This is a genomic window from Nocardia sichangensis (assembly GCF_047200615.1).
Lineage (GTDB): Bacteria > Actinomycetota > Actinomycetes > Mycobacteriales > Mycobacteriaceae > Nocardia > Nocardia sichangensis.
Genome location: NZ_JBJZOK010000027.1, coordinates 1 through 57,671 on the forward strand (window position 1 = coordinate 1; position 57,671 = coordinate 57,671).

General features: G+C 69.2%; 49 protein-coding genes and 1 riboswitch. Of the genes, 28 read left to right on the plus strand and 21 right to left on the minus strand.

Going from position 1 to position 57,671, the window contains the following annotated elements:
- Positions 1 to 358: 358 nt before the first annotated feature.
- Positions 359 to 1,492 carry a hypothetical protein gene (locus ACL03I_RS29740; protein WP_412807503.1) on the minus strand — a complete coding sequence of 378 codons (1,134 nt, stop codon included), beginning with the start codon at positions 1,490 to 1,492 and terminating at the stop codon, positions 359 to 361.
- 210 nt (positions 1,493 to 1,702) lie between these two features.
- On the opposite strand from ACL03I_RS29740, the gene ACL03I_RS29745 reads away from it, so the two are divergent.
- Positions 1,703 to 1,882: a hypothetical protein gene (locus tag ACL03I_RS29745; protein WP_355081194.1), complete on the plus strand. Its 180-nt coding sequence runs from the start codon at positions 1,703 to 1,705 to the stop codon at positions 1,880 to 1,882.
- Between the two features lie 72 nt (positions 1,883 to 1,954).
- Here the strand turns inward: ACL03I_RS29745 and ACL03I_RS29750 are convergent, their stop codons facing one another.
- The 3 genes from ACL03I_RS29750 to ACL03I_RS29760 all read right to left on the minus strand — a co-directional run bounded on the left by ACL03I_RS29750 (position 1,955) and on the right by ACL03I_RS29760 (position 4,880).
- Complete coding sequence (locus ACL03I_RS29750) at positions 1,955 to 2,701, minus strand: rhomboid-like protein (RefSeq protein ID WP_412807504.1); 747 nt, start codon at positions 2,699 to 2,701, stop codon at positions 1,955 to 1,957.
- Positions 2,702 to 2,866: 165 nt separating this feature from the next.
- Positions 2,867 to 4,033: a hypothetical protein gene (locus ACL03I_RS29755; protein ID WP_412807505.1), complete on the minus strand. Its 1,167-nt coding sequence runs from the start codon at positions 4,031 to 4,033 to the stop codon at positions 2,867 to 2,869.
- A gap of 253 nt (positions 4,034 to 4,286) precedes the next feature.
- Complete coding sequence (locus ACL03I_RS29760; protein WP_412807506.1) at positions 4,287 to 4,880, minus strand: TetR/AcrR family transcriptional regulator; 594 nt, start codon at positions 4,878 to 4,880, stop codon at positions 4,287 to 4,289.
- Positions 4,881 to 5,038: 158 nt separating this feature from the next.
- Between ACL03I_RS29760 and ACL03I_RS29765 the strand changes: the two genes are divergently transcribed.
- The 7 genes from ACL03I_RS29765 (at position 5,039) to ACL03I_RS29795 (ending at position 18,281) form a co-directional block, all read left to right on the plus strand.
- The gene (locus tag ACL03I_RS29765) at positions 5,039 to 5,965 is read left to right on the plus strand and encodes a ParB/RepB/Spo0J family partition protein (protein WP_355081186.1); all 927 of its coding nucleotides are present in this window, start codon (positions 5,039 to 5,041) and stop codon (positions 5,963 to 5,965) included.
- A 55-nt stretch (positions 5,966 to 6,020) separates the two neighbouring features.
- On the plus strand, positions 6,021 to 8,237 hold the full coding sequence (locus tag ACL03I_RS29770; RefSeq protein WP_412807507.1) for an MMPL family transporter: 2,217 nt from the start codon (positions 6,021 to 6,023) through the stop codon (positions 8,235 to 8,237).
- Positions 8,238 to 8,252: 15 nt separating this feature from the next.
- On the plus strand, positions 8,253 to 9,398 hold the full coding sequence (locus ACL03I_RS29775) for an LLM class flavin-dependent oxidoreductase (RefSeq protein ID WP_355081182.1): 1,146 nt from the start codon (positions 8,253 to 8,255) through the stop codon (positions 9,396 to 9,398).
- 128 nt (positions 9,399 to 9,526) lie between these two features.
- Positions 9,527 to 15,808: an SDR family NAD(P)-dependent oxidoreductase gene (locus ACL03I_RS29780; RefSeq protein ID WP_412807508.1), complete on the plus strand. Its 6,282-nt coding sequence runs from the start codon at positions 9,527 to 9,529 to the stop codon at positions 15,806 to 15,808.
- Between the two features lie 11 nt (positions 15,809 to 15,819).
- Positions 15,820 to 16,782, plus strand: a complete 963-nt coding sequence (locus ACL03I_RS29785) for an AvrD family protein (RefSeq protein ID WP_355081178.1) — start codon at positions 15,820 to 15,822, stop codon at positions 16,780 to 16,782.
- A 62-nt stretch (positions 16,783 to 16,844) separates the two neighbouring features.
- Positions 16,845 to 17,594, plus strand: a complete 750-nt coding sequence (locus ACL03I_RS29790) for an ATP/GTP-binding protein (protein WP_355081177.1) — start codon at positions 16,845 to 16,847, stop codon at positions 17,592 to 17,594.
- 9 nt (positions 17,595 to 17,603) lie between these two features.
- Complete coding sequence (locus ACL03I_RS29795) at positions 17,604 to 18,281, plus strand: class I SAM-dependent methyltransferase (RefSeq protein WP_355081175.1); 678 nt, start codon at positions 17,604 to 17,606, stop codon at positions 18,279 to 18,281.
- 84 nt (positions 18,282 to 18,365) lie between these two features.
- On the opposite strand, the gene ACL03I_RS29800 is transcribed toward ACL03I_RS29795, so the two are convergent.
- Positions 18,366 to 20,867 (minus strand): ATP-binding protein, encoded by a 2,502-nt coding sequence (locus ACL03I_RS29800; RefSeq protein ID WP_412807509.1) that lies wholly within the window; start codon positions 20,865 to 20,867, stop codon positions 18,366 to 18,368.
- 160 nt (positions 20,868 to 21,027) lie between these two features.
- Between ACL03I_RS29800 and ACL03I_RS29805 the strand changes: the two genes are divergently transcribed.
- Entirely contained in the window at positions 21,028 to 22,233 is a 1,206-nt protein-coding gene (locus tag ACL03I_RS29805; protein ID WP_412807510.1) for a styrene monooxygenase/indole monooxygenase family protein, read from the plus strand.
- A 13-nt stretch (positions 22,234 to 22,246) separates the two neighbouring features.
- Here the strand turns inward: ACL03I_RS29805 and ACL03I_RS29810 are convergent, their stop codons facing one another.
- The gene (locus ACL03I_RS29810; RefSeq protein WP_412807511.1) at positions 22,247 to 23,503 is read right to left on the minus strand and encodes a cytochrome P450; all 1,257 of its coding nucleotides are present in this window, start codon (positions 23,501 to 23,503) and stop codon (positions 22,247 to 22,249) included.
- A 470-nt stretch (positions 23,504 to 23,973) separates the two neighbouring features.
- Here ACL03I_RS29810 and ACL03I_RS29815 point away from each other — a divergent pair, with 470 nt between their 5' ends.
- From ACL03I_RS29815 to ACL03I_RS29835, 5 genes are all read left to right on the plus strand, one after another.
- Positions 23,974 to 24,369, plus strand: a complete 396-nt coding sequence (locus ACL03I_RS29815; RefSeq protein ID WP_355079285.1) for a hypothetical protein — start codon at positions 23,974 to 23,976, stop codon at positions 24,367 to 24,369.
- A gap of 232 nt (positions 24,370 to 24,601) precedes the next feature.
- Positions 24,602 to 24,716: riboswitch (TPP riboswitch) on the plus strand.
- On the plus strand, positions 24,713 to 26,077 hold the full coding sequence (locus ACL03I_RS29820) for a purine-cytosine permease family protein (protein ID WP_355079287.1): 1,365 nt from the start codon (positions 24,713 to 24,715) through the stop codon (positions 26,075 to 26,077). Its footprint overlaps the riboswitch before it by 4 nt.
- Before the next feature lie 21 nt (positions 26,078 to 26,098).
- A complete protein-coding gene (locus ACL03I_RS29825; protein ID WP_355079289.1) occupies positions 26,099 to 26,932 on the plus strand; it encodes a DUF72 domain-containing protein in 834 nt (277 codons plus the stop codon).
- The gene (locus ACL03I_RS29830; RefSeq protein WP_355079291.1) at positions 26,929 to 27,435 is read left to right on the plus strand and encodes an SLOG cluster 4 domain-containing protein; all 507 of its coding nucleotides are present in this window, start codon (positions 26,929 to 26,931) and stop codon (positions 27,433 to 27,435) included. Before ACL03I_RS29825 ends, ACL03I_RS29830 begins: the two co-directional genes overlap by 4 nt.
- Positions 27,436 to 27,769: 334 nt before the next feature.
- Positions 27,770 to 29,215, plus strand: a complete 1,446-nt coding sequence (locus tag ACL03I_RS29835) for an alpha/beta fold hydrolase (protein WP_412807512.1) — start codon at positions 27,770 to 27,772, stop codon at positions 29,213 to 29,215.
- Here ACL03I_RS29835 and ACL03I_RS29840 read toward each other — a convergent pair.
- The 6 genes from ACL03I_RS29840 to ACL03I_RS29865 form a co-directional block, all read right to left on the minus strand.
- Positions 29,212 to 29,535, minus strand: a complete 324-nt coding sequence (locus tag ACL03I_RS29840; RefSeq protein ID WP_356968399.1) for a ribbon-helix-helix domain-containing protein — start codon at positions 29,533 to 29,535, stop codon at positions 29,212 to 29,214. The two genes, ACL03I_RS29835 and ACL03I_RS29840, sit on opposite strands and share 4 nt — an antisense overlap.
- On the minus strand, positions 29,528 to 29,806 hold the full coding sequence (locus ACL03I_RS29845) for a hypothetical protein (RefSeq protein ID WP_355079297.1): 279 nt from the start codon (positions 29,804 to 29,806) through the stop codon (positions 29,528 to 29,530). Before ACL03I_RS29845 ends, ACL03I_RS29840 begins: the two co-directional genes overlap by 8 nt.
- A gap of 34 nt (positions 29,807 to 29,840) precedes the next feature.
- Complete coding sequence (locus ACL03I_RS29850) at positions 29,841 to 31,424, minus strand: DUF4153 domain-containing protein (protein ID WP_412807513.1); 1,584 nt, start codon at positions 31,422 to 31,424, stop codon at positions 29,841 to 29,843.
- Between the two features lie 172 nt (positions 31,425 to 31,596).
- Positions 31,597 to 32,697 carry a HAMP domain-containing sensor histidine kinase gene (locus tag ACL03I_RS29855; RefSeq protein ID WP_412807514.1) on the minus strand — a complete coding sequence of 367 codons (1,101 nt, stop codon included), beginning with the start codon at positions 32,695 to 32,697 and terminating at the stop codon, positions 31,597 to 31,599.
- Positions 32,694 to 33,389, minus strand: a complete 696-nt coding sequence (locus tag ACL03I_RS29860) for a response regulator (protein ID WP_412807515.1) — start codon at positions 33,387 to 33,389, stop codon at positions 32,694 to 32,696. The genes ACL03I_RS29855 and ACL03I_RS29860 overlap by 4 nt, the downstream gene beginning before the upstream one ends.
- 84 nt (positions 33,390 to 33,473) lie before the next feature.
- Positions 33,474 to 33,923: a MarR family winged helix-turn-helix transcriptional regulator gene (locus ACL03I_RS29865; RefSeq protein WP_356968407.1), complete on the minus strand. Its 450-nt coding sequence runs from the start codon at positions 33,921 to 33,923 to the stop codon at positions 33,474 to 33,476.
- Between the two features lie 155 nt (positions 33,924 to 34,078).
- Between ACL03I_RS29865 and ACL03I_RS29870 the strand changes: the two genes are divergently transcribed.
- Positions 34,079 to 35,515 (plus strand): MFS transporter, encoded by a 1,437-nt coding sequence (locus tag ACL03I_RS29870; protein ID WP_412807516.1) that lies wholly within the window; start codon positions 34,079 to 34,081, stop codon positions 35,513 to 35,515.
- Positions 35,516 to 35,536: 21 nt separating this feature from the next.
- Here the strand turns inward: ACL03I_RS29870 and ACL03I_RS29875 are convergent, their stop codons facing one another.
- Positions 35,537 to 36,673, minus strand: coding sequence for a lipase family protein (locus ACL03I_RS29875; protein ID WP_412807517.1), 1,137 nt, complete (start codon positions 36,671 to 36,673; stop codon positions 35,537 to 35,539).
- A gap of 118 nt (positions 36,674 to 36,791) precedes the next feature.
- Here ACL03I_RS29875 and ACL03I_RS29880 point away from each other — a divergent pair, with 118 nt between their 5' ends.
- The 5 genes from ACL03I_RS29880 to ACL03I_RS29900 all read left to right on the plus strand — a co-directional run bounded on the left by ACL03I_RS29880 (position 36,792) and on the right by ACL03I_RS29900 (position 41,372).
- Positions 36,792 to 37,421: a TetR/AcrR family transcriptional regulator gene (locus ACL03I_RS29880; protein ID WP_356968413.1), complete on the plus strand. Its 630-nt coding sequence runs from the start codon at positions 36,792 to 36,794 to the stop codon at positions 37,419 to 37,421.
- A gap of 65 nt (positions 37,422 to 37,486) precedes the next feature.
- Positions 37,487 to 38,200: an endonuclease/exonuclease/phosphatase family protein gene (locus ACL03I_RS29885; RefSeq protein ID WP_356968415.1), complete on the plus strand. Its 714-nt coding sequence runs from the start codon at positions 37,487 to 37,489 to the stop codon at positions 38,198 to 38,200.
- A gap of 483 nt (positions 38,201 to 38,683) precedes the next feature.
- On the plus strand, positions 38,684 to 39,211 hold the full coding sequence (locus ACL03I_RS29890; RefSeq protein WP_412807518.1) for a hypothetical protein: 528 nt from the start codon (positions 38,684 to 38,686) through the stop codon (positions 39,209 to 39,211).
- 384 nt (positions 39,212 to 39,595) lie between these two features.
- The gene (locus ACL03I_RS29895; protein WP_355079316.1) at positions 39,596 to 40,168 is read left to right on the plus strand and encodes a copper chaperone PCu(A)C; all 573 of its coding nucleotides are present in this window, start codon (positions 39,596 to 39,598) and stop codon (positions 40,166 to 40,168) included.
- Positions 40,161 to 41,372 carry a Dyp-type peroxidase gene (locus ACL03I_RS29900; protein ID WP_412807519.1) on the plus strand — a complete coding sequence of 404 codons (1,212 nt, stop codon included), beginning with the start codon at positions 40,161 to 40,163 and terminating at the stop codon, positions 41,370 to 41,372. Before ACL03I_RS29895 ends, ACL03I_RS29900 begins: the two co-directional genes overlap by 8 nt.
- A 33-nt stretch (positions 41,373 to 41,405) precedes the next feature.
- Here ACL03I_RS29900 and ACL03I_RS29905 read toward each other — a convergent pair whose 3' ends face one another.
- Positions 41,406 to 41,711, minus strand: coding sequence for a hypothetical protein (locus tag ACL03I_RS29905; RefSeq protein ID WP_355079438.1), 306 nt, complete (start codon positions 41,709 to 41,711; stop codon positions 41,406 to 41,408).
- A gap of 525 nt (positions 41,712 to 42,236) precedes the next feature.
- On the opposite strand from ACL03I_RS29905, the gene ACL03I_RS29910 reads away from it, so the two are divergent.
- The 5 genes from ACL03I_RS29910 to ACL03I_RS29930 all read left to right on the plus strand — a co-directional run bounded on the left by ACL03I_RS29910 (position 42,237) and on the right by ACL03I_RS29930 (position 46,986).
- On the plus strand, positions 42,237 to 43,139 hold the full coding sequence (locus tag ACL03I_RS29910; RefSeq protein ID WP_412807520.1) for an aromatic prenyltransferase: 903 nt from the start codon (positions 42,237 to 42,239) through the stop codon (positions 43,137 to 43,139).
- A 243-nt stretch (positions 43,140 to 43,382) separates the two neighbouring features.
- On the plus strand, positions 43,383 to 43,895 hold the full coding sequence (locus ACL03I_RS29915; protein ID WP_355079322.1) for a Dps family protein: 513 nt from the start codon (positions 43,383 to 43,385) through the stop codon (positions 43,893 to 43,895).
- Positions 43,896 to 43,967: 72 nt separating this feature from the next.
- Positions 43,968 to 45,116 (plus strand): ATP-binding protein, encoded by a 1,149-nt coding sequence (locus tag ACL03I_RS29920; RefSeq protein WP_355079324.1) that lies wholly within the window; start codon positions 43,968 to 43,970, stop codon positions 45,114 to 45,116.
- Positions 45,113 to 45,793: a response regulator gene (locus ACL03I_RS29925; RefSeq protein ID WP_412807521.1), complete on the plus strand. Its 681-nt coding sequence runs from the start codon at positions 45,113 to 45,115 to the stop codon at positions 45,791 to 45,793. The genes ACL03I_RS29920 and ACL03I_RS29925 overlap by 4 nt, the downstream gene beginning before the upstream one ends.
- Positions 45,794 to 45,948: 155 nt before the next feature.
- Positions 45,949 to 46,986 (plus strand): NAD(P)-dependent alcohol dehydrogenase, encoded by a 1,038-nt coding sequence (locus ACL03I_RS29930; RefSeq protein WP_412807522.1) that lies wholly within the window; start codon positions 45,949 to 45,951, stop codon positions 46,984 to 46,986.
- Positions 46,987 to 47,093: 107 nt separating this feature from the next.
- Here ACL03I_RS29930 and ACL03I_RS29935 read toward each other — a convergent pair whose 3' ends face one another.
- Genes ACL03I_RS29935 through ACL03I_RS29945 form a run of 3 tightly spaced genes read right to left on the minus strand, consistent with a single transcriptional unit; the run spans position 47,094 to position 50,812 of the window.
- Positions 47,094 to 47,894, minus strand: coding sequence for a crotonase/enoyl-CoA hydratase family protein (locus tag ACL03I_RS29935; protein WP_356968431.1), 801 nt, complete (start codon positions 47,892 to 47,894; stop codon positions 47,094 to 47,096).
- Positions 47,887 to 50,037 carry an acetate--CoA ligase family protein gene (locus ACL03I_RS29940; protein ID WP_412807523.1) on the minus strand — a complete coding sequence of 717 codons (2,151 nt, stop codon included), beginning with the start codon at positions 50,035 to 50,037 and terminating at the stop codon, positions 47,887 to 47,889. The genes ACL03I_RS29935 and ACL03I_RS29940 overlap by 8 nt, the downstream gene beginning before the upstream one ends.
- 1 nt (position 50,038) lies before the next feature.
- Positions 50,039 to 50,812: an enoyl-CoA hydratase/isomerase family protein gene (locus tag ACL03I_RS29945; RefSeq protein ID WP_412807524.1), complete on the minus strand. Its 774-nt coding sequence runs from the start codon at positions 50,810 to 50,812 to the stop codon at positions 50,039 to 50,041.
- A gap of 157 nt (positions 50,813 to 50,969) precedes the next feature.
- Between ACL03I_RS29945 and ACL03I_RS29950 the strand changes: the two genes are divergently transcribed.
- Positions 50,970 to 52,364 (plus strand): amino acid permease, encoded by a 1,395-nt coding sequence (locus ACL03I_RS29950; protein ID WP_412807525.1) that lies wholly within the window; start codon positions 50,970 to 50,972, stop codon positions 52,362 to 52,364.
- Between the two features lie 17 nt (positions 52,365 to 52,381).
- Here the strand turns inward: ACL03I_RS29950 and ACL03I_RS29955 are convergent, their stop codons facing one another.
- Entirely contained in the window at positions 52,382 to 53,281 is a 900-nt protein-coding gene (locus ACL03I_RS29955; RefSeq protein ID WP_364435466.1) for a MurR/RpiR family transcriptional regulator, read from the minus strand.
- Between the two features lie 277 nt (positions 53,282 to 53,558).
- Here ACL03I_RS29955 and ACL03I_RS29960 point away from each other — a divergent pair, with 277 nt between their 5' ends.
- Positions 53,559 to 53,972, plus strand: a complete 414-nt coding sequence (locus ACL03I_RS29960; protein ID WP_412807526.1) for a nuclear transport factor 2 family protein — start codon at positions 53,559 to 53,561, stop codon at positions 53,970 to 53,972.
- A gap of 59 nt (positions 53,973 to 54,031) precedes the next feature.
- Here the strand turns inward: ACL03I_RS29960 and ACL03I_RS29965 are convergent, their stop codons facing one another.
- Entirely contained in the window at positions 54,032 to 54,790 is a 759-nt protein-coding gene (locus ACL03I_RS29965; protein WP_412807527.1) for a dienelactone hydrolase family protein, read from the minus strand.
- 354 nt (positions 54,791 to 55,144) lie between these two features.
- Between ACL03I_RS29965 and ACL03I_RS29970 the strand changes: the two genes are divergently transcribed.
- Entirely contained in the window at positions 55,145 to 56,251 is a 1,107-nt protein-coding gene (locus tag ACL03I_RS29970; RefSeq protein ID WP_397079943.1) for a class II histone deacetylase, read from the plus strand.
- A 147-nt stretch (positions 56,252 to 56,398) separates the two neighbouring features.
- On the opposite strand, the gene ACL03I_RS29975 is transcribed toward ACL03I_RS29970, so the two are convergent.
- Positions 56,399 to 56,674, minus strand: a complete 276-nt coding sequence (locus ACL03I_RS29975) for a hypothetical protein (protein WP_412807528.1) — start codon at positions 56,672 to 56,674, stop codon at positions 56,399 to 56,401.
- 170 nt (positions 56,675 to 56,844) lie between these two features.
- Positions 56,845 to 57,660, minus strand: a complete 816-nt coding sequence (locus tag ACL03I_RS29980; protein WP_412807529.1) for a class I SAM-dependent methyltransferase — start codon at positions 57,658 to 57,660, stop codon at positions 56,845 to 56,847.
- Between the last annotated feature and the right edge of the window lie 11 nt (positions 57,661 to 57,671).

Here is a 57,671-nt window from a genome sequence, read left to right on the forward strand (position 1 = left end):
CCGCGTCTCGGGACGGATGCACCGCACGGGACAACGGAGTCCTTCTGCCGGGCCGTAACCACGACCCCGGCCCGCTCCCTCTGTGCGAAGCGAACCTTCGATAACATAAGGTACACAATGCCGAGGACATCATGGGTGGGATCACGGAAATTCGCAGTAACTTAGCGCTTCTGGTGACAACCCCTGAAACCAGGGTACCGGCCCGAGCCGCCCCATGCCCGTGCCCGTTTCGTCCGTTGCCATCACAGGCTCGATGAGGTGATCCCTTGGCGCACCGCACTTGTCGGCCGCGGCGGCGTCGCTCGAGCTACTTCTTCGCGAGCCTCCGGCGGCGTGATGCGCGTCGCCTGCACCGAAGTCAGTCTCGCGCCATTCCGGTTCGCGCGACCTCGCTCGGCGCCGCCGCGGTCGCCACGGTGGCCGCGGCGGCACGCTCGGCCTCCTCGACAGTGCAGCGGCCCAGGCCGCACGCCGTCGCCACACCGTAGGCGGATCGACCGGCGGCCGCTTCGAACAAGGCCAGGCTTCGGATACCGTCTTGCGCTTCCGCAGGCGACACGACCCCGGCGATGACGCGCCAGTCCGGGTCCAGCCGGCGCAGCGCCCGGTAGAACGCCGGCTCCAGCGGGGCAGGATGAGCACCGTAGGCACAGGGGATGTGCGCGGGTGGCAGCGGCACGGCGCGAGCGCGCAGGTCTCGTGCGACGGTGTTCAACAGCTGCACGGCCGGCGCGAGACTACGCGGGGCGAGAAGTTCTTTGTGCTGGTAGTCGCCGTAGCACAGATGCAGGACGGTTCGCGCGCCGAGATCGTGTGCCCGCGCGAGGAAATCGGCCAACTGTCGCGCGACCAGACGCCCGACCGGAGCCTGCGCACCGAATCGCGCCGCCTTCACCAGTGCGAGCTGGGCGATCGGCGACTCCACCTGCCAGGTGATCATGTCGCCGTGCTCGGCGGTGACTCGGGCCATTTCGGCCAGCACGGCCTCCACGAAAACCGGCAGGTTGCGCAGCGCGGGAGTCACCGTCCGGAGGTGGCGCAGCGCGCGCCCGAGCGGAAGACCGTCGGCCACCGCGGCGCCTCCGAACACGAACAACGCCAAGTCCAGCGGATTCGGTTGACTGATCTGCAATCTCGTGTCGGCGAGTTCCGGATGTCGATCCCGCAGCGCGCGAAAGGCGGTGACGGCCGCGCCGATACGGTCGGCGCGATCCATCGCCACGTGCCGGGGTTCGAGGGTGGCGCCAGGGCGAATGCCGTACACGCGCATGTCGGCGTAATCGGCGAAGTCCCCGCTGCGCACCACTTCGAAGACGTCGTCGTGTTTCTCCCGCTCCCGCAGGTACTCCACGACCCAGGTGGGATCCAGGTCCCGCGGTACGCCGGTGAGCCGGCGGCCCTGGCTGCGCTGGACGAACCACTCCAGCACGTCACCGTCATCGGTCGTCAATGGTGCGGGCAAGCTGCCCACGAAGTGCACGAGTCGGGTCATCGCCTGTCCAACACGTAGTCCACCCGAACGGATCAGGTGTTCACCTACCGCTCAGGGCCCCGATCCGGCGGCCGCCAAGCAGGATAGGCTGATCGATAGCCAGAAGTTCGCCACTGCTGGGAAGCCGGCGCTGGACTACTGCGGCGGCTTTTCGGAAACGCACCGCGTGGTGCAATAGCGTCTGCCGGAACTACCTGGTAGAACTCGGCCATGGTCGATCGAACGCGGTTCGCGCGGTTGGCGCTGGACCAGGTTGCCGCCGAGTTGGACGGCACGGCTCTTCGCGGCGGCTACCTCACCTCGGAACGGATGCGATTCCTCGCGACGAAGGTCCGCGACGCCGGACAGGCCTACGACAAAGCTCTCGAATCGAACGCGGCCCCGGAATAAGCTCCGAAGACGTGCCGACCGCCGATTACGGGAGGCCGGAAGAACGATCCGGCCGCCCACCCCTTCCCTGCGCTACCCGTGCCCGTTCGGCGGAATTCGAGACCCGGTGGCCTGCGCCCGACCGCTCGGCGCTCGGTCGACGTGGATCCGGCGTCGCCAGATATCGGAGGGATTCCAGTCCGGCGCGGTCCGCCCACGCGTGAGGGGGAACGCGGCCAGCCCGATCAGCAGCGCCGAAAAATGCCCGATGCCGGTGAAGGTGGGGTGGATGAGCAGCGGGATGGCGAACCACACCAGGATTCCGCCGAGGTACAGCCACCGCCACGGCCGGGCGACATGGTAGGTCAGGACTCCGATGATCGCGGCGAGGAAGTAACTGACGCCGATATCGCGGACATCGATCATCCCGGGATCGGCGTAGCCGTGGCGAATGGCCAGGGCCAGGATGCCCTCGCTGAGGTACGTGCTTCCGACGTGCGCGCCCAGACCGACGATCGCCCAGCGCAACGCGCCGAGCCACCGTTCGGCCGGCGCGTGGAAGACGCAGAACAGCACGAAGTAGGGCAGCCAGAAGTAGCCGTCGATCCACAGCAGACTGGTCACGAGGACGTGCACCGGATCGGACTCGAGGTGACGCAGGTTGGTGGAACGCTCACCCAGCAGTCGCTCCAGATCGCCGCGCGGCACCAGGTGCTGGATGATCGTGGTCCCCAGCAGCACAGCCAGCCAGGCGAAGGTCCACGGGGCGGTGCGGACGTACTGCCAGATGGACGCCGTGCGGCTGGGTCGCGTGCCGCCGACGTCGGCTGCTCGAGTCATGGCGCGGCCTTCCCTGTGGAGTCCTCCGCCCGGAGGACGCGACCGCCCGGCAGGATTGCCGACTCGAGACGCGCGCTCCTGGCTCTGCCAGGTGAAACACTACTCTCGGACCGGCTGGAGATCCCGCCGATGACCTGTCCGCGCCCGGGAACCCGCCGAGCGAAGTCAGCCCGCCGCCCGCACGGCGGCGGTGCTGAAATCCTCGACGTCGGCGCAGGCATCGAACGGGAGCGGCGGATAGCTGCCGTCCGTCGGGTGATCGGGATCGCCGTATTGGGCGCCGGGGAGCGCGGTCCAATCGATCGCGAGCCTGATGAGATGACCGTTCAGGCGGCCGTCGCTACTGGGCCGGTAGGTCAGGCTGACGGCACACCGCGACGGCACGGGACCGTACACGGTCGAACGGAGAATTATCCCGCTCAGGCCCGCGGCCCGGTAGGGGCCGCCGTCCAGTCCGGCCGATACCTTCTGCTCCGCGTCCAAGCGGTACTCCAGGTCGACCTGCAAGCTGTATTTCGCGCCCGACTCGCCGAAACTCAACTGGCAGTGATACGGAGCGATCCACCCGACCGAGTTCAGCGTCCAATCGTTGTACCGAGCCTGCACGGCGTCTCTGGCCGCACACGGATCCTTGCCGTACAGCGCCTTCCCATCGGCGGGCTTGCCGCGGGGCGCGAGGGTGTTCAGCCGATCGATGATCTTGCCGACGTAACTCTTCTCCACATCGCATTTCTCGGGCCATGGCGTATTGGCCGACGCGCCGTCGGGCGGGATCTTGCGCAACCGCAACCGGTGCGCGTAGCCGCTGTTCCCTGCGGGCACGTAGTAGTAGCACGTGTCGGCGGCAGTACGCTCGTCGGCCAAGCGGGACCGGTAGATCGTATGACCGTTGACCGTTTCGGCTTTGTCCCGCGCACGGTCATCGTCGTCGTATACCTCGCCGAGTGACAGTTCGAACAGGTAGAGCGCTTCCTTCGAGCCGGGTTCGCCGACGTGATCGCCCACTCTGAGTTGGCACCCGGTGAGTCCTGGTCCCTCGCGTAACACCGATTTCGTGCCCAGGTTCATCGATGGCAACGGCTCGATGTCCAGCATCGAGCACGGATCGGCGGCCCGGATTCCGGCCATCAATGGCTCGGCGCCAGGGCTGGTGACGATACGGTCGTGTTCGCCCACCGAACTCGCCGTGATCGAGGGCGTGGATGTCGTCGTCGTTCCGGTCGGCGCGATACTGGTGCTGCTCGGCGCCACCCGATCCTCGGTGACATTCTTTCCGCAACCGGTCACCGCGCTCACCGCGCAGACCATCGTCAACACGGTGGCTGCGGCCAAGCTACGGAGTGTCATCACGTCCCGTCGTAATCTCGCCCAGCTCGGAGCTTTTCATTCTGTCGGTGCTGGGTTACGGCCATCCAATCCTACAAGCTGTTTCCGAACAACCGACGAGCCGACTGTCGCCGTCCCGTCCGCGGCGCTGCGGACGATCCCGCGATCATGAGCGTCCCGTCGGCAACGAAGGCCTCCACCACGATGTGCGACACTGGAGATATTCAGCCGCAGAGCTTTCCGCGCACTGCCCGACCGTCTAGGTCGACGAGCAGCCGTCCTCGGGCGACTCCGGGGCAAGCGGCCCGGTGCGCTTGGCGGTGAGCATTCGGACGGCCGTGATGCGCAGGTCCGGACGGGGTCGCCGGGCGGTGAGCTCGGCCAGGCAGATCTCGCCGACCATGGCCACCTTCATCCGGGAGGCCGCGTCGGGGTCCGGCCATCCGGCGGCCACCATGTCCGGTCGTCCCACCGCGATGAACAACTCGTGGCGACGGCGGATCTCCTCGCGCAGATCCGGGTCGGTGCGCGCCTGCACCATGAACGCCTCGGTGCCGCGGGCATCGAGACAGGCATCCAGGAATGCGTCCAGGCTGGGGCCGATCCGTTCGATCCCCGGCGGAATCCCGGCCAGCGCCGCGGCCACCGACTGCGACAGCGCGTCGAAGAAGCGGCGGTGCAGCGCGATGACGTAGCTGCGGCGGTTGACGAAGTGGTGATAGAAGGTGCCCTTGGCCATCCCGGCTTCCTCGACCACCGCGTTGATCGAGAGACGGTGCAGCCCTTCGCGTTCCGCCACCACGGTGCCCGCGATGAGCAGCGCCGTGCGACCGGGGTCGGCAATGACTGTCATGTTTCCGAATTCTCCCCACTCTTTCTGAAAAGCCTAGTGTCGTGCACCGGCCGCACCTACGCTGTGACCGATCGGTCGGTCGAAGCCTAGCTGGGTTCCGGATGGGCCATCGGGTCATCGAGGACCGATCTGATTCCGGGCGACCCTGGGGGTTCGAAATGTCCGCTGAGTTTAAATTGGTGAGCGGCGATGTGGTGCCGCTGGCGTCGAACGCGTGCTATCTCGTATCGATCGACGACCTGTTGCCCGCGGATTCGCCGCGGTCCAACGGAGAGGATCGCAGGCATATCGCGCGACTGGCCGAGAGCGATACCGAATTACCGCCGATTCTGGTGCATCGCAGCACCATGCGCGTCATCGACGGAATGCATCGGTTGCGCGCCGCGCAATGGCTCGGACGCGAGCACATCGACGTCGTGTTCTTCGACGGGACACCGGCCGAGGCCTTTCTGCGCGGAGTCGAGCTCAATACGACACACGGTCTGCCGCTGACACTTTCGGACCGCAAAGCGGCGGCCGAACGGATCATCGAGACGATGCCGGAATTGTCCGATCGAGCCATCGCGTCCACCGCGGGACTGTCCGCGCGCACGGTGGCCACGATTCGCCAACGTTCGAGTGCGGAGATTCCGCAGTCGAACATCCGCGTCGGCGCCGACGGCAGGCGCAGGCCGATGGACCGCGCGCAGCGCAGGCGCCGGGTCGCCGAGCTGCTGGCGGCCTCGCCGGACATGCCGCTGCGCGCGCTGGCCGCCGCGGCCGAGGTATCCATCAGCACGGCACACGCGATCCGCAAACGCCTGCGCGAGACCGGGTCCTGCGATCGCGACAACACCGCGGAACAGCCCGAGGGCAGCGCGCTGCTGCTGCAACAGCTCACCCGCGACCCGGCCATGCGGCACAGCCAGCAGGGCCGTGACCTGCTGCGCTGGCTGCACACCCATTCGATGCAGCGCGAAGTGTGGACCACGCTGGTGGCCACGGTCCCACCGCATTGCATCCCGGCCGTCGCCGAACTCGCCAGCCGCAATGCCAAGGAATGGCGAGCGCTGGCCAGCTACATCGATCCCGGCGCCGCCGAATAGTGCCCGGCCGCATCGGCATTCGCCACCGCCGGAGTTCGAGAAAAGGTCATTCATCATGCTTGTTGGTCTCGCACGCCTGGCAACCCGGCGCCCGCGATCCATCCTGTACGGCGCGCTGCTCATCGGGATCGTCTGCGTCGGGCTCGGCTGGTCGGCGCCCGCCCACCTGAAGTCCGGTGGTTACATCCCGTCCGACACCGAATCCACCGAGGTCGCGGCGTTCCTCAATCGCGAATTCCCGGTTGCGGCACCGAATCTCGTGCTGCTGGTCACCGCGCCCGACGGGCTGGACAGCCCCGCGGCCCGCACGGTCGGCGAGCGCCTGGCCGCGGATCTGCGCGTCCGCGACGAGGTCGACGCGGTCCAGTCCTACTGGGAGCTCCCGCCGGATCTGCGGCAAGGGCTGCGCGGCAACGACGGCCGCGCCGGCCTTGTCCTGGCTCATGTCACCGGCGACGACACCGACGCGCCGAAACGGGCGGGCGCCATCGCCGAACACGTGAGCGGCGACTTCGACGGCGTCTCCGTGCGGGCGGGCGGCCAGGCGGTGGCGTTCGACGAGATGAGTCATCAGATCGTCACCGATCTCCTGGTCACCGAGGCGATCGCGATACCGCTGACCGGCCTGGCCCTGATCCTGGTCTTCGGCAGCCTGACCGCCGCGCTGATCCCGCTGTCGGTCGGGGTGTTCAACGTCTTCGCGACGCTGCCGATCCTGCGGCTGCTCACCGAGGTCGGCGACGTGTCGATCTTCGCGCTGAACATGATGAGCGCGCTGGGTTTCGCGGTCGCGATCGATTCGAGCCTGTTCATGGTCAGCAGGTTTCGTGAGGAACTCGCCGCAGGGCACGACACCGGCTCCGCGGTCTCGCGCACGGCGCGCACCGCGGGCCGCACCGTGCTGTTCTCCGGTGTGGTGATCGCGCTGTCGCTGTCGACGCTGCTGGTCTTCCCGCTGTATTTCCTGCGGTCGCTGGCCTATGCGGGGCTGGCGGTGCTCGGCGCGGCCGTATTCACCACGCTGCTGCTGGTGCCCGCCGCGCTCGCGCTGCTCGGCCCCCGCGTCGACGCGTTCGACCTGCGGGGGCTCCTGCGCCGCCGACTCCGGCGGCCGCAACCCGAGCCCGTCGAGGTCACCGCAGGCAGGTGGTATCGCCTGGTGCAGTTGGTCATGCGCCGCCCGGTGGTGGCCGCGCTCTCGGTGATCGCCTTGTTGCTCGTGCTGGGTTCGCCGTTCCTGTCCATCCGGTTCGGCGCCGCCGACGACCGGGTCATCGCGGGGGCGTCCAGCCACGTGGTCGGCGACGCCTTGCGCACCGGTTTCCGGGAGAACGCCATGGCCGGTGTGGTCGTGGCCATGCCCGGGTACCGGGGCGGCGACGCCGACATCGCGGACTACGCGGAGCGTTTGTCACGAGTGGAGCACGTGACGTCCGTGCTCTCCGCGGCCGGCGTCTACGCAGGCGGGCTGAAAGTGGCCTCCGCGCCGCCCGGGATGCGCGACGACGCGGGCACGTACCTGCGGGTGGGCACCCGGCTCGACCCGTACTCCCCTGCCGCGATCGACCAGCTCGACCAGGTGCGCGCGGTCCCCGCACCGGGCCGGGCGCTGCTCGGTGGCGCGGCGGCCGAAAGTGTCGACTCGCTCGACGCGCTCGCGGCGAAAGTGCCGGTGGCCGTCTTCGTGATCGTGCTGTCGACGCTGGTGGTGCTGTTCTTCTTCACCGGCAGCGTGCTGCTGCCGATCAAAGCGCTGCTGCTCAACACGCTTTCGCTCGCGGCGACCTTCGGCGCCATGGTCTGGATCTTCCAGGAAGGGCACCTTGCGGGCCCGCTCGGCTTCACCCCGACGGGCTACCTCGTGCCGACCATGCCGATCCTCATGTTCTGCATCGCCTTCGGCGTCTCGATGGACTATGAGGTGTTCCTGTTGTCCCGGATTCGCGAGGAGTGGCTGTCCTCCGGCGACAACACCCGCGCGGTGGCGACCGGCGTCGCGCGCACCGCGCGGATCTTCACGGCGGCCGCCTGCCTGATGGCGATCGCCTTCGCGGGCATGGTGACCTCGCACGTGTCGTTCATCCAGCTGTTCGGCCTCGGCCTGACCCTGGCCGTGCTCAGCGACGCGACATTGATCCGCGGCGTGCTCGCGCCCGCCCTGATGCGCCTGCTCGGCGCGGCCAACTGGTGGGCCCCGCGTCGGCTCGCCCGGTGGCACGAACGTATCGAAATCACCGAGACCAGCGCAGCTCTCGAGCCAGTACCCAAGTAGTGCGATAGGAACAACATGGCGAAATTCCGCACAGGCGTGATGGATTCCGGCGTCTACACCCGGTTCGCGCCCGATCTGCAATTTCGCGGCAGCCGCTCGGTGGCGATGGCGGGCGGGGCGGACTCGCTCTGGGTGACCGACCATTTGCCCTCGATCCTGCCCGCCTCGATCTGGAAACCGCGGCACGTCGGCATCACCCGGCTCGCACCGCACGCCGACGGCATCTACGAACCGTGGACGGCGCTGGGCTATCTCGCCGCGCAGAACCGCTTCGCCCGCCTACGGCTCGGCGTCGGCGTCACCGACGCGGGCCGCCGCAATCCCGCCGTGACCGCGCAGGCCGCGGCCACGCTGCACCAATTGAGCGGGGGCCGCGCCATTCTCGGCATCGGCACCGGCATACGGGACAACAACGAGCCCTACGGCGTGGACTGGTCGGCTCCGGTCGGACGGTTCGAGGAGGCGCTGGCGACCATCCGGGCCCTGTGGGATTCCCACGGCAGCCTGGTCACCAGGGATTCCCCGTATTTCCCCTTGCGCGACGCGGTCTTCGACGTGCCGCCGTACCGGGGCACCCGTCCGGAGATCTGGGTCGCCGCCGGGGGCCCGCGCATGCTGCGGGCCGCCGGGCGCTACGCCGACGTGTGGTTCCCCGGCTTCGCGCAGCGCCCACACGAATACCGGCATCGCCTCGACCTGGTTCGCACCGCGGCCTCCGACGCGGGCCGCGACCCGTCGTCGGTCGCGCCGGCCGCCGTGTTCAGCGTGCTCACCGCCGCCCGTCCCGGGCAGGTGGACGCGCTCGTCGAGAGCGTGGGCGCGCGGGCGCTGACCCTGTGCGCCCCCGGGGAGATGTGGACCAGGCACGGCGCGACCCACCCGCTGGGCGAGGACTTCACCGGCCTGCAGGACTACCTGCCGCAGACGTTGGACGAGCGCACCGTCCTGGACTACATCGAGAAGGTCCCGGCCGCACTGGTACGGGAATTCTGTCTGGCCGGAACGCCGGACGAGATCGTCGAGCAACTCGCGCACTGGCGCGACCACGGTCTGCGCTATGCCGTGCTCATGAATCTCAGCGCAATTCATCCGAGCATCACACGAGGGATGTTTTCGAACGCGCCCCTGGTGGCGACGTTACGTAAATTGAAACGTCTGTAACACAAGACAATTGACGGCCGAGCCGCCCGAGCAATAGCATGCATTCGAGCGAAGGAGCTCGTCACAATATTTGTGCTGCTGCGGTCGGGGGGCTCAGCATGGTCCCGCATTCAAGGCCAGGAGAAATAATGGTCGACATTGCAATAGTGGGTATCGGCTGCCGGTTTCCAGGCGGTGTATTCGATGCGGAAAGCTACTGGAATTTTCTGTTGAACAAAGGCGACGGGATCGTCGATATCCCGCCGGACCGTTGGAGTATCGAAAAGTACTACGACCCGGATCCGGACGCGCCGGGTCGTATGTACACGCGGCGCGGCGGATTTCTCACCCAGCCGCTGTGGGATTTCGACGCCGACTTCTTCGGCATCGCCCAGAAGGAGGCCGCGATCCTCGACCCCCAGCAGCGGCTGCTGCTCGAGGTGACCTGGGAGGCGCTCGACGACGCGGGTATGGCCGGCCGGGTCTCCGGCCACCGGGTCGGCGTCTACGTCGGCGGCTTCATCCTCGACAACGTGCTCGGGCGCAGCGGTCCGCTGGTCCGCTCGGCGATCACCAGCCACACCGCGATGAGCGCCTCGCACACGTTGTTGTCCAACCGCATCTCCTATCTGCTCGACCTGCACGGCCCGAGCCTGACGGTCGACACCGCCTGCTCGTCCTCGCTGGTGGCCACGCATCTGGCGGTGCAGGCGATCGCCAACGGCGAGTGCGAGATCGCGCTGGTCGGCGGGGCGAACGCGATGCTGCAGCCGGAGACGTTCATCTCGATGTGCAAAGGCCGGTTCCTGGCGGTCGACGGTCGCTGCAAGACCTTCGACGCAGCCGCCGACGGCTACGGCCGGGCCGAGGGCGCGGGCGCGGTGCTGCTCAAACCGCTGGACGTCGCACAGCGCGACAACGACCGCGTCTACGCCGTCATCCGCGCGACGGGGGTCAACCAGGACGGCCGCACCATGGCCATACCGGTGCCGAATCCCGTCGCGCAGGAACAACTCGCTCGCCAGGTGCGCGACGACGCGGGTGTCGCGGCGCACGAAGTGAGCTACCTCGAAGCGCACGGCACCGGCACCGCGGTCGGCGATCCGATCGAGCTGTCCGCGCTGGGCGCGGTGTACGGCGCGGTGGACGGCCGCGGCGAACCGGTGCCGGTCGGCTCGGTGAAGAATAATTTCGGGCACACCGAGGCCGCGGCCGGGGTCGCGAGTCTGATCAAGGCCGCGCTCACCCTGCACCACCGCACGGTCGCGCCCCAATTCGAGCTGATCACGCCGAATCCGGCGATCGAGTTCGACGAGCTACGACTACGGGTGCCGCTGAGCGCCGAACCGCTGTCCGCGGCGCCTGGGAAGGGTGTGGTCGCGGTCAACGGCTTCGGCTACGGCGGCACCAACGCCCACGCCGTACTCGTCGAAGCGCCGCAGGCGGCCGCACGAACCGAGGACGAGCGCCCGGTACCGCGGGTGCTGCCGATCTCCGGCCGCCACGACACCGCCGTGCGCACGCTCGCCGGTGAACTCGCCGACGCGCTCGACCGGCATCCCGCCGAGTCGGTGACCGCGGCCGCCTGGACCCGCCGCGCCCACCACCCGCTGCGGGTCGGCTTCGCCTACGACGACGCCGACGATCTGCGCACCCAGTTGCGCGCCTTCGCCGCCGGAGAGGGTCGCGCCCCGTCCCGGATCATCGGCGACGGAGAGGTCGAACCCGTCTTCGTCTTCAGCGGAATGGGCCCGCAGTGGTGGGGCATGGGCCGCGAGCTGCTCACCACCGACAGCACGTTCGCCAAGGTCGCCAGGGAGATCGACCGTGAGTTCGTCTCGATCGCGGGCTGGTCGATCCTGGACGAGATGCTCGCCGACGAGGACGGCTCGCGGATCATGCAGACCGCGTACGCCCAGCCCGCCAACTTCGTGCTGCAGGCCGCGCTGACCGCCGAACTGGCCGAGTACGGCGTGTATCCGGCGGTGGTCGTCGGGCACAGCGTCGGCGAGGTCACCGCCGCGTACGTGTCCGGCGCGCTCTCGCTTCGCGACGCGCTCACCGTCAGCTATCACCGCGCGCGACTGCAGGCGACCACCGCGGGCACCGGCGGCATGCTCGCGTTGGGCATGTCCGAGAGCGAAGCGCGCGAGTTGCTCGCCCGCACCGACAGCATCTCGATCGCCGCGGTGAACAGCCCCGGCGCGGTCACCCTCGCCGGCGACAGCCAGGACCTCGAACTGCTGCGCGACACGCTTTCTGCCACCGGCACATTCGCGCGCAGCCTGCGTGTCGAGGTGCCGTACCACAGCCATCTGATGGACCCGATTCTCGACGATCTGCGGGACGCGCTGGCCCAACTGGCGCCGCGAGACGCGAAACTCACCACGTACTCCACCGTGACCGCCGCCGAGATCGCGGGCACGGACTGGGACGCGGACTACTGGTGCCGCAACGTCCGCGAGCCGGTCCGGTTCGCCGACGCCATCGGAGCGCTGGTCGACGCGGGTCACCGGGTCTTCCTCGAGGTGGGCCCGCATCCGGTGCTCAGCGGCAACATCCGCGAGATGCTGATCCATCGTGGCGTGATCGGCGCCGCGGTGACCACGCTCTCGCGCGATCTGCGCGATCGCAACAACGTGCTGCGCGCCGTCGCGGACCTGTATGTCGCGGGCTCGCTGGACGGTTCGGCCGTGCCGGGCCGTCCGGACTCGATCGTCGAGCACCTCGACCTGCCCGCCTACCCGTGGCAGCGCAAGCGGGTCTGGCACGACGAGGCGGTGACCCTGCTCGATCGCCTGGGCAGGCCGGACGGCTACGCGCTGCTGGGCGATCCCACGACGGCGGGGAGCCCGGAATGGGAGGTGCAGCTGTCGGTGTCACGGCTGCCTTGGCTACGCGACCACGTCGTGGCGGGACATGTCGTGCTGCCCGGCGCGGCCTATCTCGATGCCGCGCTCAGCGCCGCCGTCGAGCGCACCGGACGCACGAGCCTCGGCCTCGAGTCGGTGGAATTCGTCGCGCCGCTGGTGATCGACGAGCACGACATCCCGGTACTGCGGGTGAGCGTGGAGGAGTCGACCAAGCGCTTCCAGATCCGCTCACGCTCGGCCACCGCCGCCACCTGGACGCTCAACGCCCACGGCAGGCTCATCGAAGCCGATTTCACCGCCGCGGTCGTGGATGTCGACGCCCCTGAGCACGCCGTCACCGTCGCGGGCCCGGATCTGTATCGCGGTCTGGCGGCGCGTGGGCTGGACTACGGTCCCGCCTTCCAGCGCATCGTGTCGGCCGTCGTCGGCGCGGACGCGGTGGTCGCCTCGCTCGCGCCGATCGAGGAGGAGACGCCGATCCGGCACCTGGCCCACCCGGCCCTCGTCGACGCCGCGTTGCAGTGCGTCGCCGCGCTGGCAGCGGACTCGGACACCGACGTGGCGATCGTGCCTGCCGCCATCGCCGGGGTGCGCAGGCTGGGCCCGCTGCCGGAGCGACCTCGTGTCGTGGTGACCCGGCGCGGAGTCGACCCGCTGCGCGCCGACATCGCGATCGTCGGCGAACAGGGCGAGGTGGCCATGCGGCTGCTCGGCGTCGAGTTCCGTCCGGTCAGCGCGGCGATCGATGTCACCCATCAGCTGGATCGCGTTTTCTACCAACCGCTCTGGGAGATCGTCGAGACACCGTCCGGTGCGCGGCCCGCCGACGAGGAGGCCGTGGTCGCCGTCTGCGTCGGCGCGGACGCCGCCGACCGTGCGGCGTCGCTGCTGGGCGAGCGGACCGCCGTCACCGTCGTGCTCGCCGACCCCGAAGCCGATGACAACGACGAGCGCCTGCGGCTGGCGCTGCGCTCATCCGAGGGCGTACCGATCGCCGAACGGATCCGGGTGGTCAGCGTGTTCGGCGACGCGTTCGACGGGTCGCGCAACGTCTACTGGCTCGCGCGGGTGGCCAATGCGGTCGAGCATCTGCTCGCCGACGCGCCGCAGGTCCGGGTCCGCAGCGTCGTCGTCACCGAGGACGCGCTGTGCACGCCCGCCGACAGCGCCGCCAAGGTGGCGCACGGCGCACTGGTGGGGGCGCGGCGCGCGCTGCTCAACGAACAACCCGCGGCGGGCTGGCGGCTGGTCGACGCGTCCTCGCGCTCGGGAACGCCGCTGGCGGATCTCGTCTTCGCCGACGACGTGCTCGACGAGATCGGTGTGCGGGGAACCGATCACTGGGCGGTGCGGCTGGACCGGAATTTCGGCACGTATCTCGACGAGCGCAACCGGGCCACCCCGCTGTCGGATCCGGAAGCCTCGTTCGTCGTGGAGATTCCCAAGTCGCGGCTGATGTCGGATCTGGCGTTGCGCGAAACCGAGCGGGTCGCGCCGGGACCCGGCGAGATCGAGATCCGGATGGAAGCGGCCGGGCTGAATTACAAGGACGCGATGAAGGTCATCGGCGTGCTCACCGAAAAGGAGCTCGCGGGCACGTATTTCGGCACGACGGTCGGTATGGAGGGCTCCGGTGTGGTCGAGCGTGTCGGCCCCGGCGTCACCGATGTCGCGGTCGGCGACCGGATGATGGTGTGTGCCCGCGATATCCTCCGCAAGTACGTCACCATGCCCGCCGACGCGGGCGCGACCATGCCGCACCGGCTGCTACCCGGCGAGGACTACGATCCGTTGACCTGCGGATCCGGGTTGCCTTATCTCACCGCCGAATTCGGATTGCGGACGCTGGCGCGCCTGCGGCCGGAGGAGACCGTGCTCGTGCACGGCGCGGCGGGCGGCATGGGCATGGCCGCGGTGCAGGTCGCGCTGGACATCGGCGCCACCGTGATCGCGACGGCGGGCACGCCCGAGCGGCGCGCGCAGGTGCGCGCGCTCGGCGCGCACCACGTGTTCGAGTCGCGGTCGGCCGACTTCGTCGACCAGATCGCCGATCTCACCGGCGGCCGCGGCGTCGACGTCGTCTACAGTTCGGCGCCCGGCGAGATCCTGCGCCAGAACTTTCGGGTGGCCGCGGAATTCGGCCGCGTCGTCGACATCGGCAAGGCCGACATCTACACCGGCGGCGTCATCGATCTGGGGCCGTTCGACCGCAACCTCACGTTCTTCTCCGTCGACATGGACCGCGCGCTGGCCCACGATCCCGAACTGCTGCGCACGCCGATGCGCGCCAGCCACGCGGCATTGCGCGCGGGCGCCTACCGATACCTGCCGCACACGGCCTATCCGGTGTCGGAGCTGGCCTCGGCGTTCGAGTCCGTCGCGCGATCCGATCAGATCGGCCGGGTTGTGCTGGACCTGCGCGAGGAACAGCCGATGGTGCGCCCGAGACTCGCCCACCCCCGGATCGACCCGGACGGCTGCTATCTGGTGACCGGCGGCTTCGGCGGCTTCGGCCTGGCCACCGCCCGGTGGCTGGTCGCCGAGGGCGCACGGAAGCTGGTGCTGGTCGGCCGCAGCGGCGCGTCCACCCCGCAGGCCCGGCAGCAGGTCGCGGCGTTCACCGCGGCGGGCGTGACGGTGCTCGAGGAGCGGGTGGACGTCGCCGACTACGCCGCGACGGCCGCGTTGGTGGATCGCATCCGGTCGGTCGCGCCGCTGCGCGGGATCTTCCACGCGGCTGGAGTGGTGAACAACCTGCCGATCCCGCAGATCACCCGGGAATCGCTCGACGAGCTGTTCGCCAAGGTGCGCGGAGCGCAGCATCTGGACCGGGCGGTCGAGGAGACGGGCATCGAGCTGGACATGTTCGTGCTGTACTCCTCGATCAGCGCGCTGGGCTGCATCACCCCGCAGATCGGCTACGCCGCCGCCAACGCCGCCCTGGACGCGCTCGCCGCCGACCGCCGTGCCCGTGGCGCCGCGGCACTGGCGGTGAACTGGGGCTTCATGAGCGGCGGCGGCATGGCCGACAAGACCGAGGCGCTGGTGGACTACGTGAAGTCGATCGGTTTCCTGCCCATCGACATGGACCGGGCGACCGCTCTGCTGCGCGAATGCCTGGCGCTGGACACCACCCAGGTCGCGGTGGCGGACATCGACTGGACGGTGTGGTCGCGGGTGGCCCGGCCGTCCACCGACACCCGCCGCTTCCGGCAGCTGCTCGCCGACATCGGCGTCGGCGGCGAGGCCGGCGGCGCGCTGCGTACCGAAATCCTCACGCTGCCCGCCGAGCAGCGCGCCGACTTCGTCGCCCAGCGCCTCGCCGATCAGCTCGCGGTGGTGCTCGGCGTGAACACCGACGCCATCAACATCGACGAGCCGGTCACCGACCTCGGCATGGACTCGCTCATGGCGATGGAATTCGGGGCCCGCACCGAGAAGGAACTCGACGTCAAGATCTCCGCGCTCGAACTCAGCCGGGGCCTGTCGCTGCGCGGCATCGGCGCCAAGGTGGTCAGCCAGTTCGCCGAGCCCGCCCAGGCGCAGGCCGCGGCATGAAAGGCACCGACATGTCCACCGAACTCATCGCTTACGCCGATATCGACACCGTGCTGGGGCACCGCGACGGACGCTTCTTCGGCGAGGGCTACAAGCGGATCACCCACCGCATCTTCGACATCACCCTCGACCGCGACGCGCAGGACCGTCCCCGGCTGACGGCGACCGCGGGGGTGCACTATCCGCTGGACTGGTCGCGCAAGAGCACCCGCGTGCTGGTCCCGCACGTGAGCAGCATCGATTGCTCGATCTTCGGCTACCGGCTGCTCGAGGTGATCCTGCGCGAGTGCTACGGACTCACCGACAGCGAGATCCGTTCGTGCTGGGTTCCTTTCGTCCAGTTCAGCAGTGGGACCATCGCGACGGAGTCGCTGGAGGAGTTCCCGATCAGCGCGACGGTGGTCGCGGTGGAGGGCGACACGATCAGCATCACCGGGGCGCTGGGCGGCGGTATGAGCCTGGAGGCCACCGTGGCGTTGCCCGCGCCACCGCGCCCGGCCCAGGCCGCACGGCACACCGTGCACGAGACGGGCCGGGGGTACTTCCACGGCGGGGTGTACGCCCGCGGACAGTACCTGCGCAATGTCGTCGTCTCCGACGGCGGCAGCCGGGCGCAGGCCGATTTCGCGCTCGCGGAACCGGATCCGGCCGGGCCGTGGCACGGTGTGGCCGACGCCTACCAGCCCTCGGTCACGCTGGTCGACGCGACGGTGATCCTGGCGCAGCTGTCCCAGGTCGTGCTCTACGAACTGGACAACATCGCCCGCAAGGACAGCGAGACGCTATGGATGCGCCGGATGACCGCCCGCGCGTCCGCTCCCCCGGCACCGTTCACCTCGGGCACCGCGACCACGCACATGGCGCGATCGATGGTCCTCGCCTTCGGCGGCGGCGACTGGCGCATCTCCAGCTGGGCGTCGGACTTCGCCGGGTGCGAGATCCGATACGACCTCGCGCACCGACTGCCCGCCTAACCCGCGCAATTCCGAACGTTCAGAAAGGCACCCCCATGTCGGGAAACAATTATCGACGCATCGTGATATCCGGGACCTACTCGACCGGAAAGACCACGACCTCCACGGCGCTGTCCCTGCTTACCGGGATTCCCCGGGTGGACGCCTCGTCCGCGCGCGAAGTGGTCACCGAGCTCTATCCGGGCATGCGGTTCCAGGACCTGAGCACCACCGAACTGATGGCGCTCGGCTTCCGCAGGCTGGAGTTGCGCATCCAGGCCGAGGCGATCCTCGATGCCCAGGGCGGATTCATCGCCGACGGTTCGGTGCTCAACGAGTGGGTCTACGGCACCACGCGGCTGATCACCGGCCCGAACCCCGGGTCGACCCGGTGGCACAAGGCCGTCAAGAACACCCTCACCCTGCCCGGCCGGCCGTTCTACCGCCGCTACCTCAACGCCTACGGCGATATGGCCCGGCAGCGGGCCCGGCAGAACTACGACATCTTCTTCCACCTTCCGGTGGAGGTGCCGATGGATCCCGACGGCCACCGGCCGGTCGACGAGCGCTACCGCGCCATCTCCGATCGGCAACTGCTGCACGCGATCAGCGAGCTCGGGCAGCCGGTGGTGACGGTGCGCGGCACCCCCGAACAGCGCCTGGAATCCATCGTCTCGATGCTCGACATCCCCACCGTGATGGACATCGACGTCGCGGTGAAGGAGGCGATGGAGATCGTGCGCAGCAGCCGCGAGCGGGTTCAGGAAACGATCATCTCCCAGGCACAACCGAACACTCTCGGCCGCAAGATCAAGTTCGCCACCCGCGTTTAGGAGCACGCCATGACCGTCCTGCTGGACAAGACCAAACGCTACAACCCGATCGACTCGTGGTTCTACGACAACTTCATCTCCGATGCCGTACGGGAGATGACCCCGACCCTGTTCGACGACATCGTCGCCCAGCTCGACGACGGCGCCCAGGTGCTCGACGTCGGTTGCGGCGGTGGGCAACTCGCGGTCGGGCTGGCCACCGCCGGGACCACGTTGCGGCTGACCGGCATCGATCTGTCCCCGCAGCAGGTGCGCAGGGCACGCAAGCGCGGTGCGGCGCTGGGCAGCCGGATCCAGTTCCGGGAAGGCTCGGCGATGGACCTGCCGTTCCCCGACGCCGCCTACGACGCGGTGATCAGCTCCGGCTCGATCAAGCACTGGCCGAATCAGCGCAAGGGTCTCGCGGAGATGATCCGGGTGCTGCGGCCGGGCGGTCTGCTGCTGGTGATCGAGGCGGATCGAGGCTGCACCTTCGAGGACGCGCGGTCGTTCGTCGACCGCTGGAAGCTGCCGCAGCCGATGGCGCGCGCCTGCCTGCCGTTCTTCCGCACCTACATCGCCGGCTACGGCATCGACCTGGAGGACGGCCGCGAGCTGGTGGCCGATCTCCCGGTCACCGAGGCGACGGTGCGGCGCATCTCGGGCGAGCCCGGTATTCAGATCACCGCGCGCAAACTGGACGAGTGAACACGGCTCCCGTCGGCGAATCCTGCCGGTGATCGAGCCGGGCGGCGGCACGGCCGAGACGCCGCCCGGCTCGACCCGGTGTTCTCACGAGCGCCGGCCGCGCTGGGGCTTGCGTGCGGCTTCGTCGGCTACCTGAGCCTGCCGTTCGGCGGGCACCAAGGCGCGGATGTCCTCTCGGGAGCCGATCATCAGTTTCGCCAGGATCGAGCTCATCTGGGCGTCGACGGTCTTGAACGAGCTGCCGCGCCGGGCGGCGATGGCGGTGTTCGTCCAACCGGCCGCCGCCAGCACGGCCACTTCCTGTTCGGCCGCCGACAATTCCTCCCAGTGCGAGGGACGGCGCTGCCGGACCGGATGTTCGACAGGTAGCCGGTCCAGCGACAGCTTCCCCAAAGCCAGTTGCACCACCTCGCCCAGCTCCGGACGCAGCAGCGCACCTTCGCGCTCGGCCTCCGCGAAGGCGGACTCGCCCAGGACCGCCCGGGCGGTGCCTGCGGCGATCTCGGTCTCGATGGCGAACGGGCCGAGATTGGACATGTTCACGCCGATTCTGTCGCGCAACGTGGCGCCACCACCGACCAGGCGCGCGATATCGCGCGCCCGCGCCGTCATCGTGCCGGAGCCGCCGCCGGTGTCGCGGATCGAGCGCGCCAGTGCCCAGGCGGTGATGTGGACGGCCCACACCACGCCCCACTGATCGCGCATCGCCAGCTGAGTGGTCAGCGCGGCCCGTATCACGGTGAGCGCTTGTTCCGTATCGCCGTGTCCGGTCAGCGCGATCCCCCGCGCCAAACCGGCCCACGACGCGGCCCATCGCGCGCCGGAGCGCTCGGCGTGGTCCAGGTGCCGCCGGGAGGTCTCCAAAGCCTGCGCCGGTGTGCCGAGCAACGCCGCGGCCAGCGCTTCGAACAGTTCGCTCATCGCGGCCCCGCCGCGGTCGCCGTCGGCCAGGAACCGCTCCCGAGCGCGGGCCAGTACGGCGATCGCGCGCACATCCCGGCGCACCAGCATCAGCTCGGCGCCTCTGGCGAATTCCACCGGGGCGGGCAGCTCGATGTCGTCGAGCCGCTCGCGCCACCCCGCACGAGCCGCTGGGTCGGGCAGGCAGAGTGCGACGCATTCGTCCAGCATCCGATCGGCGTCGTGGTGCATGCCCTGGCACAGGCTGATCCACGTGATCAGCGACATCGCCGTCACCTGCAGCGGCACCGGCTGCGGGTCCAGCGTCCGGCTGGCGGCCAGCGTGCGCTCGGCCCAGCGGCGCGGTTCGCGCAGCGAACCGCTGAGGAACGGGATGCGCAGCGCGATCAGCCCGGCGGCGATCTCCAGCCCCACCACGGCCTCCTCCGGCACCGTGAGGCTGCCCGCTATGGCGCACAGCAGGTTGTCCCAGGCCGCGCGCGCCCAATCCAGCAGATCCTGCTCGTCCGGACCGAACCATCCCGCTCCGGCCGCAACGACCTTGTCGCGGTAGTAGCGGCGGTGCCTGCCTGCCAGCCGGGCCGGTTCGCCGTCGCGTTCGGCCAGTCGCTGCTGGGCGAACAAGCGGACGCTCTCCAGCAGTGAGTACCGCACCGTTGTCGCGGTCAAATGCACCGTGACCAGTGATTGGTCCGCGAGCCGTTCGAGCAGGCCGTCGATCTCCGCGCGAGCCAACCCGCCCGGCTCGTCGTCGGCGCAGACCGCCTCGATCGCCTCCAGCTCCGCGCCGACGTCCGACTCCGCCGGGTCCGCGTTCTCCGGGTCGACGTCGTACCCGGCCGCGAACACCGACAGCCGGTCGAACAGCAACCGCTCTTTGTCCCGGCACAGGTCGTACGACCAGGCGATGACGTCGCGGATACCTTGATGCCGTGCCTCCGCGCCGATCCGGGGACCGGGCGACCAGCGCAGCCGCCGGTCGCTCGCCTCGCCGGTGAGGTCACGCAGGATCATCCGCAGCGGCTGCCGCAACAGCCGTGCGGCGGCCAGACGGATGTAGAGCGGATGGTTGTGCACATGGCGGCAGATCTCCACCGCCAGGTCGGTCTCCTCCTCGGCGACGGTGTGCCCGGTCAGACCGGCGCGCGCACGGAACAGAGTGAGCGCCTGTTCCCGCGACAGGGCGGGCACCGGCACCAACTGCTCGTCGACCCAGCCGATCGCCTCGCGGCTGGTGGCCAGCACGGTCAGCCCCGGCGCCGCCTCCAGCAGGTCGGCGATCACCCGCCCCGCGCCGTCCAGCACGTGTTCGCAGTTGTCCATCACCAGGATCGTCTGCAGGGTGCGCCCGACCGCGTCGCGGCGGCGCAGCGTGTCCAGCACCGCCTCCCACGCCGACCGCCCGGAGAAATCGGCGTCGATGAGCGAGCGCGCGAGCAGTTCCTCGACCGCCGCAGCGCCGGAGTCCCGGGACAGCAGCGCCAGGCGCACCCAGTGCACCGGCACGCGTCGCGCCTTGTGGAACCGCTGCGCCGCCTCGGTCGCCAGCCTGGTCTTGCCGATGCCACCCGCGCCGATCAGCGTGACCAGGCGGGTTCCGCCCAGCAGCGCCATGCCGATCTTCTCCAATTCGCGCTCACGCCCGACGAAGTCACTGGTGGCCACGGGTGCAGACCCCAGACCCGGCGTACGTCCTTCCGACACAACAGGGCAGCGTAGTCGGGTCGCGGCGGCGGATTCGCGGGTCTCTACCGATGCGCGGTGTCCACCTATACGCGGACGATTGCGCTGTCACGGCAGTCGATCGCACGACCGGAAGGACACGATGGTGGGACGGATACTGGTACTCGGGGCGGGCGAATGCGGGTTACCCCTCGCCCACCGTCTGCTGCGCGGCGGCCGGACGGTGACGCTGGTGACCGATCGGGACGCCGACGCGGTCCTCGCGGGCACCGTGACCAGCACCCAGGTCAAGTTCCCGCCCACCCTGGACCTCGAATCGGATATCGGCCTGGGCTTCTGGCGCTCGACCGCGCCGAATATCGAGGGCATCCGGTTCACCATGGCCATCGATCGCGCGGCGGTGGTCGGCTGGACCGGACGATTCACCCGCCCGGCCCAGAGCGTTGATCAGCGGACGGTGTTCGCCCGCTGGCTCGGCGAGTTCCTGGCCGAGGGCGGCGACTTGCGCATCGCCGAGCCGTCGGTGCCGGAGCTCGACCAGCACGCCGCCGACCACGACCTGACCGTGGTGACCCGTGCGGGTCGTGAGCTGGCCGGCTGCTTCGAAGCCGATGCGGCGTGGCCGGTAGCCGCCGCACCGATGCGACGACTGGCGGTGCTCTATCTCGACGGCGTCCAGCCGGATCCGGAGAACCTCGGCTGCTACACCACGCTGCCCGAGCACGGTGAGGTGATCTCCTATCCCGGGCTGACCGGACGACCGGGGCAGGAACGCCGCTGCGAAATCCTGCTTTTCGAGGCGCGGCCTGGCGGCGTGCTGGACGTTTTCGACCAGCACGGCACGCCCGCGCGACGTTGGGCGCAAGCCCGGGAACTGCTGGACGCGCACCTGCCCGCCGAACTCGCCGAGCGCTACCGGCACGCTCAGCCGACCGATGCCGGTGCGACGCTGGTGGGCGCGGTGACTCCGGTCATGCGTCGTCCGGTGGGCACCCTGCCGTCGGGCAGGCCGGTGCTGGGCGGAGGCGACGTCGTCTGTCGGATGGACCCTGGCGGCGCACAGGGCGCCAACAACGCCGTGCACTGCGCGGTCCGCTACGGCGAGGCGATCCTGCACGATCCCGACGGCCCCTACGACCGCGCGTGGATGGAGTGGGCGGCCGCGCCGTGGCTGACGGCCGTCGCGCACCCCGCCGCGCGGTGGACGACCACCGTGCTCGATCCCCCACCCGCCCTGCGCGAGATGATGCTGGCCGCCCAGCACGACACGACGCTGGCGGACGCCTTCGCCGACACCTTCGCCCGGCCGGCGAACCTCACCCGGCTCGCGGCGGCAGCGCCGTCCTGACCGACTGCCGGGTTCAGGATTGCCAGGGCGGCGTTTCGGGAAAGACGACCGGCAGCGCGGTCAGAGCGCGGTGAAAAGGCCCCGGCCGCCAGGTCAATTCGTGCACCGGCACGGCGGGTCGCAGTTCCGGCAGCGCGTCCAGCAACTGGTCCACCGCGTCCTGGCCGATCAGGTAGGCCGCGCTGCGGGCCGGACAGGCGTGTGGCCCGGCGCCCCAGGCCAGATGTGATCGGTTGCCGCTGTGGTCGTGCCCGCTGATCGCCGGATCGTTGTTGCAGGCGGCGAAGCTGATGACGACCGGCTGATGCGCGGGCAGCCAGACGTCGTCGATCAGGATCGGCTGGCGCGGATAGGTGACCGAGAAATTCGCCATCGGCGGGTCGGTGAACAACACCTCGTCGAGGGCGTCTCGGGTGGACATGCTCCCGCCGAGGACGTCGCCGCCGAACCGGTCGTCGGTGAGGATCAGCACCAGGGTGTTGATGATCAGGTTCTGCAGCGGTTCGATGCCCGCCCCGTAGAGCACGACGAGCTGATGGATCACCTCCGCGTCGTCCAAACCGGCCGGATGCCGCAGCAGCCGCGTCGTGATGTCCTGGCCGGGCTCGGCGCGCTTGAGTTCGAGCAGCCGCAGCAACGCGGTGACGAGCAGGCGATTGCCCTCCTCGGCGTCCACCCCGTCGAACACGGCGCGGGTCGCGGCGGCGACTTCCTGCCCGATCTCCGGCGGGCAACCCAGCATGGCGTTGATCGCCTCGAAGGCAAGCGGAAAAGCGTACTGCGACACCAGATCGGCGGTGCCCGCCGCGCAGAAGGCGTTGATCAGCGGGACCGCGATCCGCTCCACGGTCTCGTGTAAGGCGTGCAGATCGACGGCATCGATGCTCGCGGTGTTCGCCTGGCGGTAGCGCGCGTGCTCCTCGCCCGTGCTGCGCATGGCGTTGGGGCGCCACTCCAGCACCGGCAGCACCGGGCAGTCGCTGGGGACGTTCGCCTGCCAGGCGCGCGGGTCGGCGGGAAAGTGGGCCGGATCGTGCATGATTCGCACCGCCGTGTGATAGCCCAGTACCAAGGTCGCCGACACGCCCGGCGCGAGCTCGACCGGCGCCATCGAACCGTAACGGGCGCGCATGTCGCGGTAGGCGGCATGCGGATCGGACGCGAACTCCGGGGAATACAGCGATACGCGCTCGATGTCGTGGCCGATCGGCGAACCATGGTGTACGCCGGAGTTATTCGCGGTGCGATCGAGGTCTCGGGACGTGGTCAACGCGTCACTCCCACGGTAGAAGCGTGCACGGCGAGCGCGGGCGCACTCGGCGCGGATCGTCGCGGCGTCGTCCGGTCCATACGGCGCACCACTGCGACGCATCGTCCCGACCGCGCAGCGGATCGACACACAGGATGGTCGCGTAGGTAGAACGCGGGCATCGGTAGCCGCGCGTGACCTGCGGCAATGCGAGCGCTTCCGCTGCACCGCAACCGGATTCGAGACCGCTCGTCGCCCGGTCGTCCTCCACCGATCGACACGGTCACCGGCAGCGCCGTGGGGCACGCGAATCCCTCTGGGACGCTGGGTATTCGCTACAGAAGGCAGGACCGACGGACGCGTCCGATCCGAGACGGCGGCCCGGCCGCGCGCCCGCTTCCCCTGGAGCACAAGCACTTCGACGTGCAAGTGGCTGGTGTATAACTTCCATCGGCCCGGTCGACTCCACCGACAAGCGATAGCGAGAAACGATGCACGGTTACCTGAACCAGGTGTCCCAGAGCACGACCCCCTCCGGCTATCCCACGCGCGAGCCCGAGACCCGTGCCGTCACGCCGCCGCGCACCGCGGATCTCGTCGTCAGCGCGCTGTTGTGGTTCCTGCCCGCGACGCTGGCGGCGATGTCGACGATTCTCGCGCCGTGGTTCCTGATGGCGGGCGGCATCTGCGAGTCCAAGCCGGAGTGCCGGGTCGACACCAGCGCGGGCGTCTGGATCATGGTCGGCGGCGGAATCGTGGGCTTCGCCCTGGGCGCGTTGCTGTCGGTGCTGGCGGCCCGGCAGGGACGGGCGATGTTCCCTGGCGCGTTGGTCGGTGCGGTGCTGGTCCTGCTCGCGTGGTTCGCCGCCTCGTTCCTCATGGGCTGAACCGCGCGTCGGCAGCCGCCGCGACGGACCCGTGACCGCGCGGCGCTCGGGGGGTCAGTTTGCGTCGTAGATGCCTTGACAATGGGCCGACGCGGTGGTGCGCACCCGCTCGTCGGTTTAGTGCGCGAAGCGATCCGGCGCCATAGGAACTCGCCACTGCGCCGCGGACCTCGGGCCGCTTTGTTCTCGTTCCCAACTCACGAAACTGGCGCGGGTGTACTATTCGCCGGAATCACCCCACCGCGGGAGCTCGGGCACGACCGGGCTGAGAGGGCGGACCGCACGCGTCGCCGACCGCATGAACCTGTCCGGGTAATGCCGGCGTAGGGAGAGCGTTTCCGTCATGTCGTCGACCCGCGCGAGCGCGGCGCAAGAAGCCCCGCTCACCCTCGACCAGCCCGCGCCGAAAGTGCTCTCGTTCTGGGACCAGAGCGCGTTCTGGGCCAATCTCGGCGTCAGCCTCATCGCGTTCTCCGGCGCGTACACGGTGCTCGCGCCGAATGCCGAGGGCGCGGCGCAGATCTCGATCGCGGCGGGCATCCTGGCGACCGTCCTCGGCACCCTGGTGGGCGGGCTGATGCTCGGCGCCGCCGCGCTGACCGGCGCGCGTACCGGACAACCCGCCATGGTGCTGCTGCGCGGACTGTTCGGCGCGAAACTCAGTTATCTGCCGACCGTCCTCAATATCGCGCAATTGATCGGTTGGGGCACATTCGAGCTGATCGTCATCGGCGACGCGGCCGGGGAGTTGTTCGGCGGCGGCCCGCACTGGCTCTACGTGGTGGTCGCGGGCCTGCTCACGACCGTCCTCACGATATGGCCGCTGGGCTCGGTCCGTCTGTTGCGCAGGTTCGTGACCGCCGGTGTCGTGATCGCCCTGATCTGGTTCTACGCGCAGTTCTTCCGCGCCGGTCTGCCCGATCTGCGGGCGAACCCTGGACCGAGCGGGAGCGGGCCGTTCGGCGTCGACTGGAACCTCTTCTGGGTCGCCACCGATGCCGCCTTGGCCGTCTCGATCTCGTGGGTTCCGGTCGCCGCCGACTACACCCGGCACTCCCGCACCGGCCGCTCGGCGTTCGGCGCGGCCAGCGGCGCGTACGCGCTCACCCAGATCATCGCCTACGTCCTCGGCCTGTTCGCGCTGGCGCTGGCAACCGGCGCAGGCGGGCCGTACGCACCGTTCCTGCAGGTGAGCCTCGGTGCGCTGTTCTTCTTCGTCTTCGTGCTGCGGGAGGCGGACCAATCGTTCGCCAATGTGTACTCCACCGCCGTGTCGATCCAGAACCTCGCGCCGCGCGTCGACCGCAGGGTGCTCTCGATCGGCCTCGGCGCCCTGATCACGGTGCTGGCCCTGCGGTTGGACATGAGCAACTATTTCGGCTTCCTCGGACTCATCGGTTCGGTGTTCGTGCCGCTGCTCGGCGTGCTGGTCGCCGACTTCTTCCTGCGGGCCCACCGCGAGTGGAACACCGCTCCCGACGCGCCGGCGCGGTGGGGCATGGTGGTCGCGTGGCTGGCTGGCTTCGCGGTGTATCAACTGATCAACCCGGGTGACGCCGGAGTGTGGACCGAGTTCTGGGATCGGGTTCGGCAGGCTCTGCATTTCACCGCGCAGGCGTGGATGAGCGCATCGCTGCTGTCGTTCCTGGCGGCGCTGGCGGTGGCCTGGCTGGTCGGCAAGGTGGCGGCGAGGACCGCATCGGCGTAGCGAATGCGCCACCATGGAGACATGGGCCAGATCAGGATCGGCACGTCGGGCTGGGTCTACCCGCCCTGGCGCGGGACGTTCTATCCGCAGGGCCTGGCGCACAAGCGCGAGTTGGCCTATCTCTCGGAGCAGCTCGACAGCGTGGAGATCAACGGCTCGTTCTACGCACTGCAACGCCCGTCCAGCTACCAGAAGTGGGCGGAGCAGACTCCGGACGATTTCCTCTTCGCGGTGAAGGGCAGCCGGTTCATCACGCACATGAAGCGACTGCGCGACGGAGACGATCTGCTGGCCAACTTCCTGGCTTCCGGCCCGCTGGCGCTCGGGCCCAAGTTGGGGCCGATTCTGTGGCAGCTGCCGCCGACCTTCCGCTTCGACGCCGATGTGCTGGACGCCTTCTTGTCCGGGCTACCGCGCAGCACCGAGCAGGCCGCCGAGATCGCACGCCGGCACGATCACCGCGTCGATCCCGCGCATACGAGCACCGACGCCGACCGGCCGTTGCGGCACGCCCTGGAGGTCCGGCACGACAGCTTCGTGACCCCGGCCTGCACCGATCTGCTCGGCCGCCACCAGGTCGCCCTCGTGGTCGCCGACGCGGCGGGCAAGTATCCGCTGCTGGAAGAAGTCACCGCCGACTTCGTCTACATCCGGTTGCACGGGCACGACGAGCTCTACGTCAGCGGATACACCGACGAGGGTTTGGACATGTGGGCGGAGAAGATCCGCTCGTGGGCCGGATCGCTGGACGTCTACACCTATTTCGACAACGACGCGAAAGTGCGGGCACCGCGCGACGCGATGGCGTTGCGGGAGCGCCTGGCGTCGCTCGTGTCGCCATGGCCCGCGGGATGACGAAGGTGACGCGGCAGGTCGCGGTGTGCGGACCCAGGGAGTGCACGCGACAGGAAGCGGAGTGGGCGCGTGCGGTCGGCGAACTCTTGGCGCGGGCCGGGATCACCGTCTTGTGTGGCGGCGGGGCCGGGGTGATGGCCGCGGTCGCCACCGGTGCCGCCGAGGTCGGTGGACTGGTGATCGGCGTGCGTCCGGACACCGACCGCGACGCGGTGTGTCCCGGGCTGTCGGCGGTGCTGTTCACGAACATGGGTGAGGCGCGCAACGCGATCCTCGTCGAGTCGGCGGACGCGGTGATCGTCATCGGCGGTTCGTGGGGCACGCTGTCGGAGGTCGCGCTGGCCCGCAGGCGTGGTGGCATTCCGGTTGTCTCCCTGGGCGGTTGGCAGATTCGCGACGCGAATGGACGTCCGGTGGCGGCGACGGTGGGCGCGGCCGATCCGGCCGACGCGGTGCGCCGGGCGCTGGACGGGATCGGTTCCGCACCGGCCGAGCCGACCTGAGGCCACCGATCGATCCGGGGCGGACGGCGCGGTGCACAAGAGGAGCCGACCATGCCTCGGGCGGCATGCACCGCGGATGGTCGTTGCGCCAGGCGTGAATTCGGCTCAACCGCCCTGCGCCGAAAATCGGCGCTGCGATTGCCCTCTGTGGCCGGCGCGACACTGCGACTAGTTTTCCGGATTGCCGAATCGCCTGATGGGTGCGGTCGGACGTAGTCCGTCCTCAGCCCGCGCATGGCCGGAGCGAAGGCGGAGGTACGCCTGATCTGCGCTCTCCCAGATCTTTCCGATCACGCAATCTTGCGCATCACGCAAGTTTCGCTACGGTGGAGCCGTGGCATTCGTACTCGGCTTGCGCGAACGCAAGAAACTCGCCACCCGTGAGGCGCTCGGTTTCGCGGCGCTGCGACTGGCCGTGGAGCGGGGGCTGGACAACGTTCTCGTCGAGGACATCGCCGCGGCGGCCGGGGTGTCGCCGCGGACGTTCAACAACTACTTCGCGAGCAAGTACGAGGCCGTCTGCTCGGTGGCGGTGGACCGGGCCCGCCGGATCGCGGACGACCTGCGCGCCCGCCCGGTCGCCGAGCCGCTGTGGCCCGCGGTGATCCACGCCGTGCTGGCGGAATTCCGCGACGCCGAGCCACCCGATCCCGCGTGGACCGCGGGCGTTCGCCTGATCACCCGAGCGCCGCCGCTGCAAGGTGAGTACCGCAGATCCCAGGCGGTGATCGAGGACGCGCTGGCCGAAGCCATCGCCGAGCGCACCGGCCGCCCGATCGACGCCGACATGTTCCCGCGGATCATGGCCGGCGCTCTCACCGCAGCGCTGTGCGTGGCCATCGACCGATGGGTCGATGCCGATCCACCCGTTCCCGCGCTACCGGTCATCCGGGAGGCGTTGCGGCAGTTGTCCCTTCTCCCAGGAGCATTTCCGATGGATGTCCCCACCCAGCACACTCTCGCCGTCCCCGGCGCGACCCTCTACTACGAGATCCGCGGCACCGGACCGCTGTTGCTGCTGATTCCCGGCGGCAACGGTGACGCCGCATCCTTCGACGCCGTCGCCGAGCGGCTCGCCGACCGCTACACCGTGGTCGCCTATGACCGGCGCGGCTTCACTCGCAGCCCCCTCGACGGACCGCCGCACGATCGCGTGATCACCGACGGCGCGGACGCCGCCACGCTGCTCACGCACCTCACCGACCAGCCCGCCCACGTCCTCGGTAGCAGTTCCGGGGCGATCGTGGCGCTCGAATTGCTGCGCGCCCGGCCGGAACTGGTGCGCACACTCGTGGCGCACGAACCACCGCTGGCCACGCTGCTGCCCGACGGCGAGAAGTGGCTGGCCTTCCTGGACAGCATTCACGAGCAGAGCAAGACCGAAGGCACCTCCGCCGCCATGGCCGCGTTCTCGGCGGGCATCGGCATGCGGCCCACGCCGCTTCCCCCGCTCGAACAGCTGCCGCCGGAAGCCGTCGCGACAGTCACCAGGATCCAGCAGAACTTGGTCTTCTGGATGGAACACGAGCTGAGACAGTATCCCCGGTACGCCCCGGATCTCGCGGCGTTGCGCGCGTCGTCGGACCGGCTGGTACTCGGCGTCGGACGCGAATCGAGAGACACCTTTCCCGGACTTCCGAACGCCGTACTCGCGAAGGAACTCGGCCTGGACCTTGTCGAGTTCGCGGGCGACCACGTCGGCTATCGCATCGCCGCCGACGAGTTCGCCGCGCAACTCGATCGCGTCCTGACCCGCGACACACCAGCCGCCGCGGACTAAGCCGACTGGCGCAGGGGATGCAGGGCGGCCAGCGCCCGCAGGGCGTCGGCGCGTGAGATGGGCTGGTCGTTCTCCAGGGCGGCCAGTTCCAGTTCGATCCAGTCGCGGATGAGCGCGGACATGGTCACGTTGCGCTGCTCGGCGGCCTTTTTGACCCGCTGGTGCAATTCCAGTGGGATGCGCAGCGACGTGGTGACGGTGACCGTGTCCTCGGCGCGCAACGGCGGGGGCAGCTCGGCCGCGTCGACCGGTGCGTCACTGTATTCCAGACCGGAGAGGAAGTCCCGGACGGCCTCCGGGTTCGTCGGATAGTCAGTCATCGGTGTGCTCCCAACGCTCGAGTTCGGCCACCTGGGCCTCGGTCATCTCGACCGCGCCCAGGATGTCCCACTGCCAGCCTTCGGTGCGGCGGACAGCGACGATGAGCGGCCGGCCCGCCTCGGTCCGGCCCCACACCGTCAGGACCGCGAGCTCGTTCCGGCCGTGCGCCTGCCGAGGCCATCGGCGGGCGCCCATGAGCACCTGCAGCACTTCACGCGGGTCGATTCCCACCAGCGACAACAGTGCCCACTCAGGCCAGTTATAACCCACGATCAGCGATAATACAAGTGTATTGCAACGAAGCTCACCGCGCTATCGCCCGGGACAGATTCCAGCTCTGCCAGCTGTCCTCGCCCAGGTCGGCGCGCAACCTGGCACGTACGTCCGCACGCAGCGGCTCGGGCAGCCGTTCGGTCGCGGGCATGATGTCCGGCGACAGCGTCACCAGGTATTCGGTGTCCAGCGCTTTGCCCCGCTGCCAGCGATCGATGTTCTCCTCGGCGATGAGTCGCTCCGGGTCCACCACGGCCAGCGCCAGCAAGGTCGCCATAGCGGTGCCGAGCACGGCGCGCGGCAACCATGCCCGGCGCAGTCGCAGCACCGCGACCAGGACCAGAACGTAGACCAGGCCGAGCCACAGTTCACAGACTTCCACCAGCAGGCGCAACACCGTGAAGCCGTAGGCCCGCTGATAGGTCCACATCCGGCCGAGCGCCGAGGCGACGATCACCAGCGCCAGCAGGCTCACCGCCGTGAGCAGACCGCGCAGCCACCACCGGTCGGCGGGCGTGTCCTGGGCCGCCCAGCGCAACACGACAACGAGCACCGCGAGTGTCAGGACGGTGACGGCCGACAGCTGCCAGAAGCCGGTGCGGGCGTACTCGGCGTAGGTCAAGCCCGACGTCTTCCGGACATGCTCGTCGCCGCCGAACAGCACGACGAACTGGGTCACGACGAAGGCCGCGAACAGGATCGCGAGCGCACCGACCGGCAGTGCCCATTCCGAACGGCGCAGTGTTCGCCCACCCGCGCGCGCGGTGGCAGGCGGCGGCGGGCCCGCGAGCACGAACAAGGCACTGACCGCACCGAGCGCGACCACCGCGAACAGGACGATCCACCGCACCACCGAGGGGATGTCCAGGTCCGGCGTCACGGTCTCGAGCAGCGCGGCGAACATCGCGTCGGCGCTGCCGAGCAGCGGAACGAAGACCGCGAGCAGCGCGACGGTCACCGCAACCGACAGCCCGAGCCGCCGGGCCCGCGGCGTGTGCGAACCGCGCACCCTGGCGGTACCGGCGTACACCCACGGCACGGCGGAGACCGCCTCCAGGCCGAGCGCCAGGGTGTCGTAGAGGATGCCGTTCGCCGAGCGGCGTCCCACGACCGCCAGTGAACCGGCGACACACGCCGCGAGCACGCACAAGGCGAACAGCCAGCCCGCGGCGCGGACGGCGCCTACCGCGAGCAGGGCGAGCGCGAGCGTCGCCCACCACGCGCGTCCCGCGAACCGCGCTCTTCGCGCGTAATGCGATGTCGCCGCCGATCGTTCGGCCGCTTGTTCCGCGTCCCCTGTGCTGTCTTTCGTCGTGCTCGCCACGGCCCTGCGGGCGTTCCGGTCGACGAGGACGACCGCCGTCGCCGCGACCGCGGCGGCGAGAACCCAGCCGATGCCGGGCCGGTCCCAGTGGACGAGGACCGCCGCCGCCAGACCGGAGACGAGCGCGGCAGGCGCCACCCCGGGAGGACAGACCACACGCCGCCACTTGGGTGGCCGCTGCCACGCGGTCGGGCCGCCCGGGCAGGGCTGGGCGGATCCGCCGGTCGGTGTACCCGCAGCGGCGATGCCTGCCGCCCGCATGTCCGATCCGGCGACCGGTGGATCGACCATCGCAGTGCCGGAACTGATTGCGGCAGAGATGGATTCGGTGCTCGACGCAGCAGAGGCCTCGGGTTCGGCCGTCGAGGCGGATTCGGGTTCGGGAGGCATGGTTCGTCCCTTCGATAGGCGTGCGGAATCACCCCGGAACCGTTCTGGTGGTCCGGGTCGGATGAGTGGCAGGTCAGCGCCCGGGCAGAACGACCCGGATACGGGAGCCAGGCTCGGCGACCGCGATGGTGCCGCCGTGCAGGTCGACCACCCAGCGGGCGATGGCGAGGCCGAGCCCGGTGCCGCCGCCCGTGGTCCGGCCGCCCCTGGTGAACCGGTCGAACACCCGGGCGCGTTCGGCGTGCGGGATGCCGGGGCCGTCGTCGTCGACGTCGATGACGGCCTCGCCTTGCGAGACACGCACGGCCACGCGGACTTCCCCGCCCGCAGGTCCGTGGCGGGCGGCGTTGTCGAGCAGGTTGAGCAGCACTTGGTGCAGACGCGCACGGTCGGCGTACACGCGGGCGGCGCCGGGCAGCACGTCGGTGCGGAATCGCACGCCGCGCCCGAGCGCGGCGGTCATGACCTCCGCTTCGGCGACGACGTCGGCCAGCAGCGGCGCGATCGGCAACTCCTCGCGGTCGAGCGGGAAGGCGCCCGCTTCGATGCTGGAGAGATCGAGCAATTCGGACACCAGCAGGGTGAGCCGTTCGGTTTGGGCCAGTGCGGTGCGCAGGGTCGCCGGGTCGGGTTGGGAGACGCCGTCGACGAGGTTCTCCAGTACCGCCTGCAAAGCGGTGATGGGCGTGCGCAATTCGTGCGAGACGTTGGCGATCAGGTCGCGGCGTTGCCGGTCGGCCGCCGCGAGGTCGGCCGCCATCTGGTTGAACGCCTCGGCCAGTTGCCCGACTTCGTCCCGGGAACTCGCCCGCACCCGCAGGGTGTAGTCGCCGTGGGCCATCCGTTTCGCCGCCGCGGTCATCTCGCGCAGCGGCCTGGTGATGCCGTGGGCGAGGAACTGCGAAGTGAGCAGCGCGATCACCACCGCGGTGAGCGTGGTGCGCGGGGGCAGCCATCCGATCTTGAACCGGAAGAATCCGAACGCGACCCCGCCGGAGCACAGCATGAGGATGGCGAGCTTCAGCTTGATCGACTTCACCGGGTCCAGCGGCCGGGGCAGCAACTCGGCGATCCGATCGCTCGCTCGGCGCGCCCACCGCCGTTCGCCGTATTCCGCTCCCCCGACGGGTATTTCGCGTTCCACCTCCGGTGCGCTCTCGGGTTCGGTACTCATCGGGCATCCAGGGCGTACCCGACGCCGCGCACGGTGCGGATCAGGTCGGCGCCGAGTTTGCGACGCAACGCCTTGATGTGGCTGTCGACCGCGCGGGTGCCCGCCGCGTCGGACCAGTCCCAGACGTCTTCGAGCAGCCGCTCGCGCGCGAGCACCATGCGCGGGCGGCGGGCCAGCCGGGCCAGCAGATCGAATTCCAATGGCGTGAGCAGGGCCTCGACCTCCGCGCGCCAGACCCGGCGCTGGTCGACGTCGATTCGCAGGTCACCGACCAGGATCGTCGCGCCGTCGCGGTCGGCGGCCCGGTCGAGCCGGCGCAGCAGCGCGTGCACCCGGGCCGCGAGCACGCGCAGTGAGAAAGGTTTCGTGAGGTAGTCGTCCGCGCCGACACCCAACCCGACGAGCTGGTCGGTTTCCTCGGCGCGCGCGGTGAGCATGAGTACGGGCACCGGGCGGCGCGCCTGAATACGGCGGCACACCTCCAATCCGTCGAACCCCGGCAGCATGACGTCGAGCACCACGAGGTCCGGTCCGACGGCCTCGGCGGCGGCGACGGCCGAGGGACCGTCGTGCGCCAAGTCGACGGTGTACCCCTCCGCCCGCAGGCGAGCCGCGACGGATTCGGCGATGGTCATCTCGTCGTCCACCACCAGGATCCGCCGTGCGGCCTGCGCCGGTGCGCTGTGTTCCATGCACCGAACCCTAGCCACCGGCTGTGGAGAGATCCGGGCTCGATTGTGGAGATTTCGTGTGCATCCGCGTGGGCGCGCCCGCGTTCAGGGCCGGGGCCACGGACGCTTGTCGATGCGTTCGATGTCGGTGTTGAACCGCTTCAGGAATTCGGCGAACGCGGCGATGTCCTGCGCCGTCCAGTTCGCCAGGACGTTTTCGAGAGCGCGGACGTTGTAGGCGCGTTCGGCGTCGAGCTGGCGCCCGCCCTCGGCGGTGATCCGGAATTTGCGCGCCATGCCGCCGTCCGGATCCGGAATACGTTCGATCAGACCGGCTCCGCGCATGGCGGTGGTCTGCCGGTGCAGCGTCGAAGTGTCCAGGCCGAAGGCATCGCTGAGTTCTCCCACGGACATCGGGCCCTGTACCCGCAGCCTGCTCAGCACCGTGTAGGCGCTGCGGTCGAGGTGGCCACGGCCCCGGCGGGCCTTGGCGCTGAGGCTGTGCCGCCCCAGCAGCATGGTCTCGAACTCCACCGAAGATACGGGCTTGTCCACACAACGCTCCTGCCGATATTCGCCAGCTACGGGCTCATCTCCGCACCTATACCACACTCCCGCGGCCCGACCAGCACATTTGCATAGTACAACTCTTGTGCATCATGCACTTCATATGTATCGTGCACAAGAATCGAAAAGAGAGGGAGACCCGCGTGACAGCACCATCGGCAGCTCGGTCCGAGGGCATCGTCGGCGTACTCGCGGCGGCAGGCATCGTCGCCGCACTGATGCAGACCCTGGTGGTGCCGTTGATCGGGGACCTGCCCCGCATCCTGGACACCACACCGTCCAACGCGTCCTGGGTGATCACGGGGACGCTGCTCGCCGGCGCGGTGGCCACCCCGATCACCGGACGCCTCGGCGATCTCTACGGCAAGCGCCGCATGCTGCTGGCGTGCACGGTTCCGCTCATCGCCGGATCGCTGGTTTGCGCGCTGGCGAGTTCGGTGGTGCCGATGATCGCCGGTCGCGGCCTGCAGGGCATCGGCATGGGTGTCGTCCCGCTCGGCATCAGCGCGTTGCGGGACGTCCTGCCCGCCGAACGACTCGGCACGTCCATCGCGGTGATGAGCGCGTCGATGGGAATCGGTGGCGCGCTGGGTCTTCCGCTGGCCGCGGCGGTGGCCGAGAACGCCAGCTGGCGCGTGTTGTTCTGGGGCTCGGCGGTGCTGAGCGCTGGTGTCGCCACGCTGATCTGGCTGCTGGTGCCCGCCATCCCGGCACGCGGCGGCGGCGGTTTCGACGTTCCCGGCGCACTCGGCCTCGGCACGGCGCTGGTGTGCCTGTTGCTCGCGGTGTCCAAGGGCGCCGATTGGGGCTGGACGAGCGGAACCATCCTCGGCCTGTTCGCGGTCGCGGTCCTGGTCCTCGCGGTGTGGGGCTGGTGGGAACTGCGTACCGCGGACCCGCTGGTCGACCTGCGCGTGACCGCGCGCACGCAGGTCCTGCTGACCAACGCGGCCTCGATCGTGGTCGGGTTCGCCATGTACGCGCAGTCTTTGATCATCCCGCAGCTGCTGCAACTGCCGGTGGTCACCGGGTACGGCCTCGGGCAGTCCATGCTGGCGATGGGATTGTGGATGGCCCCCGCCGGCCTGGTGATGATGGCGGTTTCCCCGCTCGGTGCCCGGCTGTCGGCCGCGCGCGGGCCGAAGGTGACGCTCGCCGTCGGCAGCTTGGTGATCGCCCTCGGATACGGTTCGTCGGTCGTGCTGATGGGTTCGACCTGGGGGCTACTCGTCGTGACCTGCGTGTGCAGCGGTGGCGTCGGCCTCGCCTACGGCTCGATGCCCGCGCTCATCATGGGCGCGGTCCCGCTGTCGGAAACCGCGTCGGCCAACAGCTTCAACACCTTGATGCGCTCGATCGGCACCACGGTGTCGGCCGCGGTCGTCGGCGTCGTCCTCGCGCAGATGAGCACCCGCCTCGGTGGGCACACCATCCCCACCGAGGCCGGCTTCCGCACCGGATTGCTGATCGCTTGCGGCGTCGCGGTGCTGGCGGCGCTGATCGCGCTGGCCATTCCGGTTCGCAAGTCTGCCGCGACGCTGCCGGAGGCCGACCTCGAGCCCGCGGCCGCGCGCGCCTGAGCGCCGCGGCCCGCGCGGGGGTCAGGCGAACAGGCGGGCGACGAACGGAATGCTGTCGGACAGCGAAGCGGCCATCGTGGCGCTGTGATCCTTGCCCGGATACACGTGGACCTCGGGCCGGACGCCGTGCGATTCCAGATCGGTGACCAGCTTCGCGGTCAGGGGAGCCGGGACGTCGGTGTCGTTGGTGCCCTGCCCGATGAACAGCGGCCGGTCGTAGCCCGTGAGCGGAACGTCCATGACGGAGCGGGCGGTGGCGACGAAATCGCCGTCCGCCAGCGGGCGCGAGAACAACCGGTTGACCGAGATCCCTTGCGCCCGCTCGGCCAGCGGCTGGAAGCACAGCGATTCCGCGGCGGTGGCCAATTGCTTGCCGACCGGGCTGAGGTAACTGTCGAGATCGAAGCCCGGTCGCGCCGCCCGCAGTCCGTTCATGACATACGCGATATAGGCGGTGAGGTGCGAATTGTCGATCGGAGGGGCGTCGGGCCCGAGGAACGAGGCGGCCTCGACGATATTGGAGGCGGGGCCGGTGGCGACCGCGCCGCGATAGTCCAGTTCAGGGGCGTACGCCGTGGCCAGCGAGGCGGTGAACACCGCGGCTCCGCCACCCTGTGACTGCCCGATGGCCACCCATTTCGACGACAGCGAATCCTCGACGGCGCGGGCCGCGCGCACCATGTCGATTCCGGCGTGCGCCTCGGCGCGTCCGTCCAGATACGCGTGCGGCCCCGGGGTGCCCAGACCGATGTAATCGGTCGCGACGACGGCGTAGCCCTGGCGCAACCAGGTCGCCAGGTAATCCAGGTCGCGCTTGCTACGGCCCGCGGTCGACGGCGCGCATTCGTCCGCGAGGCCGACCGTCCCGTGCTCCCAGGACAGCACCGGCCAGCCACCGCTCGGCGGCGTCCCCGCGGGAACGAAGACCGCACCACCGGCCAGCGCCGGCCGGTCATCGGAGGTCCTGGTCCAATACGTCAGGCGGCGGGCCGCGCCCGCGCCCTCGATCCAAAGCTGTTCGGGCAGCGCCTCGTCGCTGGCGACCGCGCCCGGAGCCGCGCCCGGCCCCGTGGGGTCGGCCACGGCCGCCCCCACCGGCGGACCCGCGAAAAGCAATGCGGCCGCGGCCATGGTGATTCCTGCACGTCGCACCGACATGGCGCCACCTCTCGGTTCTCAATTTGGTGTCTCGTCGAGACACTGTAGCCCGATTTTCGGCTAATGTGTCACTTTGAGACACCAACGGGGACGACATCGCCGAGAGAGAATGCGGGGCATGACGGGTGTGAACGGTCCACGCGACCGCGAGAAGGCGCGGGTGCGGCGGGAATTGGTCGACGCGGCGCTGCGGCTGTTCGAGCTGCATGGGTTCGAGCAGACCACCGTGCAGCAGATCGCCGACGCGGTACAGGTCTCCCGGCGGACCTTCCACCGTCATTTTCCGTCGAAGCTCGCGGTGGTGTTCAGCCACGAGGAAGACCTCATGGCCCAGTTGCTCGCCGCCGTCGACCGACGCCCGGCGAGCGAATCGGTGCTGACCGCGGTGCGCGCGGCGCTGCGCGACTTCTTGCTCGACGAGCGGGACGCACCGTCGCGTGACCGCCAGGCGGAGACCGCGCGCCGAGCCAGGCAGCTGCTGGTCGGCAATCCGGAATTGCGCCGGGAGAACTTCATCGGGGCGCTGGGACGCCAGCGCGCGATGGCGCTGAACTTCGCCGCCCGCGCCGGGCTTCCCGCCGATGACCTGCGACCGCAGCTCACTGCCGCGGCCTGTTTCGCGGCCTTCGGTGTCGGCCTCGATCACTGGATGATGGGAGCGGACCACTCGATCCCGGCCTTGCACCGGGTCCTCGATCGCGCGATCGCGTCGCTCCAGCGGGGCATCGACATCCAGGGCGCCGGCTGAGCGCGCGCCGGATCGGCACAGCCCGCGCCGCAACCTGTTTCAATCGGTCGCATACCATCGCGAAGGTGATCACGGTGGCCACTTGGAACGTCCTGCATCGCGTCCACGCCGAGAACTGGTACGAGGACGTCGCCACCCGCTGGCCGGACGAGGGCGCACGGATCGCCGAAGTCACCGCGCGGGTGGCCGAACGCACCGAGCGGATCATCGCGTTACAGGAGGTCAGCGGCGATCAACTGGCCAGCCTGCGAATGGCGCTGCCGGATCGAACCTTCCACGCGATGCGGTATCAGCGGTTGCCGACGCCGCGGCGCATGCCCAGCTCCTTGCTCGACGGCGGGGAGTACCTGGTGGTGCTCACCGCGGAGCCGAGCAGGGAGGTGACCGCCGAATCCTTCGCGCACGACCACGGCAAGGGCGCCCTCGTCGTCGACGTCGGCGGGCTGACGGTGATCGCCACCCATGTCACCGGCGACCGGCGGCGCACCGACCAGCTCGCCCGCCTGGCCGAACTCGCCACCGATGCCCCGGAGGACGCCGCGGTGCTGCTGGGTGACTTCAACATCGACCGCGCCACCGTCGCCGCCGGGTTGGGTGACCACTTCATGGTCGCCGAACACGTCGCGGGTGGGCTGCCCACCCGCCCGCGTTCCTCGGGAACGAAGTCGCAGCACATCGACCACGTGGTGGTCCACGGCGCGACCGTCACGGCGGCGTCGGTCGACGACATCGGCGGGGTGTCCGACCACAATCTCGTCCATGCGAGCGTCATGGTGTGAGTCGGCCGGGGTCCGCGTCGGTGCCGTCGTGCTGCCGATGCCGGGCGGGCCACGAGTTCGGTGCCGCGGCGATTCCGGTCGACCCGTGCCGGCGGTCCCAACGGAAGTTCCGGAAAGCGGGGATGCCACGGCATGATCGGCGAGTTCGGGGAGGGAGCCGGGATGTCCGCGGTCCCGAAATCTCCCGCGCACACAGCGGGTTCCGCAGCGGCAGCGCGTCTTCGACCCCACTGAGTCGTTGCCGTGTCACGTGCGCCGCAACAGCTCCCGACTGGTAACACCCAAGTCCCGAATTCCGGGAAGCACGAACGACCTCGGCGCGGACGACGAACGTCGTCACCCGCTCGCGGCAGAGATACTCCAGGCCAGAACGATTCGGCTCCGGTCTGTGGCCGGGACCCGTCGAGTCGAGTTCGGCACGCGGGTCCGTCGGGCATCCGATCCGGCACCTCCCCGCGCTACGACGGGCGGTAGTATGAGTCGGTGCGTAATCCGACGGTAGTGGCGGCGCGGCTGCGCGGCGCGTTCGTCGGATCCGCGGCCGGGGCGGTGAGCATCGCCGCGCACGCGCTCGGCGGCGGTGCGATGGCACCCGGCGCGGCGCCGATCGCCCTGCTGATCGCCGCGTGCGCGGCGGTCGGCGTGCTGGCCGGTGTGCGACCCCACCGGCACGGGCTCGGCGAGATGATGGCCACGCTGGCGGTGGCGCAAGCCGTCGCGCATTTCGCGTCCACCCTGTCGGCTGCTCATCACCACGACGCGGGCGCGACCTCGGTCATGCTCGGCACGCATCTCGCGGCCGTCCCGCTCGGCGCGCTGCTCATCCGCGCCGCCGAACACGCTGTCGTGCGCGCGGTTTCCGATGTGCGCCGCACGGTGCGCGTGCTCGGTGAAGGCCCCAGCGCGCCGGTCCGGATCGGCTCGCCCGCGTTCGGGCATGTTCTCCCCCATCCGCGCCGCCCGCTACTGAGTTCGGGCCCCGGCCTGCGCGGCCCGCCACCGATCCGCTGACCCCCACATCGCGCCGACGAGCATCGCCGGAGCACCCGGCCGCGCGAGACGACCCTGCCCACGATTCGCTTCGGATCATGCCTGCCCACTCCGGCTCGCGAATGCCATTCCGACCTCGGATATCACGGCGGTACAGCGCCGGAGAATCGACTCGCCGTGAACCCGGTTGCGAAGCGGGCGTTTTCGGCGACTCGCAGTGCGGCTTCAGGGCCAGATCGGCGGCCGCCGACTCGGATGCCCGGCCTCCTCGCGGCGGGCCGGATGTGACGTGTCCACCGACAGCACCGAGTGACCCGGGCCCGCCGACGGATCGGTCGATGCCCGGAACTCCCGAGGCCTTCGTCAGCGCGCACCACACCGAATCTCACGACTTGCGGAGTTCTCATGACCGTCAACCTTTTCGTCGCACCGCGCACCGCTCGCCTCCTGCGTGGCGCGCTCGCCGCCGCGGCGGTGCCCCTTCTGCTGACCGCGTGTTCGTCGGCCGACAAGACCGGCACCGTCGCATCCGCCGATGCGGTGACCATCTCCGACCAGTGGGTCAAGGCCGCCGACAGCGGGATGTCGGCCGCGTTCGGCGACCTGACCAACAGCGGCGACACCCCGCGCACCATCGTCTCGGCCGCCAGTCCCGCCTCCGGCCGGATCGAGTTGCACGAGGTGGTCACCGACGCGAACGGCACCAAGGCGATGCGGCCCAAGCCCGGCGGCTTCGTCGTTCCGGCGCACGGCCGCACCCAGCTGCGGCCCGGCGGCGACCACATCATGTTCATGGACCTGCACGGGCCGCTGCGCACGGGGTCGGAGACGTCGGTCACGCTGACCTTCGACGATGGCTCGACCACCACCTTCACCGCTCAGGTGCGCGACTTCGCGGGCAACCAGGAGAATTACGTGCCCGATCACACGGGCGGCGAGGCACATGCAGGCGCGCAGACCCCCGCGCACGGTGGCTGACCGCAACGAACCGCGTCCCGCACGGATCAACCGGCGGCGTCTACTGGGCGGCGGAGCCGCCGCGGCCGGCGTCGCCGGTGCCGGGCTCGGCGCGGCCGCGCGTATCGGACGGCGGGAACCCGGTCCCCGGGCCCGGGAAGCGACGGTGCCGTTCTACGGCCCGCACCAAGCCGGGATCGACACCCTCCCGCAGTCGCACGCGGCATTCGTCGCCTTCGATCTGCGACCGGGTGTCCGGCGCGAGGACCTCGTCGGACTGCTGAAGATATGGACCGGGGACGCCGCTCGGCTGACCGAGGGGCGGCCCGCGCTCGCGGACACCGAAGCCGAACTCGCGCTGCGCCCGGCGCGGCTCACCGTCACGGTGGGTTTCGGGCCCGCGGTGTTCACGGCGGCCGGGCTCGAGCATCGCAGGCCGTCGTGGCTGCGGCCGTTGCCCCCTTTCGCCATCGACCGGCTCGAATCCGCCTGGACCGGAGGCGATCTGCTCCTGCAGATATGCGCCGAGGAGGCGACCACGGTGTCACACGCGGTGCGTGTGCTGTGCCGGAGCGTGACCTCGCTGGTCACCGTGCGCTGGGTGCAACGCGGATTTCGCGATGCCGCACCAGGCCGGACACCGCGCAACCTGATGGGCCAGGTCGACGGCACGGTGAACCTGGCGCCCGGCACACCGGAGTTCGCCCGTCTGGTGTGGGACGACGGGGCCACGCAGCCCTGGCTGCGCGGCGGAACCTCGTGCGTACTGAGGCGGATCGCGATGACGCTGGACACCTGGGACCGGATCGACCGAGAGGAAAGGGAACTCACCGTCGGCCGCACCATCGCCGACGGCGCGCCGCTGACCGGAACCGGCGAGTTCGACGAGCCGGACTTCGCGGCCGTCGACGCGAACGGGATACCGGTCATTCCACCGTCATCGCACATCGCTCGCGCCCATCACACCCACGACGGCGAGCGTTTCCTGCGGCGCGGCTACAACTACGACGACGCCCCCACACCGGGCGGGACCTCCAACTCGGGTCTGCTGTTCGCCGCCTATCAGCGGGACGTGGACACCCAGTTCCTTCCGGTCCAGCGTCGGCTCGCGGAATTCGACGCGCTCAATGTGTGGACCACACCCATCGGTTCCGCGGTGTTCGCGATCCCGCCCGGGGTCGCGTCACCGGGCGGCTATCTCGGGCAACCGCTGTTCGAGGCGTGAGAAGTGTTCGGCGCCCATGCGGCGCCGGACACCTCAGGTCCACAACACGGCCACCAAGACGTTCACGATCGCCAGCACGCCCGCGGCATCGGTCAGCCACGGCACCGGCTTGCCTCGCTTCTCGTCCGCGTGCCCGATCTCCGCGAACGCCGCCACCGCCACCGCGACGACCAGCTTCACGCCGATCTTCACCATGTTCGGGTCCTTGCCGAGCGAATCGATCGACTCGGCCATGCCGACCAAGATCAATCCGGTGACCACCTGCAACCGCGCACCCCAGACCATCACCTCCGAGACCCGAGGCCGCCCCGCCACATAACCACCCACTACCGCCGCCATGCCGAGCAGGTGAGCGACGACTACGACGTTGTAGATCAACTCTGACACGTTCACGCAGCAAACTTGCCATGGTTCGGGCGCGAGTGCACTTCGCGATTTCGCTGCCCGATGGGACGAACTCGCCCGCACCGGTGCAGCGCACTCGAAGAGCTCGGTCGCCGAACTACGTCGCGTACAGCGTCACCTGACGGATGTGGCGGGGATGCCGCACGACCCGACAGTGGACCACACGACTTGCATCACACCTGCTCGAAGGACGAACCACATGGTCGAAATCCGACGCGGTCGCACACGGTGGCGAACCACCAAGACTGTCACCACAATCGCGGCCGCAGTCGCCGCGGGCGGACACGCCGCCGCGACCCTACCGAAACGAACTGCCGGGCCGGCTACGACGCCGACCAGCCCGCGGAGAAACGTCGGCGTCCGTGTAGCGACACGACCGGCCGCGCGACTATCGTGACGAGTCGATCTGTTGGTGGACTTGGCTTTTCATCCCACGGTGGGAGTATTCGAGGTTGACGTATGAGCAGCACATCGGCCGCTGTCACGCTCGACCGGCTGCGCCGGGATCTGCGCGAATTCGCGCGCTTGGCCGAAGCGCGTTACGACCCCGCGGTGGTGGATCCGGCGCTGGACGCTCTCGCCGATCTGTGGACCGGCTCGGTGGTCGGTGTGCGCACCACGACCCATCCGGTGCCCGAGCGCGAGGTCAACGCCAGGGTGCAGCACTCGGGCCCACCGGCAGAACTGGTCGAGACGCTGCGCGGTGCCGGACTGATCACCTTCATCGGACATCCCATGGAGCGATTGCTGGCGGAGGTCTGTGCCGAGGTCCCGGCGGGATCGGCCGTTGACCTGTCCCTCACCGGTGGTGTGCAGAAGGTCTGGCTGTTCTTCGCCGATGTCCTCGAGGTCGAGCGGATGCTCGCGTTCCCGGGGATTCCGGACGCGGCGCGCTCGCACGCCGAGCACTTGACCCGCTACGGCGGCAAGGTCGGCATTCTGGCACTCGATTTCGCCAGTCGCACCATGAACTTGTACTCCCAGGTGCTGCCGCCCGGTGCGATCACTTCCGACGACATCGCCGCGATCCTGACCGACCTGGATTTCGTCGTTGCCACCGACGAAGAACTGACGCTGTTCGACGGCACATTCAACGTCTACCGCACCTTCTCTTGGACCTCGCCGCGCATGCGACGCATCTGCTTCCCGCAGCGTTATCAGGAATCGAATTTTCCGCGCGACCTCGATCCGGTGCTGGCCCGTTTCGTCGACGGGGCGCCGCGCGCCTTCGAAGGGCCACGCGGCTTCACCCTCTACGCCGCCTACGGCCCGCACTCGCGGTATTACAAAGTGCAAGCCGAATACACGACCGTCCATCGTGCCGTCATCCCCGGCGGGGGCGCCGCGCCGCCAGCGAAATAGGCGCGGCTCGTAGTGGCCGCCGCTGACGAAGATGGCCTCGAGGTGCGGCGGACGTTCGGCGGCGGCGAGCACCTGCATCGAGTGCGCGCAGACGATGGCGCCGTCGACCGGGCGCACACGTTCGTGCCGTGACCTCGAGCCGTGCGCACGCCGAGGCGGGGTGATCCACGCGACAGTACAATCTGGAATGATTCCAATAAAGTCGGAGTTGTTCTCCGTGAAGACCACGAGAGGAGTGCAACCATGACTACGGCACACAAGACTCAGCACCGAACCAATCGCCGTCTCGCCGACGAGGTCCGCAATTTCACCGGTTCACCCCGCTTGGCCGCGGATCTGCAGCGCGTTCTCGTCGATCTCGTCGAACTGCACTTGCAAGGCAAGCAGGCCCACTGGAACGTCGTCGGCGCCAACTTCCGCGATCTCCACCTGCAACTCGATGAGCTCGTCGATGCGGCACGGGAGGGCAGCGACACCATCGCCGAGCGGATGCGAGCCCTCGACGTGGTCCCCGACGGACGCTCCGACACCGTCGCCGCGACGACGAGCCTCCCGCCGTTCCCCGCCCAAGAGGTGAACTCCGCCGACGTCGTCGACTTGATCACGACCCGCACCTACGCGGCGATCGACACCATCCGTGACGTGCACGACGCGGTGGACGCCGAGGATCCAAGCACCAGCGATCTGCTGCACCAGATCACCGCGTCGCTGGAGAAACTGGCGTGGATGATCAAGTCGGAGAACCGCAAGGTCTAACGCACGAGCGCCTTACGCCGAGTGGAAGCACCCGCCGTTCCGTTCCAGGGGTCCGAGCGCGATCATTGAGGCGTGCACGACCTGATCCGCTCGGTGTGGCACGAGCCGCACGCCCCCGACGCTCCACCTCGATCATGGCGGGATCGGGCGCTCGTGGGAACGTTCATCGCGCTCGCGGTTCTCGAAGGTTCGCTTCGACAAGACATCTCGCACCGGTTCGTGTGGATCGCGGTCGCGGTCGCGATCATGCCCACGCTGTTGTGGCGCCGGAGCCGACCACTGGCGATGGTCGGCATCGCCTTCGTCGGCTCGACCTCGGCGACGGTGCTGCTGGGTGGCGATCAGTCGGACATCGCCGCCATGGGGGCGACGCTGCTGCTGCCGTACGCGTTGTACCGGTGGGGGTCCGGGCGCGACATCGTGATCGGATCGGCGATCGTCTTCCCCAGCGCGGGCATCGCGATGCTGACCGGCGGCCTCCCCGCCGCCGATGCGGCCGGAGCGTTCATCGTGCTGTTCGCGGCCGTCGCGCTGGGCTTGGCATTCCGGTACCGGGCACGGGCGAAGGCTCGGGAACTCGATCAGGTCAAGCTGGTCGAACGTGAACGACTGGCCCGCGATCTGCACGACACCGTCGCGCATCATGTGTCGGCCATGGCGATTCGCGCCCAAGCCGGTCTGGCGATCGCGGAGTCCACGCCCGGCGCCGCCGTCGACGCGCTGCGCCTGATCGAGGCCGAAGCCGCGCGCACGCTCGCCGAGATGCGCGCCATCGTGCGTGTGCTCCGGCGAGACCAGCCGATCGATGATGGGGACCGCTCGCCCAATCCCGGCATCACCGATCTGGAACAGCTCGCCGGTTCCACCGGCAACGGTCCTTCCGTGGAGGTGGAGATCAGTGGTGATGTCACCGATCTGCCCGCGACGGTCGGCACCGCGATCTACCGCTTGGCCCAGGAGTCGATCACCAACGCGGTGCGTCACGCCCGGCACGCCACCCGCATCGAAGTGCGTGTCACCAGCGACGACACAGCCGTCCGACTGCTCGTCCGTGACGACGGCGACGGCGGTCCCGCACGCCCGGCCGGATCTCCGGGTTACGGGCTGGTCGGCATGGCCGAGCGCGCCGACCTGCTCGGCGGCACCTGCGCGGCGGGCCCGAACTCCGACCGCGGGTGGACCGTGACGGCGGTGCTGCCCCGGCAGGGTGCGGCGACATGACCGTAGGCGAGCCGATGACGCCGGATCTGCGGGTGGTCGTCGCCGACGACCAGGAGATCGTCCGCACCGGGCTGGTGATGATCCTCGACGCCCAACCGGGTATCGAAGTCGTCGGCGCGGCCGCGGACGGGGCGCAGGCCGTCCGGCTCGCTCGCGATCTGCGCCCAGATGTGTGCTTGTTCGATATCCGCATGCCGGGCGTCGACGGCATCGAGGCCACCCGCCTGCTCGCCGGGCCTGCCGTCGACGACCCTCTCGCCGTGGTCGTCATCACCACCTTCGACCTCGACGAGTACGTTTACGCGGCGCTGCGTGCCGGCGCACGCGGTTTCTTGTTGAAAGAGGCCGGACCCGCGATGCTCGCGCAGGCCGTCCATGCCGCCGCACGAGGCGACGCGCTCATCGCCCCGAGTATCACCGCGCGTCTGCTCACCGCCTTCGCAGGCACCGGACGCGCCGCATCGCCTGCCCGGCCCGCCATGGAACTCACCGAGCGCGAAGAGCAGGTACTGGCCACTGTGGCCCGGGGGCGAACCAACAACGAGATAGCCGCGGAGCTGCACATCAGCCTCAGCACGGTCAAGACCCACATCGCGAGCCTCATGGCCAAACTCGGCGCGCGCAACCGGGTGGAACTCGTCATCTGGGCGTACGAGACCGACCGCGTCGGGCGCTGACCGGAGCACCTCGGCCGAAAGTATCAGCGGACCACGTTCTATCGGCCGACTCGGATCGAACCGCTCGTCCGATGTGGTCCGTCGGCTGGTTCGCCAGGATGGACGCACCACCGACGCCGCTCGCGGCCCGGCGTGACCATTCGAGGGAGAAAACCATGTCGGCATCGACGAACGCGACCACGCCCGAACGCGACGCCACGATGAAGGCGATCGTCCAACGCGGTTACGGTGCACCGGAACAGGTACTCGCACCGGACGACATCGCCCGCCCCGCTCCCTCCGACGACGAGGTCCTGGTCCGCATGCGCGCCACCAGCGTGAACACCCCGGACTGGCTCGCGGTGACCGGTGTGCCGTACCTCCTGCGACTGGGGTTCGGACTCCGCCGGCCTGCGACACCGGTGCGCGGAAGTGACATCGCGGGAACCGTGGAGGCCGTCGGAAAGAACGTGACCGGCTTCCGCCCCGGCGACGAGGTATTCGGTTCGCTGTGGGGCAACAGCGCGAAATCGCTGGCAGGCACGTTCGCCGAATTCACGGTGGTACCGGCGTCCCAGCTGATCGGCAAACCCGCCGAACTGTCGTTCGCGGAGGCCGCGGCATCGGTCATGTCGGGCATCACGGCGCTGCTGGCAATGCGCGACGTGGGCCGGGCCGGGCCGGGGAAACGGGTCCTGATCAACGGCGCGTCGGGCGGTGTCGGAACGCTCGCGGTGCAGATCGCCAAGACGCTCGGCGCTCAGGTCACCGGCGTGTGCAGTACCCGCAACGTCGAGTTCGTGCAGTCGTTGGGCGCCGACCACATCATCGACTACACCCGGGAGGACTACACCCGTGGCACACAACGCTACGACGTGATCCTCGACAACGTGTTGAACCATCCGCCCGCCGCGACAGCCGAGCTGCTGACACCCACCGGAATACTCATCCCCAACAGCATCGGCAGCGCCAGAGGACTTTTCGGGAGCCTGCCGAGGATCGCCCGAGCGAAGATGATGGGTTGGGGTTCGACCGACGTCCGCACCGTCACCTGCCTCCCCGGCCAAGACAATTTGAACGATCTCGCCGCGCTCTTGGTGTCCGGCGACGTCAAGGTGATCATCGAGAGGGCCTATCCCCTCGGCGAAGCCGCGCACGCGGTCGCCCACATGCTCGGACACCACGCCAGAGGCAAGATCGTCATCACCGATTAGCTTGCCCGGCGACCGCGGTCCAGCCTTCGCCGCACCTGTATCGGAGAGGCCTGGTTGGTTGAACCGCGCTGTCGGCGGAGTGGCTTGTGCGCCACCGGGGAAGTTGCTCAGCCACCCGTGAACTCGGGTGGTCTGCGCTCCAGCACGGCCGCGACGGCCTCGCGATGGTCTTCGGTGTGATGCGCGGCGGCCTGCATGGCCGCCGACAGCTCGAGCAGGCTTTCCAAGGTCTGGTGTGTTCCTTCGCGCAGCAGCCGCTTGGTCATTCGCAGCACATGCGGCGGATTGGCGCACACGCGGGCAGCGAGCCGGTGGGCCGCGTCCAAGAGTGCGCCGGGCTCCACCACCTCCGAGACCAACCCCCAGTCGAGTGCGGTGTGCGCGTCGATCGGCTCACCGGTGAACGCCATTTCGCAGGCCCTGGCCATGCCGATCGCCCTGGGCAGCAGCCAGGCTCCGCCGTCGCCGGGGACCAGGCCGATCTTCACGAAGCTCTCGGCGAACACGGCGGTGGCAACGGCGATCCGCAGGTCGCACAGCAAGGCCAGGTCGCAACCCGCGCCGATGGCCGGGCCGTTGACGGCGGCGATGGTGGGTATCTCGCAGTGATACAGCGCTCTCGGGATGCGCTGAATCCCGTGACGGTATTCCTGACGTAGCCGCGCCGGTGTGCCGCCGAACATTCCGGCCCGGTCGCGCATGTGCTTGACGTTGCCGCCGGAGGAGAACGCCGAGCCCGCACCGGTGAGGATGGCCGCCCGGAGGCTATGGTCCCGGTTGGCCGCCGCCACCGCGTCCTCGAGGGCGCTGATGGTGTCCGCTTCGGAGATCGGATTGCGGGCTCGCGGGTTGTTCAAGGTCCAGACGACCACGTCGCCGGTCCGGTCGATCAGGATCGGGTCACTCATCGCGACCTCCGGACGCCGACTTGGACAGGACGATTCGCACATCCACCAGCGTGAGGTCGTGCCCGGACGCGATCACCGGATTGAGATCGAGTTCGGCTATCTCCGGGTGCGCGGCGACGAAATCCCCGATGCGCACGAGGAATCGCGCGAGCCCGTCACGATCGACCGCGGGCAGGTGCCGGTAGCCGTCGAGCATGCGGGAGGCGATGGTCTCCTCGATCATCTCGTGAGCTTCCGATTCGGTGAGGGGGACGGCTCGGAACGCGACATCCCGGACCGCCTCGACCAGCACCCCACCGGAGCCGAAAGCCAGCACCGGCCCGAAGATCGGATCCCGGGTCGCGCCGACGAGCAACTCCACACCAGCGTCGGCCATGGGGGTCACGATCATTCCGTCGATCCTGGCGTCGGGCACCTTCGCGGTCACCGCGTCGACAATGGAGTCGGCGTTCTCGGTCGCGGTGGAGGCCACCACTCCCAGCCGGACGCCACCGACGTCCGACTTGTGGATCACCTGTGCTGAGACGACTTTCAGTGCACACGGTCGCCGGTACGCGGCGACTGCTGCAGCCACCGCATCCACGTCGCGCGCGAAGGTCCACATGCCGACCTCCACTCCCGTGTCGGCCAGCACCCGCCGCGCGGTCGGCTCGTCGAGGATCCCCGAACCCGGGATGGGCGGGGCGGGCGGCGGCAGTGTCAGCGGGGAGCGCCGGGCGCGTTCGGCGATCAGGCGGCCGCGCCGGTGCAGAGCCGCCGCCGCTCGCACGGCGTGCTCGATCGAGCCGAGCACCGGTACGCCGCCGGCGCGCAGCCGGTCGTGATTGGCGATATCGAGACCGGCGTAGCAGCTCTGGATCACCAAGGGCACCTTGTATTCGGCCGAAAGCGCGAGCAGGACGCCCGCCGTCGCGTCTTCGCTGTCGCGCAATCCCGCGTCGAAACGCAGGTGGTAGCCACCGAACAGCCCGATGATCAGCACGAGGCCCACCGCGGGATCGCGCATGAGGATCTCGGCGGCTTCGGCGAAGACCATCGGGTCGGTATCGGTGGCGCCGGCCACATCGACGGGGCCCGAGACCGCGGCCGCCGCGCCGAGCACTTTCCGCAATTGTTGCCGGGTGTGCTCCGCGAGCCGCGCGGATTCGATCCCGTGCGCGGCCAGGCCGTCCGCCGCCAGCGCGGCGTGTCCACCGCCGTCGCTGAGAATCGCGACCGTGCGCCCCGGGGTGATCGGAGCACACACGGCGAGGGCTCCCGCGACGACCGCGAGTTCGTCGGAGCGATCGACCAGTTCCACCCCGGCTTGGCGCAGGACGGCGGTCGCCACCGCGTCCGAGCCCGCTATCGAGCCGGTATGCGAGGCCGCGGCGCGCCGGCCCTCCTCCGAGCGGCCGCCGCGCAGCAGGACGACGGGCGTGTCCGGCACGGTCCGAGCGGCCGCCACCAGGAACGACCGCCCGTCGGCGAATCCCTCGGAATGGACCGCCACGACACCGGTTTCCGGATGACGGGCAAGTTCGACCAGGCATTCGTCGTAACGGACGTCGGCTTGGTTGCCCAACCCCACGTACGCGTGAAAGCCGGGACCTCTGAGGACGTTGTTGTCGTTCACCAGCGACAACAGCATGTTCCCGCTCTGCGTGATGACGCTGATCGGTCCGCGCGGAACACCCTGCAGCCCCACCAGATTCGCACCCGAAGTGAGGTTGAGCAGGCCGGAGGTGTTGGGACCGATGACGCGAATGCCGGTCTCGTCGATCGCGGCTGCCAGCTCGGCGGCGAGATCGGCGCCGTCCACGCCGATCTCACCGAAGCCGTTGGCGAGCACCACTGCTCCGGCGATGCCCGCGGTCGCGCATTCACGCAACACGCCGGGCACGGCTGCGGCGGGCAGGGCGATCAGCGCGACATCGGCGCCGGGAGGAACCTGATCGAGCGATGCGCAGACATCCAGGCCGAGTATTTGCCCGGCATTGGGATTGACCGGATAGACAGGGTTTTCGTAACCGGCCTCTCGCAGAGCGCGAATGGCCTGGTGACCACGCTTCGCCGGGTCGGAAGACGCACCGACCACCACGACGGAGCGCGGATCCAAGAGACGTTCGAGCGCGGTGCGGACCGAGGCGTCGAGTGTGGGCACGTCACTTCCCTTCGAACACAGGGGTGCGGCGTTCGGCGAACGCCGCGACGCCCTCGGCCCAGTCCCTGGTCGCCATCAACTCCAGGATCTGGCGCGGCTCACCGGCGAGCGCGACTTCCAGGGGATCGTCACGGCGCAGCGCGGCCTTCATCCGCGCCAGCGACAACGGCGCTTTCCCCGCCAATGCGTCGGCGAGTCCGCGCGCAGTATCGAGAAGGACGTCACCGGGCACCGACGCGTAGGCCAATCCCCACTCGAATGCTTGTGTGCCGGTGCAGCGCTCGCCGAGGACGAGCAGATCGGTGGCGCGGCGCAGACCGACCAAACGCGGTAACCGATGGGTGACTCCGCCGCCGACGAACGTCCCGATGCTCACCTCGGGGAAACCGAGCTGCGCGTCCTCGGCCATCACGAGGAAGTCCGCGCTCACCGCCATTTCGGCGCCTGCGCCCAGCGCGTATCCGCCGACGGCGGCGACGACCGGCGTGTCCATTCGCTGGATCTGCTCGCACGCACGCTGGGCGAGATCGAGGTAGTGCGCTTGCTCGGTGGGCGTGCGGGAGCCGGCGTGGTGCGCCTTCAGGTCGGCGCCGGCACAGAACGCGCGGCCCGCACCGTGCAGCACCACGCAGCGCACCGCCGGATCTGAATCGGCGACCACCAGATGGCCGATCAACGCTTCGTAGAGCTCTTCGTTGACCGCGTTGAGCCGTTCCGGACGGTTCAACGTCAGCGTCGCTGTCGGACCGGACCTGCTCACCAGCACCATGGACATTCGCTCATCTCCTCCTGCTCGGGTCGACGTCACACTATGCCATAACAGTTGCATTCCCATCTCTGAATGCAAATCGATTTGCACGCACGGGGACGCGGGTGTTGCATGACCGACCATCAGTTACCCGGGTCACAGCCCACGGTCCTTGGGAGGCATCGTGCCCACCTCAATTCCCCCTACGCGAAATCTCCAGCACACCATCACCACTCGTCAGCTCACGATGATCGGGATCGGCGGCGTCATCGGCGCCGGGTTGTTCGTCGGCAGCGGCACCGCGATCGCGGCCGCCGGACCCGGCATCGTCCTGGCCTATCTGCTCACCGGCCTGGTCGTGATCCTGGTGATGCGCATGCTGGCCGAACTGGCCACGGCGCGCCCGGAGACCGGTTCGTTCTCGAGTTACGCCTCACGCGAACTCGGGCCATGGGCCGGACTGTCGGTCGGCTGGGTGTACAGCTACCACTGGTCGGTGACGGTCGCTTTCGAGGCCGTCGCCGGTGGCGCGATCGCCAACCAGCTGGCGCCCGCGGTGCCCGCCTGGGCGTTCGCCCTGCTCTTCCTGAGCGCCCTGACCGGAGTGAACTTGGCCGCGGTGAGCTCGTTTGCGCGTTTCGAGTTCTGGTTCGCCTTGATCAAGGTCGCCGCGATCGTCGTCTTCATCGGCGTCGGCATCGCGGCGATCTGCGGCGCGTTCGCCCACTACACCGCACCGGGCACGACGAACCTGCTGGGACGAGGCGGGTGGCTGCCCAACGGATTCACTCCCCTGCTGGCCGCGTCGCTGACGGTCTTCTTCTCCTACTTCGGCACCGAATTGGTCACCATCGCCGCCGGTGAGGCCGACGATCCGGTCAACGCCGTGCGGGCGAGCATGCGCAGCGTCGCCGGGCGCATCCTCGTCTTCTACGTGGGCTCGATCCTGGTCGTCGTGACCTTGTTGCCGTGGGACAGCGCCGAGATCACCGAAAGTCCGTACACCGCGGTCCTGAATCTGCTGGGGATTCCCGGCGCCAGGACCATCATGAACCTGATCGTGCTCACCGCGGTGCTGTCGTGCCTGAACTCGGGGCTCTACTCCGCGTCGCGCATGCTGTTCGCGCTGGCCCAACGCGGAGAGGGGCCGCGACCGCTGGGCCGCGTCACCCGCTCCGGTGTGCCGACGGCCGGGGTTCTCGCCGCCGCGAGCGCCGGATTCCTGGCCGTGGCCGCGAACTACTTCCTGCCCACCGGAGCGGTTTTCAGCTTCCTGCTCAGCTCGTCCGGCGCCGTCGCGGTGGTGGTCTACCTGTGCATCTGCGCCACGTATATCGCCGGCCGACGCAACCGCGCCGCCGTGGAATCCGCCGCGCCGGCCGTACGGATGTGGGGGGCTCCCTATCTGCCGTACCTGGTCTTGGTCACTCTGCTGGGCATCGTGGTGGGGATGGTGTTCGGTTCCGATACCCGAACGCCGCTGGCGCTCACCCTGGTGGTCACGACCCTGGCCGTCGCCGCGGGCCTGCTGCACCAACGTCGCACCGACCGGGTCGCGGCGATGACGCCGGTGAAATAGCCACCGGCAGAGCAGGATCAGACGCCGTCGGCGGCGTATACGCCGAATTCGCCCAGCAGTCTCTCCTCCTCCAACAAGGTCTCGCGGACCTCACGGCCGAGGAGGTGCGCCACCGCGCCGGACAACGCCTGGACGATCGACGTGAAGGCGGTGATCGAGCGCAGCACGCTCGCGCTCGACGCCTCGACGTAGAAGGTCTCGTGCGCCGCCGCCGCCAGCGGCGAGGCCGGGGTGTCGGTCAGGGCCACGACGTGGGCGCCACGCTGGCGGGCCCACCGCGCCGCACGGACCGTGTCGGAGCTGTAGCGATGGATCGATATCGCCACGAAGCAATCCCCCGCGCGAACACGCCGCAGTTCGTCGGTCAGCGACCCCCTGGTCCCCGTCACGGTCGCCACGTCCTCACGCAACAGACCGAGCAGGTAGCCCAGCAGATAAGCAGGCGCGTGGCACTTGCGCAGGCCCATCACGTGGACGCGGGGCGCGCGCGCCAGCTGGGCGGCCACCGCGTCCCAAGTGGTGTCCGCGATGCCCGCGAAGGAACGCGCGATGTTCGCCTGGTCCAACACCACCTGGCTCTCCCGCAGGCCCGCACCCTGCGCCACCAAGTGTTCGAGATTCTCGAAACGGCGCAGCAACTGCGCCCGCTCCTGCAGCCGCTCCTGACACAGGCGGGCCAAGCCGGGATATCCCTTCAGCCCGAGGCCATTCGCGAACCGCACCACCGTCGCCTCGTTGACGCCGACCGCGCTCGCCAGATCGGACACGGTCATGAACGCCACCGCCTCCGGGTCGGACAGCACGCGCTCGGCCAGCTTCTTGTGCGAGGCCGACAGCGAATCCCATCTGGCGCGGATCTCGGTGACCAGATCGTCGAATGTCGCCGGACCCGTCGCCGACTCCGCACTCGCGCCCACCGCGCCTCCTCCACCACTTCGACCACCACGGATTCTTTCCCAATCTATCCGACCGAGCCGAGCGGCCCCCCGGGGTCGGCCCTCGATCCGGGGCGCAGGAAATCGGTCCCGCTGGAGCGCACATCCCGTCCCCACCGCCCGGCTCGCACCGGATTTCGCGGCATTGTCGCGTTCGCCGTCTGATGCACACCACGAACGCGACTTCATTGGTGATGCCAATCAAAGGTAGGTATAGTTGGCACCGCCAATGTTAGTGGCGCCAACGAAAGGGGCTCTCATGTCCACGAATACCCTGATCGCCGATCGGATCGAGATCGCCGATCTGTTCGCGCGCCTGGCGCGCCTGCTCGACGAGAAGCGATGGGAGGACGCGGCCACCGTCTTCGCCGACGATGTGGCGATCCACTCGCCCCGCAACGGCGACCTCCAGGGCATCGACAACCTGGTCGGCCTCATGCGACAAGCCGAGGTCGCGGAGGAGCACACCCAGCACGTGACCACCGACCTGTTGGTGGACGTCCACGGCGACCAGGCTGCCGCCTCGGCGAACTCGCTCGTGTACTTCTTCCGTGAAGGCCGAGCACCCCATCGAAGGAGCGGCCTGCGCATGGCCTGCACCGTCGTACGGACGCAGGCGGGCTGGCGACTCAGGGAGTCGCGGACCACACTTGCCTGGATGCACGAGGAGTGATCTCTCCCCACCCCGCCGGCTCGGCCCGGCGGGCTCCGGATCGTTACCGCGTAACCGGATCAGGACGCGGTCAGCTCGGCGGCGAAGAGCTCGCGCACCCGCTGCCAGGAATCCTCGGCGGCTTGCTTGTCATACACCTCACGGCCGGGGAAGAAGAAGGCGTGCCGAGCCTCGGGATACACCACCACGTCGTGCCGGACATCCGCCGCCGACAACGCCGCACCGATCCGCTCCCGCTGATCGGCATCGATGATGTGATCCTGCCCGCCGAAGAACAGCGCCAGCCGAGCGGTGATACCAGGCGTCGCCACCGACAGCGGATCCGGAACGCTCAACGCCATACCCGAGTCGGGCACCCATCCCGGGTAGTAGATGGCGGCGGCGCGCAGCGGCAGCCGGGTCGCCGCGAAATAGGTGACGTGGCCACCGAGGCTGAAGCCCAGCATGCCGACCCGGTCACCGGCCCCGGCATGCTCGCGGGCATGGTCGGCGGCGGCGCGCAGGTCCGCCTCGACACCGTCGCGGGTCAATCGGCCCAGCAGTTCGAACGCGCGGGCCCGGTTGGCATCGCTCTCCTCGAACCCGGCAGAGGTCTCGGGACCGCTGCGGTGGTACAGATTCGGCGCGATCGCCACATATCCCAGGGCGGCGACATCGCGCACGACGGCCCGGACCTCATCGGTCAACCCCCACAACTCGGCTCCGACCAGGACGAGCGGGTAGTCGCCCGCCCCCTCCGGCCGGGCGAGATAAGCCGCCATGGGTGTCGCGTCATCCTGGGGGATTTCGATCTGCTCGGCCGTGATCTCGTATGTCACGAGGCCACTCTAACCGCTTCGGATCTCCACCGCGCCAGAGGAAATCGCGCACCGGCTCTCCGGAATCACGGGCACTGCGCCAGGACGCCCAGCGGACCGCACCCGGGCGGCGGATCCGGCCCGACGTCCTCGGCTGCGCCGGGATCGTCGGCGACCGCCTACCCGATGTGTAGCGGCTCCCGCCCCGGACCGCGAGGGCCCCGACTCGAGCGGCGAGGGTTCGCGCCGCACACCGTCACAGGTGGCAAGTCGTCCGGTTGCGGCGAGGTCGCTGCTGGGCCTGCGAACACCCGCTGAGGCGGGGTGATACCCAGGTGGACGGCGTGGCGGTCCGCCGACCGCGAGGAGTGCACGATGACAACCGGATACGTGTGGAACACCCTCTACGGGTGGGCCGACACCGGCAGCGGCAGTTTGTTCCCGTCCGACGTCACGGTCGGTCTCCAGCCGATCGGCCACCACCTCGCGCATCCCGACACCAAACGACGCTTCCACGAATTGGTCTCGGTGTCCGGACTGCTGGACGAGTTGCACTCGATCAAGGCGGAACCGGCCGACGAGGCCGACATCTTGCGGGTGCACACCACGCAACATCTGGAGCGCATCAAGACCGAGAGTCTGCAGCCGAAGGGCGGGGATGCCGGCGACGGCGTCTCGTCCTTCGGCAAGGGCGGATACGAGATCGCCGCGCTTTCGGCGGGCGGTGCGATCGCACTCGTGAAACATGTGCTGGCCGGGACGGTCGACCATGGTTACGCGCTGGTCAATCCGCCTGGGCACCACGCTACCCGCGCTACCGGCATGGGCTTCTGCGTCTTCAACAACATCTCCATCGCCGCCGCCTACGCGAAAGACGTACTCGGCGTGCGACGCGTCGCCGTCGTCGACTGGGACGTCCACCACGGCAACGGCACGCAGGACATCTGGTATGAGGATCCGTCGGTCCTGACCATCTCGATCCACCAGCATCTGTGTTTCCCACCGGATTCCGGCTACCGGGAGGAGCGCGGCACGGGCGACGGACACGGCTACGCGATCAACGTGCCGCTCCCGCCGGGTAGTGGAGACGCCGCGTATCTCCATGCGATCGACCGAGTCGTCGAACCCGCGCTGCACGCCTTCGCGCCCGAGCTGATCATCGTCGCGTCCGGTTTCGACGCGAGCATCCTCGATCCGCTGGCTCGGCAGATGGTCACCAGCGGCGGCTTCCGGCACCTGACCCGCCGGATGCTGGACATCGCCGCCGCGACCTCCGCGGGCCGGATCGCCTTCGTGCAAGAAGGCGGCTACAGCCCGCACTATGTTCCGTTCTGCGGGCTGGCGGTGCTCCGCGAACTGCTGGGCGAACCGTTCGTGGACGACCCGTACACACCGATCGTCACAACGCAAGGCGGCGACGTCCTCCTCGACCACGAGGCGGCCGCGATCGAAGCGGCCGCCGCCTTGGTCGCCGATCTCTGACCCCAGTCGGCCCATGGCGACACCTGCTGTCCGGCGCAGATTCAGAACGGCTCGGCGGGACGCGGTTTCGCCGAACCGCCGCACCGGGATTCGCTGGACAATCGCTACCGGTGACGACGACAACTGCGCCTCCGCTGGAGACATCGTTCAGTTCGCGGCGAACGCTTCGCCACGAGTCCACTTCAGCAGGGTCGGATTGTCCACGGTGGTGATGACGCTGACCTCGTGCCCGGCATCGAGCGCCTGGCCGGTGAGCAGACGGCCGGTGGGACCATTGGCTCCGAACACTGTGATACGCAGTTCCTTCCCGAGCACGACACGCACTGACAATCGGTTCGGAGGGCCGTGCACAGCCGAGTGACGCCTATCGCCCGTGCCCGAAAGGGCTTCGGTCACGGCCACGGCGACGATCTCGACCGTCACGACCAACCGAGCGACCACAAGACGCCGGTGACGGCGCCCGCGTGACAGGTACGGACGCGTGACATGTGTCACCTGAAGGGGCGACACCGGTTGGACCAGGTCCAGCGCCTGGCGCATCGGTCGGTCTCGGCTCGGAGTCACCTATGCCGAGGAGGCGAGGACGCTCGGGTTCACACCGTGCCGGCGTGCACCAGGTGCGGCACCGAATTCGCCGGCCGAGCGGCGGCTCCGACGCCATACGCGCTCAACAACTCTGTCGCAGTACGGTCTTCGATCCGTGTGAAGCCGAAGGACAGCAACGCATCGCGGATCTCCTCCGCGGTGAAGAAGCTGAGCCACGGCTCACCGACCGCGGCGACGCGATCCGCGCGTGCCTGCCTGTCGTCGGCCGCGACGTCATGCGGCGCCGAGGAGGGCGGGTACAGATAGTCGAAGACCACCTCCGCGGCGGCGCCGTGACCGGCGATGTAGCGCAGTGTGTCATCGATCGATGCCCTGGTCAGGTACATGACAACACCCAGCCAGACGAACAACGCGTCGCTGCTGCGGTCCAGACCGGCCGCGGCCAATCCGGCGGCGAGCGTGGACTCCTCGAAGTCGATCGGGGCGAACGTCAGCGATGGCGGGACGGCGATTTCGGCCTCGGCAAGCCTGCGCCGCTTCCATTGCTGGGTGTCGGGATGATCGACCTCGAAGAATCGCACGTTCTCGTGGGTATTGCGGTAGGCGCTGGTGTCCAGCCCCGCACCGAGGACGACTACTTGGTTCGTCCCCCGGGCCACCGCGGCCGCCACCACGTCATCGGCGAAGCGGCTGCGCGCCGCGATGAACAAGCGCCGTCGACGAGCCAGATCCTGGTCGATCCCTCGCTCGAATTCGCTGGCGCCTATGGCTGCTTCGCCGACGATCCGCACAGCCAGCGGATCCGTGAACACCCGCGGCTCGTCGGCGATTTGATGGTGGGCCCTCGCTCGCGCTACGGCCATGGCGGTTCTAC

Excerpts from the sequence above, each read along its gene's own strand:
- ACL03I_RS29740 (WP_412807503.1), bottom strand. The coding sequence starts at position 1,492 with ATGACCCGACTCGTGCACTTCGTGGGCAGCTTGCCCGCACCATTGACG.
- ACL03I_RS29745 (WP_355081194.1), top strand. The coding sequence starts at position 1,703 with ATGGTCGATCGAACGCGGTTCGCGCGGTTGGCGCTGGACCAGGTTGCC.
- ACL03I_RS29750 (WP_412807504.1), bottom strand. The coding sequence starts at position 2,701 with ATGACTCGAGCAGCCGACGTCGGCGGCACGCGACCCAGCCGCACGGCG.
- ACL03I_RS29760 (WP_412807506.1), bottom strand. The coding sequence starts at position 4,880 with ATGACAGTCATTGCCGACCCCGGTCGCACGGCGCTGCTCATCGCGGGC.
- ACL03I_RS29765 (WP_355081186.1), top strand. The coding sequence starts at position 5,039 with ATGTCCGCTGAGTTTAAATTGGTGAGCGGCGATGTGGTGCCGCTGGCG.
- ACL03I_RS29770 (WP_412807507.1), top strand. The coding sequence starts at position 6,021 with ATGCTTGTTGGTCTCGCACGCCTGGCAACCCGGCGCCCGCGATCCATC.
- ACL03I_RS29775 (WP_355081182.1), top strand. The coding sequence starts at position 8,253 with ATGGCGAAATTCCGCACAGGCGTGATGGATTCCGGCGTCTACACCCGG.
- ACL03I_RS29780 (WP_412807508.1), top strand. The coding sequence starts at position 9,527 with ATGGTCGACATTGCAATAGTGGGTATCGGCTGCCGGTTTCCAGGCGGT.
- ACL03I_RS29785 (WP_355081178.1), top strand. The coding sequence starts at position 15,820 with ATGTCCACCGAACTCATCGCTTACGCCGATATCGACACCGTGCTGGGG.
- ACL03I_RS29795 (WP_355081175.1), top strand. The coding sequence starts at position 17,604 with ATGACCGTCCTGCTGGACAAGACCAAACGCTACAACCCGATCGACTCG.
- ACL03I_RS29805 (WP_412807510.1), top strand. The coding sequence starts at position 21,028 with ATGGTGGGACGGATACTGGTACTCGGGGCGGGCGAATGCGGGTTACCC.
- ACL03I_RS29815 (WP_355079285.1), top strand. The coding sequence starts at position 23,974 with ATGCACGGTTACCTGAACCAGGTGTCCCAGAGCACGACCCCCTCCGGC.
- ACL03I_RS29820 (WP_355079287.1), top strand. The coding sequence starts at position 24,713 with ATGTCGTCGACCCGCGCGAGCGCGGCGCAAGAAGCCCCGCTCACCCTC.
- ACL03I_RS29825 (WP_355079289.1), top strand. The coding sequence starts at position 26,099 with ATGGGCCAGATCAGGATCGGCACGTCGGGCTGGGTCTACCCGCCCTGG.
- ACL03I_RS29830 (WP_355079291.1), top strand. The coding sequence starts at position 26,929 with ATGACGAAGGTGACGCGGCAGGTCGCGGTGTGCGGACCCAGGGAGTGC.
- ACL03I_RS29840 (WP_356968399.1), bottom strand. The coding sequence starts at position 29,535 with ATGACTGACTATCCGACGAACCCGGAGGCCGTCCGGGACTTCCTCTCC.
- ACL03I_RS29850 (WP_412807513.1), bottom strand. The coding sequence starts at position 31,424 with ATGGTCGATCCACCGGTCGCCGGATCGGACATGCGGGCGGCAGGCATC.
- ACL03I_RS29855 (WP_412807514.1), bottom strand. The coding sequence starts at position 32,697 with ATGAGTACCGAACCCGAGAGCGCACCGGAGGTGGAACGCGAAATACCC.
- ACL03I_RS29860 (WP_412807515.1), bottom strand. The coding sequence starts at position 33,389 with ATGGAACACAGCGCACCGGCGCAGGCCGCACGGCGGATCCTGGTGGTG.
- ACL03I_RS29875 (WP_412807517.1), bottom strand. The coding sequence starts at position 36,673 with ATGTCGGTGCGACGTGCAGGAATCACCATGGCCGCGGCCGCATTGCTT.
- ACL03I_RS29880 (WP_356968413.1), top strand. The coding sequence starts at position 36,792 with ATGACGGGTGTGAACGGTCCACGCGACCGCGAGAAGGCGCGGGTGCGG.
- ACL03I_RS29895 (WP_355079316.1), top strand. The coding sequence starts at position 39,596 with ATGACCGTCAACCTTTTCGTCGCACCGCGCACCGCTCGCCTCCTGCGT.
- ACL03I_RS29905 (WP_355079438.1), bottom strand. The coding sequence starts at position 41,711 with ATGGCGGCGGTAGTGGGTGGTTATGTGGCGGGGCGGCCTCGGGTCTCG.
- ACL03I_RS29910 (WP_412807520.1), top strand. The coding sequence starts at position 42,237 with ATGAGCAGCACATCGGCCGCTGTCACGCTCGACCGGCTGCGCCGGGAT.
- ACL03I_RS29915 (WP_355079322.1), top strand. The coding sequence starts at position 43,383 with ATGACTACGGCACACAAGACTCAGCACCGAACCAATCGCCGTCTCGCC.
- ACL03I_RS29925 (WP_412807521.1), top strand. The coding sequence starts at position 45,113 with ATGACCGTAGGCGAGCCGATGACGCCGGATCTGCGGGTGGTCGTCGCC.
- ACL03I_RS29930 (WP_412807522.1), top strand. The coding sequence starts at position 45,949 with ATGTCGGCATCGACGAACGCGACCACGCCCGAACGCGACGCCACGATG.
- ACL03I_RS29935 (WP_356968431.1), bottom strand. The coding sequence starts at position 47,894 with ATGAGTGACCCGATCCTGATCGACCGGACCGGCGACGTGGTCGTCTGG.
- ACL03I_RS29945 (WP_412807524.1), bottom strand. The coding sequence starts at position 50,812 with ATGTCCATGGTGCTGGTGAGCAGGTCCGGTCCGACAGCGACGCTGACG.
- ACL03I_RS29960 (WP_412807526.1), top strand. The coding sequence starts at position 53,559 with ATGTCCACGAATACCCTGATCGCCGATCGGATCGAGATCGCCGATCTG.
- ACL03I_RS29970 (WP_397079943.1), top strand. The coding sequence starts at position 55,145 with ATGACAACCGGATACGTGTGGAACACCCTCTACGGGTGGGCCGACACC.
- ACL03I_RS29980 (WP_412807529.1), bottom strand. The coding sequence starts at position 57,660 with ATGGCCGTAGCGCGAGCGAGGGCCCACCATCAAATCGCCGACGAGCCG.